This window comes from Mycobacterium sp. D16R24, assembly GCF_002013385.1.
Taxonomy (GTDB): domain Bacteria; phylum Actinomycetota; class Actinomycetes; order Mycobacteriales; family Mycobacteriaceae; genus Mycobacterium.
Genome location: NZ_MAEV01000020.1, coordinates 1 through 55,830, shown reverse-complemented (window position 1 = coordinate 55,830; position 55,830 = coordinate 1). Strand labels below are relative to the sequence as shown.

Sequence of the window (55,830 nt, the reverse complement as noted above, 5' to 3'; positions counted from 1 at the left end):
GAGGTCAGCACGGCGGTGCTCATCGCCAGCAGCTTCGGCGAGGGCGGGCCACCCGATAACGGCGCGCGATTCTGGTCGACGCTGTCCGGGGAGATAAAACCCCTCAATCACATGCGTTATGCGGTGCTGGGGTTCGGTGACCGTGCGTATGCGGATTTCTGCGGCCACGCGAAGGCGCTCGACGCCCGGTTGCATGAGCTCGGCGCCACCCCGGTACTCAGCCGGGTGGACGGCGAGGCCACCGACCGGTCGCTGATCGCGTCGTGGACCGCGGACCTGTTGGAGGCAATCGGGGGAGGCGCCGCTGCCAGCACGGAGGCGGTCAAGCGATTGCGCAGCGACGGGCTGCCGACGGCCGCGCCGGAAGTGTTCACGCGCAACGCACCCATCCTGGCTGCGTTGTCACACAACGAGGTTCTGTCGGCGCCAGGATCCGGCAAGGAAGTGCGGCGCATCGAGTTCGATCTGACCGGCCACGACGTCGACTACTCGGTGGGCGACGCACTCGGGATCTATCCGACAAACCGGGACGAAGACGTCCAACGCTGGCTCGCTGCAACCGGTTTCGACGCAGAGATGCCCATCATGATCGATGGGGGTGAACTCCCATTGGCCACCGCGCTCGCCAGTCATTACGACATATGCCGCGTCACCGACGATCTGCTGCGCTTCGTGGCCGACCGACGAGGCGACAAACCCGCCGTCAAGTTGTTACGCGGCCCCGACACCGCGGCGCGTGAGCTGTGGCTGCAGGGCCGCAATGCCCTCGACGTGCTTCACGAATTTCCCATCCGCGCCGATATCGATGAGTGGCAGCAGGTGCTCATCAGACTCACCCCGCGCCAGTACTCAATCTCGTCAAGCCCCCTGGTCAGCCCCAAGTCCGTCGCGTTGACGGTTTCGATCGTCCGGTATCGCGGACCGGATGGCTCGGCCCGCGGCGGTGTGGGATCGACCTTCCTCGCCGACCGCGCGCAGACCCTTCCCGTCCCGATCTTCCTGCAGCGATCACCGCACTTTCGCCCGCCCGGTACCTCGGATACGCCGATGATCATGATCGGCCCCGGCACCGGTATCGCCCCCTTCCGCGGGTTCCTCCAGGAACGTCGAGCGCTCGGACACACCGGGCCTAATTGGCTGTTCTTTGGCGACCAGCACCGCACCCAGCATTTCTACTATCGCGAGGAGTTGGACGGCTTCCTGCGCGATGGCTCGTTGCGTCGACTCGATCTCGCATTCTCGCGCGACCAGCAGAAACGCATCTACGTCCAGCACCGCATGATGGAGCAGGGGGCACAGATGTGGCGGTGGCTCGCCGAGGGCGCGCACCTCTACGTGTGCGGTGATGCCAGCCGCATGGCCAAAGACGTCGACGGTGCGCTCCTCACGATCGCTCAGAAGCACGGACGGCTGTCGGGCGAGGAGGCCCTCGAGTTCCGTAAGGGGCTCGTCGCCGAGAAACGTTACGTCCGCGACGTCTACTGACGGTCCGCGCGCTATATTCGTCACGCGCGATGGATCTCGCCGGGGCTTGTCCCGAACCGCCACTGACGGCTGATAGTTCCTGTGTTGATGAGTCGTAACACGATGGGACCGAATGTGACAGGTGGACAACGCGAGGAATTCCCGCGCCCCCTACATCTGCGGCCATACGCACTGCTGTGGGTGTTTCTCGGCGGCATGTGCGGAACCGGGCTGCGCTACTGGTTCGAGCAGATGTGGCCGGCCTCCGGCGCGTCGTGGCCCTGGGGAACATTCGCGGTCAATCTGACCGGAGCATTCGTCCTCGGCGCGCTCCTGGAAACCCTCACGCTGCTGGGCCCCGACGGCGGTTGGCGTCAGCGCGCCCGGTTGTTTCTTGGAACGGGTGTCTGCGGCGCCTTCACCACCTACAGCGCACTCGCGCTGGAGATCAGCACACTCGCCCGCAACGGGTTTTCGGGTATCGCGATCGGGTACGCGTTGGTCAGTGTGGCCGCGGGTTTGGCCGCCGCGATAGCCGGGATAGCCGCTGCCGCACAGGCCCTCGCACGCTACCCGGGAGGGTCGGCATGACGGTCGTTGCCGTGATGCTCGCCGGGGCCCTGGGCGCGGTGTTGCGATTCGTCGTCGATTCCGCCGTCAAACATCGACGGAACCACCTCTTCCCCTGGGCGACGCTGCTCATCAATCTCACCGGGTCCGCCGTCATCGGTGTACTGGCGGGAGCGGTGATCTTCCACCACTCGCCGTCGGCACTACTGACGGTCCTGGGAACCGGGTTCTGCGGTGGCTATACAACCTTCAGCACCGCCAGCGTCGAATCGGTGCGACTCATCGAGCGGCGTGAATGGTCCCTTGCCCTGTGCAACACGTTCGGCACGCTGCTGGGCGCCGTCGGCGCCTGCGCCGCAGGACTAGCGCTGGCGTGGTCGCTGGCGTGAGGATGTCACTATGACCGATGAGCCCGATGTGCATCTGGTGGTCGGATGGGACAGATACCCGCCGAGCACTGCCGCGCTGCATTTCGGGATTGATCTGGCGCGGCGCCTGGGCGCGTGCGTACACGTCGTGCACATCCTGGATATGGACGACGAACCACCGGATCCCGATACGGATAGTTGGGAAGCTCAGGCGGGCACCGCTGTTGCCGCCGCCGAGGCGGAGGCGCTGGAAGAGCTCTCCGGCCAGGAAGTGGCGTGGAAGTACCATCGCGCCCATGGGCCCGCAACCACCGCGATTCTCGCCGTGGCGCACCAGTATGCGGCGCTGATGATCATCCTGGGCAGCCCACGGGGAGGACCGGCGTCTGCATGGGACGCACTGCTCGGGCAGTCGGTGTCACATCGCCTCATTGGCGCCAAGCGGGTTCCGCTCGTCCTGGTGCCCGCCCCCTGAGGACCATCGCGGAGCGAATTCCTCTCCTGTAGCCTTGCTCAGTGGCTAGCAAATCCCAAACCCGGTCGTCAGTGGACCGGGGTCCCGTCATGATCGACGGGGTGACGGTGGTGCTGCGGCCTCCACGGCTCGCGGACGGTCCGTCCTGGCGCAAGACAGCGTTGGCCTTCACCGAACGGCTCTCACCGGCTTTCACCCGTGATGACATGGACTGGGAGAGCGCACATTCACCGGTGATCTGGGTGGACACCTGGCGCTCGGCTCTTGCGGATGCGCGCGCCGGAGGAGTCTCATATCTGCTGGTAAGGATTGATGAGGGCGCCGAAAGGGTCGTCGGCCACTTTTCGATGACCGGAATAGATCCACGAACCGGCGGCGCCGAGATCTCCACCTGGGCCGTCGACGTTCCTCCGGCCGTGAGCAGGTGGGCGCAGCTGACCACGGTGCTGTCCGCTTTCGAGGGAAACCCCGCCGTCCCACACGCGCTGGCGCCGACCGCCGTATCGAATATGCGCGCAAACAGGTTCTCGCAGTCCATGGGCTGGAACCAGCTACAGATCCGCCGAGCTCTGCGCCCATACGACGGGCAAGTATCGGACCATCACGTGTGGATTCTCGCCAACACGGCCGAGTACCGAGATTGGGTCAAGCACCAACTCTCGGAAATTCCCATCACGAGAGCACGTTTCACGCCCGCGGGGGACCGCTGGCCGGATGTCGAGTACCTGGCGGCGTGGGCGCGATTCGCGGCGATTCGGGCCCGTCAACTGATCGGCACCGCGTTGCGAAGGACGCCGCTCGAGCCTGCATTTGAAATACCCTCCGCCGGTGGGGAAGTGGTGCAAGTCGCATATACCGGTCATGGCCGATACCGGGTGACGGTGGCCGAGCGACCTGGTGGATCAATCGACGTCCATTCCGACGTTGGCACGTCGACAACGGAATTGGTGCCACGATTCGAGTCGCGGATATCAGACGACGCCCGCGTTTCGGCGTTGTCTGCACTCGCCAGCCACCTGACAGCTCGCTCTGACCGGTCGCGCCGGACAGTCATCGCGGTCAGGGCTGTTGACAGCACCCTTGCGGACCGGCTCGCCACGCTTGGTTTCATCGACGAGGGTGACGCCCCGCCGACCCAGGGCGGCGACGGTGCCACCCTGCGGATGTGGACTCTGCTGGCGAGTCCGCATCCAAAATAGACACCCTGTACACAGCAATCGCCTTCTCGCAGTGGCCTATTAATCGCCATTCGCCTCCGCCGTGGTGCGCTACCCTGCCGAGGTGCGTGCAAGCGATGGACCAACCCCGTCATGCCGGGGACCGGTCGAAATCGACGGTATGACGGTCATGCTGCGCACGCCGCGGCTCTCCGATGGTGCATCGTGGCGGGAAACCAACCTGCGCTACGAGAAGCGGCTGGCACCGGCGTTCGGCCACACGGATATGACGTGGTTGGCCGCGCACTCGCCATACATGTGGATTCATACCTGGAAGCAGGCACTCTCCGACACGGCACAGGGTTGGGTCTCTTGTCTGCTCGTACACCTCGATGGCGGTCGTGAACACGTGGTGGGCCATCTCGCCATGGCGGGACGGCACCCACGAACGGGCGGCACTGAGGTATCAACATGGACCGCCGGCGTTCCACACACGGTCACCATGTGGGCGCAGGCATCGCTGATCATCGCCGGGTTCGAGGCCAATCCCAATGTTCCGCACGCGGTGGCACCGCTGGCGGTCCAGAATGTTCCGGTACAGCGCCTGGCCCAGGCAGTGGGCTGGTCGAAGCTGCAGACATGCCGCCTGCTGCGCACCTACGACGGCAAGCCCACCGATCATCAGATTTGGTTTCAGGGCAATACCCCAGAGAACCTGGCCGCACTACAGCACACGCGAGACACGCTCCCGGACAACGGGACCACCGTGGCGGCCGAATGCCGGACCAGGAGTTCCTGGAGCGACCTCATGGCACGCGGGCATTACGAACTGCGCAACTGGGGTCGGCGCGCGATATCCGCTCCGAATAGCCGTGTTGCAGTAGATCTTTCGGGTAAGACTGTGGGATACGTCGAGATTTCCGTCGATCCGGGCAGCTCCACCACCGAGCTCATCAGTAGGCCGCATCCTGGTGCTGCCGAGGACATGCTCACCCCGACTGTCGCAGATATGGCCGGGCGCTTGACGCACACCCCGTCCTCCACCAGGCGGATCGTGGTTGCGGTGCGCGCCGATGACCAGCCCCTGATCGACGCCCTCTCCGCGCGCGGCTTTCAGAACGAGGGGCCCACTCTCCCCACCCTTAGCGAGGCCGCGGTCACCCGCCATCTGTGGGCCTACGTCAGCGAAGGCTAATCGCTCCGGCTGCGCGTATACGCCTCGGTCAGCAGCGGACGCAGCACCTCACCGAAGGTGTCTTCACCCGGGTTGACCACGCATACCCATTTGGCACCGCCGTATTCGGGGTGGGGAAGAACTCGGTCGAACGCGGTGTAGTCGGTATCGGACGATTCGCCACCGCGGCCCGCGACGACCTTGGCGAAGGTGTCACCGCTGACCCCGATGTTGAGCCGGTACACCGATGGCCGGCCCAGATCGGAGTACGTGTCGAACGCCTCGTTCGACATCACGGTGATGACGGGCATCTGGCGTTCGGAGCCACGGAAGAAGAACCAGTTGTCCTGCACAACTTCATGCTGAAGGTCTGGGAAGGTCGTGACGATGTATTCGATGATGGCGCCCTTATCCATAACACCGAACCTACCGGCCTAGGCTGCTGACATGTTGCGAGCGGGAATCGTCGTCACGGGTACGGAGGTCCTCACCGGGCGGGTGGCCGATGCGAATGGCCCGTGGCTTTCCGAACATCTCCGGGAAGTGGGCGTCGATGTCGCACATATTTGTGTGTGTGGAGACCGCAAAGAGGATCTGACGGCACAACTGCAGTTTCTTGCCGATCAAGGTGTGGATCTCATCGTCACATCCGGCGGCCTGGGGCCCACAGCCGACGATATGACGCTACCGACTGTGGCTGAATTTGTTGATACCACACTTGTTTTCGACGCCAATCTGGAAGAAGCCATCATGAATCGGCTGCGTCCGATGGCGAACCGCTGGGAGAATGTGGACTGGGAGGCGCTGCGCGTCGGCATCGCCAAACAGGCACTCGTGCCAGCGCGGGGTGAGGTACTTGATCCGGTGGGCACTGCGCCGGGAGCGATCATGAGCACAGGTGCCGTTCTCATCGTGGTGCTGCCTGGACCTCCTCATGAGCTCCAGCGAATGTGGCCGTCGGCCGTCGAGGCCGGGCCCTTCCGGGCGCTCCTCGGCGACGATGTCACGGCCATTGAGCAGACCACGCTGCGTCTGTACGGAATCACCGAGCCCGATATCGCCGAGACGCTGCGTCTCGCCGAAAGTGCGTTAGGAGACCTTGCCGCACTGGAGATCACGACCTGCCTGCGACGCAGCGAGGTTGAGGTGGTCGTCCGATTCGAGGCCTCCGCCCAGCATCTGTGGACTCGCCTCTACGAATTCATCCAGGCCCGGCATGGTGCGGCGCTGTTCTCCTCCGACGGTTCAACGGTCGACCAACTGGTGGCGAGACTGCTCCGCGGGAGGCGCCTGGCCGTGGCGGAGTCGTGCACGGCAGGGCTGCTGGGGGCACGGATCGCCGATGTGCCGGGCTCTTCGGAATACTTCCTGGGTGGGGTGATCAGCTACGCGAACGATGTCAAAATTGGCCAGCTGCATGTGGATCCGCGGCTACTCGCGGAGCACGGCGCGGTGTCTCCGCAGGTCGCCGAGGCCATGGCGGACGGCGCATTGAAGGCGCTGGGTGCCGATATCGCGATGTCGACGACGGGTGTGGCCGGCCCCGGCGGTGGAACGCCGGAGAAGCCGGTGGGCACGGTGTGCTTCTGTGTGAAAACCGCGGCGGGGGAGAAGGCCGACCTCCGGGTCGTTATCCCGGGAAACCGCAACCAGATTCGTGAGCGTTCCACCACTGTCGCGCTGCATCTGTTGCGCCGATTGCTGCAGCGATAGCCCTACTGGTCAAAGGGAGCGGCCTTGACCAGCAGCGGGAACGCCGCATAGCGCGTCAGCCACGCAGCGCGACCGTTCGGTACCGCGGCGCCCTCGGCCGCCCAGGCCTTGAGCATGTGCCGTTTGAATTCCAGCCGAGGATGCCGACTCAGCAGCTCGTCCACCCAGGCGGCGTCGAGTTCCGACAGCCGTAGGCCGAAGACATCGGTTCCCGCGCCGGCCGACACGAATCCGCCCGGATCTGAGAGGTTTTCACTGGCGCCAAGGGTGATATGTGCCGCGATGGCGGCGCCCACCGCCTGCGCGCGGTCCTCGGCGGCACCTCGATCCCTGACGAACTGTGCGGCGCGCTGCCCGCCGACGACGGCGAAGCACCGTCCGGGAGTCGGATGCTCGAGTTGTAGATCGTGCAACAGGCTCGCGATGTACACGAGCTCGTCATCGACCTGCGCGCCGTCGAATGCGGCCAGTGCCTTCCCGAAAAAGTAGGTGCGGTATGAGTGTTCGAGTACGTGCGGTGTCACCGAGTCACGTGCCTCCTGCTCGGCGGCACGTGCGAGCGCGCTATCGGGGACCGCGATCGATCCGAATTCGACGCGCCCCTGCCCGCGCCGGCCCATCCGGGTTTTGACGGCATCGCTGACCATTGCGGGCAACGCACGAAACAAGCGTCCCAACAATGCCCGGCGCTGGGCCGTCGAGACCTCGCCGCCGGTCCGCGTCGCCCAGTGCCAGTCGAATTCGCTCGTCATCTCCTCAGTCAAGGCCCGTGCGCCCACAACGAACAGTGGCATGAATGCCATAGGCACTCGGATTTATGCCATAGTGAGCCATGGGCACCAAGACGGTGGCGGCACTCGCGCTCGATGGCGTCATCACCTACGACTTGGCATGCGCCGTGCAGATGTTCCGCAGGGGCCCCGGGCGATCCGGCCAGCCGGATGGTTTCGATCTGGTGACCTGTGGCTATCGACCCGGAAGTGTCTGGACACCAGACGGTTTCACTCTCGATGTGGAACATGGCATCGACGCGCTGCAGACCGCCGATATCGTTGTCGTCCCTGCTCGGGCTCCGCACGACTATCCGCCACCCGATGATGTGCTGAACGCTCTGGCGAACGCACACCAACGCGGCGCCGTGATTTTCAGCATCTGCCTGGGCGCCTTCGTTCTCGCGGCCGCCGGCCTGCTGGATGGGCGCCCCGCCACCACACATTGGGAGTACTGCGATGACATGCGCACGCTCTATCCGCGGGTGGATCTGCGGCCCGATGCGCTGTACGTGGACGATGGGGACATCCTCACCTCGGCAGGGCTCTCGGCGGGTATGGACCTGTGTCTGCATGTGGTGCGACGTGAACTGGGGGCCGCCGCGGCGTCGGAGATGGCCCGGTGGAACGTGATGGCACCACATCGTGATGGCGGACAGGCCCAGTTCATCCCGCCCACCAAGACCTCTCATGACTCCAGCGGCCTCGGCCCGACCCTGAGCTGGGCCTCCGAGCGTCTCGCCGATATCGATGATGTGTCAGCACTCGCGAGACACGCGCATCTGAGCCTGCGCACGTTCAACCGGCGCTTCGGGGAGGAAGTCGGTACCACGCCCAAACGGTGGCTCGACGTACAGCGCGCCACCCGCGCCCGTGAATTGCTGGAGAACACCGATATGACCATGGAATCCATTGCCGCACACTGTGGGTTTGGCAGCGTCACGGCCATGCGGACGCATCTGCGCAAGGTCACCGCGACAACGCCCAGCGCCTACCGCCGGGCATTCCGGCGATAGGCGCCTCGCGGTTAGCGCGCGACGTGCGGCATCAGCGCATTCGGGGGAATGGCGCCGAACTTGCCCGCCTGGTAGTCCTCAACCGCCTGAATCAACTCGGCCTTGGTGTTCATCACGAACGGCCCATAGGCCACCACACGCTCACGGATGGGGCGGCCGCCGAGCAAGAGCACTTCCAATGCCGGGCGGTTACCATCCTGACCTGCGTTGGCCTGCACCGTGATCCGGTCGCCGGGACCCAGCACCGCGAGTTGCCCCTGCTCAATCGGATGCCCCAACGCGCCCACTGAACCACGTCCAGACAGAACGTAGACGAGCGCGTTGAACTCCCGGTTCCAGGGCACGCTCAGCTGCGCACCAGGCTGGATCGTCGCATGCGCCAGGGTTATCGGCGTATGCGTACTGCCCGGACCATGATGCGGCCCGATGTCTCCGGCAATGATCCGCACCAGCGCGCCGCCATCGGGCGAGCTCACCAACGTGGTTTGCGCCCCCTCAATGGCCTGGTAAGCCGGAGTCAGAAACTTGTCGCGAGCCGGCAGGTTGACCCAGAGCTGAATGCCGTGGAAGATTCCGCCACTCTCCACCAATTCGGCTGGGGGAGTTTCGATATGCAAGATTCCTGACCCCGCGGTCATCCACTGGGTTGCCCCGTCGTGAATGAGCCCGCCTCCGCCGTGAGAGTCCTGGTGAGCGAACCTGCCATCGATCATGTAGGTAACGGTTTCGAATCCGCGATGAGGATGCCAATCCGTTCCGCGCGGCTCGCCCGGTTCATAGTCCACCTCACCCATTTGGTCCATATGGATGAATGGGTCCAACTCGGCGGACGGCACCCCACCGAAGGCGCGCACAACGGGAAAGCCTTCACCCTCGTATCCACGGGGCCCACTGGTGATAGACCGCACGGGACGTTCGGTATCGGCGGGCTCGGGCATGGGGATGCGGGGCAGAGTCAGGGCGTCCATAGACGACACGGTGATAGCTGGCATGCAAACCTCCTGATGAGTGTTCTTATGCCTTCCTCAACCGGACCGTAGTCCGCTTTATTCCGGTCGCGCATCGGCGGCGACCAGTGCGGCCGCGACGGCGGCCGCGACCGTCTCACCCGCGGCGAGCAGTGGCTCCGGGCTGCGTAACGCCCGGCTCAGCACAAACGCACCCTCCAGGCTGGTGATGAATCCCAACATGAGACGTCTGCGGACCTCGTACGGCAGGCCCGATCCGGAGATGTGTTCAGCACCCCGATCAATCCAGTCCGTGAAGACGTCGGCGGTGGCTCGACGGAGGAGATCGTCAGTGCTCGCCACTTCAAGAGCGATGGTGGCGATGGGGCAGGCGTCGGCGTAATCGGTCGCGATGAGATTGTCGGCCACGGCCGCGAACGCCGTGCGGATGGTGGCCGTCAGATCGGGGCCATCCTGATCGAAGAGCGTCAGCACGAGATCCCGATACATCCCCCCGGCGGTGCGAATGGCCTCGTCCGCCAGTTGCACCTTGCCTCCGGGGAAGAAGTGATAGATCGATCCGAAGGGTGCGCCCGCGCTTTGCGCGATCTGCTTGAGGCCAGTGCCGGTCATGCCCTGTCGGCGGAACAACTCGCAGGTGGCGGCGACAATGCGGTCGCGTGTATCAGCGGGCATGGTGCGTCCTTTCGGGGCCTTGTATCCGGCCTCGTCGCATTGTTCTAGTCCTTACTAGAACGTTCTATCAAGTTGACGCGACCCGGAGGGCGCAGTGATGGACAAAGTGCTGAAGTACCTGGCGATTCTTACCGGCGTGATCTGCGTGGCCATCGGCCTCTATCACCTCATCGGGGGGCCCGGAACGGTCATCGGCGGGGGTGGCATCACCGCGAGCAACGACAGCCAGGAGCGCTTCTTCGCCGGGCTGTTCGCCGTCTACAGCGCGGCGTGGATCTGGGTGGCCCGCCAGTCGCCGATTCCCGGCATCGCCATCCGATTCCTCGCTGCGGGTCTGCTGGTGGGCGGGCTGGGCAGGGTGGCATCACTGATCGACTCCGGAGTGCCCCATCCATTCTGGATTGTCATGCTCGCCGTCGAAATTCTCATCCCCGCACTGTTTTTCGCCATTGCGGGCGCAGGCGAGAAGGCTCGTTGACTCCGTAAAATCAATATGCGAGTTCAGATTTCGCAACCGCTAGAGTGCGTAGTACCGACAGCACAATGTGTTTCTCAAGCACTCCAGGAGGAAGCTATGCGGTTCACCTTCGCCGAGGCCATGACCGATCCGTCGTACTACATTCCCTTGGCCCAGGCGGCCGAGGCGGCGGGCTACCACGGTATGACCATCGCCGACAGCCTGGCGTATCCCTACGAGTCGGATGCGAAGTATCCATACACGCCCGACGGGAACCGCGAATTCCTGGAAGACAAACCGTTCATCGAGGCATTGACGCTCACGGCGGCCCTCGGCGCAGTGACCTCGACGTTGCGGTTCAACATCTTCGTACTCAAGTTGCCGATCCGGCCGCCCGCCCTAGTGGCCAAGCAGGCCTCATCCATTGCGGCACTGACGGGTAACCGCCTCGGGCTCGGCGTCGGCACCAGCCCGTGGCCCGAGGACTACGAACTCATGAACGTGCCCTTCGCCAAGCGCGGTAAGCGCATGGACGAATGCATCGAGATCATCCAGGGGCTGACCACCGGTGACTACTTCGAGTTCCACGGCGAGTTCTACGACATTCCCAAGACCAAGATGTGTCCCGCGCCGACCCAGCCCATCCCGATCCTCATCGGTGGACATGCTGACGCGGCACTGCGTCGTGCCGCGCGGTGCGATGGCTGGATGCATGGCGGTGGCACCGAGGACCTAGACGAACTGCTGGTCAAGCTCAACACGTTCCGTGAAGAAGAGGGGACGGCCGATAAGCCCTTTGAGGTCCACGTCATCTCCATCGACGGGTTCACCGTGGATGGCGTGAAACGATTGGAGGACAAGGGTGTCACCGATGTCATCGTCGGCTTCCGCATTCCCTATATCGTCGGGCTGGACACCGAGCCGCTGGACACCAAGATCAAGAACCTGGAGAGCTTCGCCGAGCGCGTCATCTCCAAGGTCAACCCCTAGCGAGCCGCGAGTACCTCATGTCTGCGCGACCGTTGACAGATATTTAACGTAAGCGTTAAATATCAACCATGAGCACACGCGCTAGCTTGGCTTCGGCGGTCGTCTACCAGGATCCATCGGCAGCCCTCGACTGGCTGGAAAAGGCCTTTGGTTTCGAACGGTCGATGGTCATCACCGATAACAACGGCAGGATCGAGCATTCCGAGATGCGTTTTGGGGATGGCTATCTCATGGTCGGATCCGAGTGGGACGCCAGCGTCGCCAGTCCCAAAACGGTCGGTGGCAGGTGTACCCAGACGATCCATGTTCAGATTGACAGCGATATCGACACGCATTGCGAGCAGGCCGAGGCCGCCGGCGCCACGATCTTGATGCGCCCGGCCGACCAGTTCTACGGCGACCGGGTGTACCGGGCCCAAGACCCCGAGGGACACGTCTGGACCTTCGGTCAGTCGGTGCGGACGGTCTCGCGCGAGGATGCCGAGAAGGTGAGCGGTCTGAACATCGAGGGCTGGGTTTGACCCGGCCCTCTCCGGAACTCGCGAGTATAGATCGCACACTCACCGCGCTGGCAGATCCCAATCGCCGACGAATCGTTGAGGTGCTGCGGGATCGACCATGCCGTGCGGGCGAGATCGCACACGCCGTCGGCCTGAGCCCCGCGGCACTCAGTAGGCACCTGCGAACCCTCAAGGCCAGCGAGCTGGTCGAGGAATCTCACCCCGAGTTCGACGCGCGAGTACGCATCTATACATTGCGACCCGCCCCCATGGCGGAACTAAAGGCATGGCTCAACGAGATCGAGAAGCTCTGGGCCACGCAACTTTCGGCCTTCAAGGAGCACATCGAGCGAGAGCAGGGCTGATGGGGTCACGCGTGCTGGTATCGCTGCGGGTACGTGCCACCCCGGAGCGCGCATTCGACGTATTCGTCAACGACATCGGAATCTGGTGGCAGCCCAACACACTGTTCCGATTCACCCGGCGCCGCGGCGTACTCGCGATCGAACCGGAGCTCGGTGGCCGCTTCGTTGAGTCATACCCGGACGGCACCGAGTTCGAAATCGGCAGGGTCACCACGTGGGAACCCGGCCGACGATTGGGCCTGACATGGCGTCAGGACAGCTTCGCCGAGGATCAGATGACTACCGTCGAGGTGCGGTTCGAGCCGATCAGGGACGAAACCCGGGTGACGGTCGAACATCTCGGCTGGGAGTCGGTTCCGCAGGATCATGTGGCCCGCCATACCTTTCCCGACGGATTGTTCCTACGCCGCCACGGCGAATGGTGGCAGACGCTTCTGGAGTCGCTGCGGACTCAGGTCGGGGGAGCGTAGGTACTCACGGGCTTCCCGGGGTGCGAAGCTGCGCCGCCAGCCAGGGCAGCGCGTCCGAGAATGTTCGGCTGGCGAATTGCCAGGTGTGCCCACTGATCATCTGGTGAATGGTGCAGGAGATCTGCACCTGCTGGGCCGCTGCGCACAGATCAGCGGCGGCACCGTCTCGATCGTCGTCGGTCACATCGTCATGCCCACCGATTCCCGTGGGGGTGTCGGCTGTCGGGCGCTTTGCACCACTTGGCTTCTTGCTGCCTGCCGGAGGTATCGCGTCCTCGAACCATCCCGTGACGCCGGTGTAGGGACCATGTTTGGCCATCACGGTGCGCGGGTCGAAGGCATCCCATCGGGCGGCATCTCCGCCGTACAGCCGCTCGATCGTCTGTTGCTTGGTTCCCGCGGTAGGCCCATGGTCGCCGGCGATGTCCACGAATGTGGAGAACAGATCCGGATGCATGACCGTCAGGTCAATAGCGCAGGTGCCGCCCATCGACCAGCCGACAACAGCCCAGTTGGCAGGGTCAGCCGACCCGTCGAACTCCGACACCACATAGGGGCGAACATCTTCGGTGAGGTGATCAGCGGCGTTGCCGCGCGGGCCGTTGACACACTCGGTGTCGTTGTTGAAACTTCCCGCGACATCGACGAAGACGAATATCGGTGCTTGCCCACCATGCGATTTGGCATAGTCGTCGATCATCTGGGTGGCGTTACCCGTGCGGATCCAGTCGGCTGGGGTGTTGAACTCGCCGGCGATCATCATCACCACCGGCAGCCGCGGCGGGGTATCGCCCGCGAACCAGGCCGGAGGGAGGTAGACGTACTCACCTCGATGTTTGAACCCGCTTGCGTCGCCGGGGATGTCTACGTCGACAAGCTTTCCGGTACCGGGATTCGAATTGCGCAGACCTGCAAGCTCACTGAGATCGACCTGGTTGGGAAGCGGGCCCGCAGAGACCGCACCCCAGGCCGCCTGCACGGTGGGGTAGTAGCCCACCCAGGTATTGAGCGCGACGAGTGCCGAAAGCAACGTCAGTGGAATGGCCAACGCCGATACACCACGACGCCACCAGCGCGCACTCCGGAAGCCGATGACGGCAACCGCGACCGACGTGACGAACACACCGATCCATATCCACAATTTGAAGGGTGCCGGGTCCGAGGCCAACCCTTCGGAGTTCATGTAGACCCACGCCACCAACGCACCCACCGCGCCGATCGCTACGCTCACGGGCGCCCACAGCAGGCGCCACCGGCGGCTGCGCCATCCGATGACCACCAGCAAGGTCACCACCGCGAGCACCTGGACGACCATCGGAAACCAACCACCGAGGGCCGAAATCCCATGGCTGTATTGGTGGAAATCGTTGGCGGGCAGCTGCGGAATGGGAGTCGGCGCCGGAGGGGGCATCGGCGTAGTCGGTGGCACGCTGACATTGTGATGACGTTTCCTGGGAGGAAGCTGGGCATGACCCAGAGTTATCTATCGGACGAGACGATCGCGGCGCTGTCCACCGAGGAGCGAAGGGACCTGATCCAGCGGCTGGAACGCCCGCTCGGCGAGGTGGCGCCGCCGAATTTGGCGAGGTTTCGCGCGCTCCGGCTGGGTTTGATGATCGGCGGCTCGATCGCGCTGATCCCCTGGATCACCTACCTTGCGTTCACGCTGCCCGAAAACTATGTGGCACAGCGGTGGACGGCGACGTGGGTCGGTTTCGACGCGCTGTTGGTGGCATTCACGGCCGCGACCGCGGTACTGGGTCTGCTGCGTCGTTAACTACTCGTTTTGACGGCGTTCACCACCGGAGTGCTTCTGATCTGCGATGCCTGGTTCGACGTGATGACAGCCGGCCCCGCGGAGGTGCGCTGGGCGATCCTGACCGCGGTTCTGGCCGAGCTGCCCATCGCGGTGGTGATGATTCGAGGCGCGTTGTTCATCACACGATTGACGATGACGCGACTCTTGGTGATCGACCCGGGTGTGCCGCTCTGGCGGGTGCCGTTGCTGCCCTAACCCGTCACCAGCAATGCGCGAAGCCATCGCAGTACTGCGGGAACCGATCGACGGGTACATCGAGTGGTTTCACGAACTGCAGGCTGAAGGGCCTCTTTGTCATCCCCGGCTGACCGCCGCATACCGCGCTGTGGATCGTGGTGTGCACTCCGGCGAGGGTCTCGTCGTTGAAGACGTACTTCTCCTGGGTGGGCGCATAGGTCCCGTCCGGGCAGGTCATGCCCTGCGGTCGCGCATGCAGGAACGTCCACTGGTCGTCAACCAGCTTGGCCGCTGTGGAGTAGTTCTGCAGTCTGTCGTTGTGCTTGAGGATGTCGGGTGTCGCGCTGGTGACGGTGAGTGTGCAGCCGTCGGCCTGGATGGTGGGGTCGGTGTAGTCGGACTGAATGCGGGTGCCCGAGGCCTGTACACAGACGGCGGACAGCGTCCAGGAAACCTCGCCGAATCCTTCCTCGATCATCCGATACGTCCCGTCCGCCGGAGGCGCCACGGCCGAGGCGGGGCTGGCGAATCCGACGCCGATCGCAAGGGCCGAGACGGGAACCATCAGCAGGGCAGTTGTGCGCACGGGATCAAGTATCGCAATGCTCCGGGCCGCTCACCCCGCAACCTCGGTCATTAGACGCGGCGTCCAATACGGCCACGATCAGATCGGCCACGGCGCTCATGCCGTCCGCGTTGGGATGAAGGGGAGCCGGGCGCCACGGCCACGGGAATCCGGGACGGGTAGCCCAGGGCCGTGCCGACCAGGCGTGATGGTCCGCGCTGGCCGCCGATGCGCGCACGATCTCGCAGCCGGTGGCGTGGGCCGCAGCCGCGGTGGCCGCCGCGAGTTCGGCGGCGATATGACGTCCACTGGCGGTCTCGGCCTGGGTGTACGGCGGCGCGAGCTCGCCTTCAGGGGGCAAGAGTGCGAGGTAATCGACGAAGATCACCCGTGCCCGCGGTGCGCGATTCCGCACCTGCTCACCCACCGCGCGCAGCGATTGACCCACAACCGCCAGTGCCGCATCCCGCTTGCCGGTGTCGAGCATGTCGGCCAGTCCGCCGCCGACGACTGGCAGGGCACGCAGAACGTGCGGCAGACACGCGGCCAACAAGAACGGCACATAACCCACGTCGTTACCGCCGATCGTGACCGTCACCAGCTCCTCGGTGCCATCGAGCGCGCCGATCTGCGGCGCCGCAGTGTTCTGCGGGTCGGTCAGGATATGTGCCGTAGTCGCACCGGAATAGGTGACATCGACCAGCTGATATCCCATGCGGTCGGCAACATGATGCGGATAGTTGCGTGCCGAACGTCCGGCCAGTCGAGGCGAGCCTGGCGCACGCGGCAGGATGCCCGGTCCCGCCGCCATCGAACTTCCCAATGCCACATAGCGTCCCGCCATGATCCAAGCCTATCGGCGAACCAACCCGGCGAGCCTGCGCAGCGACGAGCGCACGCCACGGGGCCTCGGATCGTTCAGCCGCAGGACCGGCCAGCCTTGTTGCGACGCCATGACCGCGAGCCGGCCGCGCGGGTTGACCGGGCAGGGCTCACCGACGAGGGACATCAGATCGATATCCTCTTCGCCGTCCGCATAGAAGTAACTGCGGTGCAAATCAACACCATTGGATTCGCAGAACAGTGCGACCGCGGTCGCCTTATTCCGTCCCCACACGATGGGCGTACGGATACCGCCGGTGAGACGCCCCTGATTGTCGAGATCAAAGTGGTTGCAGAGCACATGGGTAATTCCGAGATGGCGGGCCACCGGCTCGGCGTGAATGGTCAGCGCCGAAGAACTCAGCATCACGGTGTGTCCCTGTTCCTGATGCGCCCGCACGCGCTCGCACATCTGCGGATAGATCATCGAGGCATTGTGCTGGTGGAAGATTCGTTCGCCGACGGCTTCGAGTTCGGCCAGCGAGTCGCCGCGCAGGTATCCCGCGGCGCGCACCACCAAACGCTCGAACTCCATGCGGCCCAACTTGTACCGGAAGGTGGCCTCCAGGACTCCGAGAACCTCGCCGACGCTGGCCTGACCACGGCGCATCCGATCGCGAGCGTGTGCCGTCGGGGTGAATCCGGCCACGAGAGTGCCGTCCAGGTCGAAGAAAGCTCCTACCTGCGGCCCGGTGGGGCTGAGCGCTATATCGGCCACCGGATCGGGTGCCGGGCTCACCGTCATGTGGGCCAATCTACCGTTGCGCGCACCGCGCGCCGGTAGTAGGCGACAAGATGGGGCATCCACCCGATAGTGGCCGGCAGGAGCAGTGATGGACCCCCAACCGAATCGCCCGCGCGCTGCGCTGGTCACCAGACGCAGTGTGCTGTCCGCCGGGGCGGCCTTGGCGCTCGGCGGAAGGGCAATCACCGGATGCTCCCCGATCCACTCAGAAGACGTACCACTTATCCCTCGATGGGAAGATTTGCGCCGCAAGCTATCCGGAACTCTCACGGTGCGCGGGGAGACCGGGTCGGACGAAGCAGCACGAACGTTCAATCCACTCTTCGATATGAATCATCCTGGTGCGGTGGCTTTCTGCGCCTCTGAACAGGACGTGGCGCGTTGCGTTGAGTTCGCCTCCGGCTCCGGGATACCCGTAGCGGCGCGCAGTGGCGGCCACAGCTATGCCGGTTACTGTGTCCCGAACGACGGCCTGGTGGTCGATCTCGGGCGGATGGCGGCGGTCTCGGTGACGGGGACACAGGCGACGGTCGGATCCGGCGCACGTCTGATCGATGTCTACGCCGGCGTCTGGTCGGCGGGCCGGATGCTTGCCTGCGGCTCCTGTCCGACCGTCGGCATCGCCGGGCTGACTCTCGGGGGTGGGGTGGGGGTTCTCACCCGTAAGTTCGGACTCACGTGCGACCAACTGATATCGGCTCGCGCGGTAACCGCCGATGGCGGGATCCGGGTCCTATCGGCGGATTCCGAGCCCGATCTGTTCTGGGCCATCCGCGGAGTTGGCGGCGGAAACTTCTGCATTGCCACGGAGTTCACCTTCGAGACCGCACAGGCAACTGGCCTCACGGTGTTCACGCTCGACTACGCGCCGGGGGACACCGCCGCGATCATGCACCGGTGGCTGATGTTCATGGACGATGCGCCCGATGAACTGTGGACGACCCTGCACGCCATGGCCGGCACCACACCGCAATGCCGGATCGTGGGATGTATCGCCAAGACCGACAATCCACGTGCCCTGGTCGATGCACTCCGCAGCGCGATCGGTATCGGCCCATCCGATCGATTCGTCGCCGACAAGACTTTTCTCGATGCCATGAAGTTCATGGGCGGTTGCTCGACATTGACGGTGGATCAGTGTCATCCGGCATGGACCGGGGCCGGGACGGGACAGCTGCAGCGCGAGGCGTTTGTGGCGTCCTCCCGGATGGTCCCGCACGCGGCGATCGACACCTCCAGAGTTGAGGCGCTCCTGGTCGGCGAACGCGGCCTCACCTTCATCTTCGACAGCCTCGGAGGCGCCGTCAGCCGAGTTGCGGCCGACGCCACCGCCTTCCCACACCGACGGGCCGCCGCAGCGATCCAGATCTATCACGGAGTCGGCACAGACTCGTCCGTCGCGTATCGCCGCGTGGACGAGGCACGGGATCGGCTCGCAGGGATCTGTGGCGGTGCCGCCTACGTGAACTACATCGATCCCCGCCTGCCCGATTGGGCCGCGGCCTATTACGGGGACAATCTGGCGCGACTGCGACGAATTGCCTCTGCCTACGATCCCAGCGGAGTCTTCGGGTTCACGCAGGCCGTTCGCCCCTAGGCGCGTCGCACGCTCTGCTGCGCCTGTGCGATGAGCTCGCGCCAACGGCCCTCCGGAAGCTCGTACACCGCGGAGTTCCCGCCGTACGCGCTGGAGATGACGACATCCGGATCGAGGCTCCCCAACAGTTCCAGGCTCCTCGCCAACTCATCGGCGCTCCCGCGCCCGGGGACCAGGAAGGTAGACCAGGTGCCCCCCCTTGGTGGGGAACATCGTGTCCCCCGTGAAGAGGTACTTCTGGCCGTCCGCTCCCGTGACTAGATAGCTTGTGCTGCCGGGGGAATGACCCGGCGTGGGGATGACGTCTACGCCGTTGTCATCCACATGACGTTCGTCGATGGGGACGTCAAGGTCGGCGTGCTTGCCAATCTCGTTCCGCTCGTGGGCGGATGCGTGAAGTGTCGACCCGAATCGCTGTTTCACGACGGCGAGCATCGGTCCGGCCTCGTCCTGATGCGACAGATACTGGTGAGTCACCCCGCCCAGCTCTGCGATCACCTCGAAATCGGCCTCGGTGGCTGGGCTGTAGAACAGCACGTTCCCGTCGTGGCGGGTCCATAGGTAGGCGTGGGTGGTCAGCCCGGGGAACGGACTGTCCCTGCGCGTCTCCCACAGATCCGATCGAATCTGACGCACATTGGATGTTTTCGTTGTCATGAGCCCAGTGTTCAACCTCAAGTGAGCTTGAGGTCAAGGATGGAACCGCAGAATCCCAGGGAGGGCTAGGCACGTGACTCGGCGAGTGCCGCGAGCCTGTCCACCGAATCCTGCAGCCGCTCCGAGGTGGTGCTACGGGCCCGGGGCAGCCTCTTCTCGTCGGTCAGGTTCGTCCAGTCGTAGGTATGGGTCACCCGAGTGCGGTTGTCGCCAAGCGGCTCCAGTTCCCATCGCCAGAGGTGGCCAGGCGGCTCCTTGCCGACTTCGGAGGGCAACCACGCTATCCGGCGTGCCTCCTCGAATTCCACGATGTGGTTGTCGCGAACCGCACCGTTGGTCAGGGTCATCACGAACACAGCACCCACACCGTGAACGCGTTGCCCCGCGGCGGCCTCGGCCAGGTTCTCATTGCCATCCCATTCACGCTGTCGCGCGGCATCGGCGATGTACTCGAAGATCACCGCCGCCGGCGCATCCACCTCGCGACTCGCAGAGACCACTCTGACATCCTCAGTCATACGACCCATCCAACCAGAGTCCTGTCGTCTAGCCGATCAATTCGCGAGTGAGTTTGCGCGCCAGCGTTATCGGCGCCACGGATTTTGACGCCGATCGCGGTGGCCGTGTTCGGGATTGGCAGTCGACCTGTCATTTTCCTCATCGCCGCGGCGGCAGTATGGCCGATTCTCCAACACCACCGCCGGCGTGCACGGCATCGAACCCGGGTACCTGCACGTGGCGCGGTCATTTCATGCCACTCGCATCGAACTCCTCACCGCGGTCATACTCCCGGCCATCCGGGGCAGCGTTCAGACTGGTGTGCGCATCGCCTTGGGCATCGCGTGGGTGGTCCTTGTTCCCGCCGAAATGCTGGGCGTGCGATCCGGTTTGGGTTATCAAATCCTCAACGCACGCGACCAGCTGGCCTACGACCAGGTGGTGGCCGTCATTCTCGTGATCGGTGCGCTCGGGTATGCCCTGGACGTTGCCGCAAAACGGGTACTGGCACCGAGGTTTCGCACACCTCCTGCCGAGTAGGCTCACACGAGCCGCACTACCCGATACCGGAGGTGTCCCTATGAACCTGCTTGCCCGCCGATTGCTGATCCTCGCCGCTGGAACGCTCTTGCCGCTCGCCGTTGTCTCCGGCACCGCGCCGGCCATCGGCTCCGCGGATCCCATCGTGCCCAACTGTCCGGACGGATGGTGGGATCCGGTGGCCAACACCTGCCGGCCAGCGGTCGCGACCACACCGTTGAACTGCGATAACGGTTGGTGGTGGGACCCGGTGGGCAACGTGTGTCGCCCGCCGGTCATTCCACCTCAGTAGAGCGGCCCTACGCCGCCAGCGCAGCAGTGGTCGCAGCGAACATGGTCGTCTTGATGGCGCCCAGGGTTCCGCTGCCCTTACCGATCAGCGGGCTCATCAGATCGACTGCGACACTGAGTACTTCGTCTTCGGAGGCGGCCCGGTCGGCCAGACCTGCGGCCACGGCAGCGTCTCCGCTGTACCGGTGCCCGGTGGTCATCGCGGTGACCGCCGTCTGCGGGGTCACCTTGGCCTGGATAAGGCTCGCCATTCCGGGAGTGAACGGGATGTTGATGTCGACCTCGGGGAAGCACAGATATCCACGGTCGGATCGCATCACCCGGTAGTCGTGGGCGACGGCAAGCATCGCCCCTGCGCCGAACGCGTGACCGTTGACCGCGGCGACGGTGGGCAGCGGGAGGGTGAGCACTCGACTGAAGAGCGCGTGCACGCGGCCGACGTACCAATCACTCTGATCACCGTGGGCCATAAGCCATTCCAGATCGAGTCCGTTCGAGTAGAACTTGCCGGTTCCCACGGTGACCAATGGTTTGGCGTGCGTCAGCGCATCGTCGAGCAGCCCGTCGACGGTATCGAGCCAATCGGGGGAGAAGCGGTTTTCGTCCGTACCGAGGTTCAGAACCGCGATGGTGTCCTGAAGTTCGAGGGTGGGGGTCACGTGCTTCCTTTCATTGTGGCGCCCTTCGTTTTTGGGCGCATTGGGGGTGGATCGAGAGCAAGAATGGCGCGCACCGCGGCCTCCAGACGTGAGCGTGCGTCCGCATCGGGCCGGCGGCGACCCCGCAGCAGAAGGCCGGTCGGCAACCCCACGATGCAGTCCTCGATGACCTGCACCGCGCGACCGTCCTCCCGATCCCACAGGGCACGAGACAACAGGATGAATAACGCGACAAGCCTGGCGTCGACGCTCGCCATGGCGTCGGCGACGTCGTCAGGAACATCGGAGCCCAGAAGATCCTCGCGCCGTACGCCGAGCACGAGCCGCGAGGATTCAGGGAATCGTTCGGCGAAGACGGCGGGGGTGTCGGCGGCCGCGACAACGGCGTTCACCGCGGCGACGTGGATGGGCGTACCCGTCGCGAACGCTGTATCGACGGCGTCACGCTGCATGGCAAGGAACCGCTCCGCGGCGCGCAACCACGCCCTTCCGACCATCGCACCACGCGATCCGAAGGCATGGTAGATCGCACCATTGGATGTTCCGGTCAGCTGCGAAACCGCCCGCACCGTCACCGCCGCCGGGCCCTCGTCCACCGCGATCCGCTCGGTGGCATCGAGCAGATCGTCGACGGAATGGATGCGCGGCCGAGGCACACCCAGAGAGTAACAGAGCATTCGCTCTGTTATCGAAATGGCCGGTTCGATAATTCTCCGAACACGGCCACGCCATCCCGCTGGAATACCAGGGTGCCGCAGTGCCTCAGCGCATGAACAAACTCGGATCCGCCGGCGCACCCGGCACCGGCTCGTTCCTGTTCGCCGACCCCGCCGACGAACAGGCCGCACTGGTCGAAGCCGAGCACGCGTCCGCGCACAACGAATTGGCCGTGCTACGGGGAAGATCGAGCTAGCGCTGTCGTCATCGACCGTAGTTCCAGCAGATGCATGCAGTACCGTCGAGGCATGTCGCCGTGTTTGCGCGCCGTCGGCGCCGCGCTCCTCGCAGTGGCGCTCATCGGTTGCACCGAGCCCTTGCCGGCGCGCGCCACCATCTCCCAGTGCGGCCTGAGCGAGCTGCCTACCGAGGCCACCGGAACCGTGGACCTGATCCATGCCGGCGGACCGTTCCCGTATCCCCGCAATGACGGCGTCGTGTTCCAGAACCGCGAGAGGGTGTTGCCCTCCGAGCCTCGTGGGTACTACCACGAGTACACGGTCCGCACTCCGGGCGGTAAGACCCGCGGCACGCGGCGCATCATCACCGGCGGCAACCCGCTGAACGATCCGCCGCATGTCTACTACACAGGCGATCACTACCAGTCATTCTGTGAGGTTGAAGGCGCATGAAGACCTATCTCATCGATGGTTCCCGCGTTCGTACCCGGGCCGACTTCTTCACCGAGCTCGGCCGCGCGGTGAACGGGCCAGGCGGCTACTTCGGCAGCAACCTCGATGCCCTTGTCGATTGCCTTCGAGGGGGATTCGGTACCCCTGAAAACGAGCCGTTCCGGTTCGTACTGCGGGACGCGGCGCGCATCAAGTCGGCGGTGGGGAAGGGGGACTGGGACGCCATCGAGGAGATCTTCGAGGAGGCCGGCGTAGCGCTGACGACGCGTGCCGAGACGAAAGACCAGACGACCGACGTTGACTAGTCCTGACCGATAGCGCGATGGCCGGTCCCCTAAGGAACCGGCCATCCACGTGTTGCGAAGATCAGCGAACGTCGAACCGGTCCGCGTTCGACACCTTGACCCATGCCGCGACGAAGTCCTTGACGAACTTCTCCTTAGCGTCATCCTGTGCGTAAACCTCTGCCAGAGCGCGCAGCTCGGAATTGGCACCGAACACCAGATCCACCCGGCTCGCGGTCCACTTCGCCGCACCGCTGGCGCGATCGGTACCCACGTAGGTGCCGTCGTCGGCCGACGACGGTGTCCACTCCGTGCCCATGTCGACCAGATTGACGAAGAAGTCGTTCGTCAATGTTCCGGGGTTGTCGGTGAGCACGCCGAGCCCGGAGCCCTGGTAGTTGGCACCCAGCACCCGCAGACCGCCGACGAGGACAGTCAGTTCGGGCGGGGACAGTGCCAACAGGTTGGCCTTGTCGATCAACTTGTATTCGGCAGGGATCTGCGCACCCTTGCCCAGGTAGTTGCGGAAACCATCGGCAGCCGGCTCCAGGTAGGAGAACGACTCGACATCGGTCTGTTCCTGGGTGGCATCGCCGCGGCCGGGTGTGAACGGCACGGCGATATCGAATCCGGCATCCTTGGCCGCCTTTTCGACGGCAGCAGCACCACCGAGCACGACGAGATCGGCGAACGAGACCTTCTTGCTTCCGGCGTTGAAGGACTCCTGGATGCCCTCCAGCGTGCGGATCACCTGGACGAGCTCATCGGGCTCGTTGGATTCCCAGCCGGCCTGCGGCTGCAACCGGATACGGCCACCGTTAGCACCACCACGTTTGTCGCTGTTGCGATACGAGGCCGCTGCCTTCCATGCGGTGGACACAAGCTGCGGCACGGTAAGGCCGGAAGCGAGAATCTGCTTCTTCAGCTCGGCGACATCATCGGCCCCGATGTTGGTGTCGGAGGCGGGGATGACGTCCTGCCAGAGCAAGGTCTCCTCGGGCACCAACGGACCCAGGTAGCGAGTGACCGGCCCGAGGTCGCGGTGGATCAGCTTGTACCAGGCCTTAGCATAGGCGTCGGCCAGCTCTTCGGGATGGTCGAGCCAGCGCCGGGTGATCCCTTCGTAGATGGGATCGAACCGCATCGATAGATCCGTGGTGAGCATCGAGGGGTGCGTCTTGCCCGTGCCCTGGGCCATCGGTACCGAGTTGGCCCAGCCGCCATCCTTGGGCTTCCACTGATGCGCACCGGCGGGGCTCTTGGTCAGCTCCCACTCGTTGCCGTACAGAATCTCCAGGAAGCTGTTGTCCCACTTGGTTGGCGTGTGGGTCCAGGTAACTTCCAGACCACTGCCGATCGCGTCATTGCCCTTGCCAGAGCCGAATGAGCTCTTCCAACCGATGCCCATCTGCTCCAGTGGCGCGTCCTCGGGATCCGGCCCGACCAGCCCGGCATCGCCCGCGCCGTGCGTCTTACCGAAGGTGTGACCACCGACGATCAGCGCCGCGGTTTCCTCGTCGTTCATCGCCATCCGGGCAAAGGTCTCGCGGATGTCGATGGCGGCGGCCAGTGGATCCGGATTGCCGTTGGGGCCTTCGGGATTGACGTAGATCAGACCCATCTGTACCGCGGCAAGGGGGTTCTCCAGGTCACGATCGCCGGTGTAACGCTCGTCGCCCAACCAGGTGTGCTCGGGACCCCAGTAGACATCCTGCTCGGGCTCCCAGCGGTCCTCACGCCCGAACGCGAACCCAAAGGTCTTGAACCCCATAGTGTCCATCGCGTGGTTACCGGCGAAGACGATGAGGTCGGCCCAGGACAGAGAGTTTCCGTACTTCTTCTTGACGGGCCACAGCAGGCGCCGCGCGCGATCCAGCAGCACGTTGTCGGGCCAGCTGTTCAGCGGGGCGAACCGCTGCATACCGGCGCCCGCGCCGCCCCGGCCATCGGCGACGCGATAGGTGCCGGCGGCATGCCACGACATACGAATGAACATCGGGCCGTAGTTACCGAAGTCGGCGGGCCACCAGTCCTGCGAGTCGGTCAGGACTGACTCGACATCCTTTTTCAGCTGGTCAACGTCGATCGTCTGCACGGCCTTGGCGTAGTCGAAGTTCGCACCGAGGGGGTTGGCCGCCGGCGGATTCTTCTTGAGGATGCCCAGGTTGAGCTGGGTGGGCCACCATTCGCGATTGGCGTTACCACCCTCGACGGGGTGGTTCAGTCGACCGCCCGCAACGGGGCAACCGTTCGACGGCTGGTTGTTTGCCTCTGCGATGGGCGGGTGTTCTTCAGGCACAGCGATCCTTTCGGGAGGGGGGTGATATGGGCTGTGATCACGTGTGTGATCCCGAAATTCGTGTGGGCGCTTGCGGGGAAGCGCAATCGGGGCATAGGCCCCAATAGATAACCTCGGCCTCCTCAAGCACGAAACCGTTGTAGTCGGATGGGGTGAGGCACGGTGCGGCGCCCACGGCGCAATCGACGTCCCCGATGACGCCGCACGAGCGGCATACGACATGGTGATGGTTGTCGCCGACCCGCGATTCGTACCGTGCCACGGAGCCGGAGGGCTGGATCTTGCGCACCAGGCCCGCCGACGTCAGCGCCGCCAAGACGTCGTAAACGGCCTGCCGGGACACTTCGGGCAGACCGGTCCTGACGACACCAAAGACGGTCTCGGTATCGGCGTGCGGGTGCGCTTCCACGGCTTCTAGGACGGCGACCCTGGGCCGGGTAACCCGCAAATCGGCAGTCCGCAGCAGCGCCGCGTACTCATCCCAAGTGAAGGCCACAAGGCCAGTATGCCTCAATTATCTGGAATGAATCCAGGAAATCCACAAAAGAGTCAGAAAGAGTTCACAACCCGTCTGAACAGCACAAAGGATTCAACAATATCGTCACATGGTGTTGGCGCCGAGGGCTTTTGCACCCGGCAACGGGGCGAATTACCTCGTCGACATGGTTTCGATCACACCGCCGAGCAGCCTGCGCAGCTGGGCCCGATCTTTGTCTGTCATGTTGGCGAGTATCTCGTCGTCATCCTCGCGCAGAGTGGCATCGGCACGCTCGAAGAGCTTCCGCCCTTTGGCGGTCAACTCGGAGGTCAGCACCCTGGCGTCGGCCTGTCGACGCGTCCGCAGCACCAGGCCCGCCTCTTCAAGGGACCGCTGGACCAGACTTACCGCCTGGGGCGTGATCCGAAGCTCTGCGGCGATCTCAACATTGGATATCCCCGGCTGTGCGGACAGCACGGCCAGGCACTCCATCTGCGGAACCGTGACGCCGAAGTCGCGCACGATCACCGAGGCTCGTGACCACAGCACGCGATAGATCTGAGACACCAGAATGCCCATCGGAGATTCCTCGTGTGTGCTCATACCGCGCTAACAGTAGCGGACCTCACCAATGTTCCAACGCCCGAAGAGGTGCGATAGGGCGGCGTGTTGTCCAGAAAATTCGCACCAATTCGTCAGTGCATCAAGCGCATTGATTAATGCTCTCGATGAGCGCTCGGCTACCCCCACACTCACGGCGTGGCGGCTCCGGGGGCCCGCACCACCATGGGGACGGCGGGGAAGTAGGCCGCCATCACCGACCGGGACTTCCGCAAAGCCGCTGTGCCGTAACCCTTCTTTCGATGATCGGGATGAACCCAGATCCGCACGTTCACCTCACCGTCGACCAGTTCGCCAAAGACGAGGCCCACCTTGGCTGGACCTTCGAGAGCGACAAACCAGGCCGCTTCCTCGTCGTCGATGCGCGCGAGCGCCGCCCTCAGCTCGTCTTCGAGACCGCCCGCCGGGGCGCCGGAACCGTCGCCCGCCTGGCCTACCTCGTCGGTGCGGGCCGCGAATATATCGGCGTCGGAATCACCGGAGAACGGTCGCAGTTCGAGGCTGTCTCCCGAACTCGCGGGGCGTTCCATGAGGGTGAAGGTGAGCTGACTGTTGAGATCCTCGAGCTCTGCGGCGTTCTTGCGGCGCTCATCCTTGGTCAGCTGGTCGAAGGACATGCCCATGACCGCTTCGCCACCCAGGTGAGAGGTTCCCAGCAATGTAGCGATCGCATCGATGGCAGTCTTTCGGTCATCTGCTTCCACAATCAGATCAAGCACCTCATGACGCCGTTCGAAGGCGTTCGTGAGTGCGTCGGCAATCTCGCGGCGGGTGGCAAGGCGGTCGTGATCGGTCATGGCGTCAGCCTACGACCGGTAGGCCGAGCGCGCTCAAGAAACGTTGAGCGCAAGGGTTGACTTGTCGCCGCACAGCGGTCCAGTGTCACCGTTCGGTCACAGTACGACAACTCATTGGCCATGTCGCAGAACCTAATTGGGATCTACACGATGTCGGCGGTAGAAAGGATCTTGGTGGTCATCGCCGGCCGGAAAGAACCACCCGGGAGCCAGAGTTCACGGCCGGAGAGAAGCGACAATCGAATGAAACGCACCTACGCAGTCATGCTCGGCATCGCCCTGTTGTTTGCCACGCCGGGGCTGGCCTCCGCCGACGTCCACAGAAGCCCCGCAGACGCCCAGAAAGCCATCAACGCGGTGATCGCGAGGGGTCTGGCTCAGCGCGGCGTGCCGTTCACGTATGGGGGCGGTAACACCGACGGCCCAACCACGAGCACCGACACCGCACCTGCCGCGCCCGAGCCAACCACGAGCCTGATGGGGTTGATTCCGGCTCCGGTGGCTGCGTCCGCACCGAAGGTCCCGGGATTCGACGCCTCGGGCCTCATGGTCTACTCCTACGCCGCCGCAGGCATCAAGCTGCCCCGCCGGTCCGGCGACCAGTACAACGCCGGCCGGAAAGTACTTCCAGCACAGGCGCTCCCGGGAGATCTCATCTTCTATGGACCCAACGGCAGCCAGAGCGTGACGATGTACCTGGGAAACAACCTCATGCTGGAGGCATCCGAACCCGCGGTGCAGGTGTCGCCGGTGCGCTTCAACGACATGGCCCCCTACCTGGTTCGCGTCATCGAGTAGTCACAGCAGCGCGCGACTTTCTGCGCGATCACCGCTCGCGCAGAAAGTCGTCAATCCGCTCCAGCACGGCGGGCCAGCCCGCAAGACACAGCTGCCTGAAGCGCATCTGGTCATGGTCATTCGGATTGAATCCGGTCGCTTTGACAGGTAGTCGTGTTCCCTCCGAGTCCGGCTCCAGGATCCAGGATCCAGCGCGAGTCGATGACGATTGAACCGTCACGGGTGGCCATTCGGTAGGCCAACACCCCATCGTCGACCACCTCGGTGAACCGGCCGTCGATCTCTCCGACGAATCCGCTTCCCACGAACGGGGAGACGCTAAACGAAAAGTTAAGTCCCGTCTCGTATTTCGTCGGCCCAAAATCTCTCACCCACTGCCCGAAGGACTGTGGCGAGTTAAGTATCGACCACACGCTATGGGCCGGATACGAGTAGTGGTATTCAAAGTCGACAGTGGTTAGGTCTCCGACCTGCTCAGCCACTAAACGCCCCTTTCGTGCACACCGCCAATCAATGGAGTGGACGCAAACAACCCAATCCCAATGCCGCGCCCGCATGTGATCTTGATCGTGCTGGTGGCATCATCGGCGTGTGAGCGCGGTTGAGCTGTCGGCCTTTGGGCCCTTCTTCGCCGTCGAGACACATGGCGATGGGGACACACCGGCGCCGCCCTGGCGGCCCATGGCGGAACTGACCGACGGATCAAGCGCACTCGCGGACCGGATCGATAGCGTCCGAGGCAGTCTCGCCTCGCGCACGGCGGCAGGCCTCGCCGACATCGATCTGCGGGTAGCGGCCTCAGTGGCCCATCTGGGCCTTGTCGCCCGCATCCTCGCGCCAACTATCGCCGCCGCGACCTGCGGTGAGCTGCGAATCTCGCAGGACTTGCACGAGTTGTGGTGGCAGGACCAATTGGGCGGTCCCTTTCCGCTCTCGGTGGTCCTACGGGTGGGGGAGTGCAACGCCCTTGCCGGGTCGGCCGTCGAATCGATAACTCAGGGCGTGATCGACCACACCGGCGTAAGTCACCGCGTTCTATGGGGAAATGTCGGATCGGCCGTCAATAGCGCGGCGCGTCTCGTCGCCTCGTCACGACCCGAGCTGACCGATGCCGCCCGCGACGTCGCCAATGCACACCTTCGCGACCGGCGCATCGACGATGGCGCCCTGCGCGCGGGACCGGATTTCCGGAGGCGCAGCTGCTGCCTCATCTACCAGCTCACCGACGACCGTTCTGCGGTCTGCGGTGACTGCGTCCTCACCTAGCCAGACCAGAACCGCCTAGGCCAACTGGTACGCCTCGAGCGGGAACGACTCCTGCTCCTTGTACGCGCTGGCCGTCGACGTCGGACGCAGCAGCGCCGCCTCACCGTGTTGATTGAAGTAGTAGCTTCGTGCGGTCTGGCAGCTGCCGAGGTAGAACACCGAACTATCCAAGTTGTGGTTCATGCGGTTCAGGAATTCGGTGTTGGCCTCGTCGGTGACCTCGAAGGTTTCCGCACCGGTGCGCGCCATTTCTCCGAAGAGCCGCTTCATGTGCCGCATCTGGGACTCGATGGTGTCGAAGTAGGACAATCCGCTGTAGGAGTACGGACCGTTCAGCGTCAACAGATTCGGGAACTTGGGGACGGTGATCCCCTCGAAGGCCTGGAAACGGTTGTCCCGCCAGAACTTTCCGAGGTTATAGTCCTCACGGCCGATGACCTCGAATGCCGGGAAGGCCGATTCCCACAGATTAAATCCGGTAGCCAGCACCAGGGTGTCGATGACCGTCTTGCGGCCGTCCGCGGTGACAATGCCGTCGGGCTCGATGCGCTCGATCGATGCCGTCTCGAGACTGACGTTCTTCCTGCTGAACGCTCGGAAGTATGTGTTTGAGAAGGTTGGCCGCTTGCAGCCGAAGTCATAGTCGGGCGTCAGCTTGCGGCGCAGCTCGCGATCGCGCACCTGCGCGAACAAATGCGCCTTGGCCAGCATCGCGGCCCCGTTGTTGGCCTGCCGGAACTGGCGGAAATGCAGCACTCCGCCCACCATGATCACCTCAAGGATCGCCGAACCCACTGTGCGAGCGATCTTTTGGGTACGTGGCACCTTGGCGAAAAGCTTCTTGATCACGCCGGGGACCTTCGCGTCAGCCTTGGGTACGACCCAGATCGGGGTGCGCTGGTACACGGTGAGGTGTTGCGCATCCTTGGCCAGCTCGGGGATGAGTTGAACGGCGGTGGCGCCGGTGCCGATCAAACCAATCTTGTGGCCCGCGGCACGATAGCTGTTGTCCCACTTGGTGGTGTGGATGATCTTGCCGGCGAAGGACTCAATGCCCTCGATATCGGGCATCTTCGGTTGCGACAGGTAGCCGGTGGCCGTGAGCAGGTACTTGCCGGTGACGGTATCGCCGGCTTCGGTGGCCACCACCCAGTGCTGGCCCTCCTCGTCCCAGCGCGCACCCGATACCGGGGTGTTGAAACGCATGTACTTGCGCAGATCGTGCTTCTCGGCCACGTGAGCGGCGTACTGCTTGAGCTCCGCGCCCGGCGCGAACAATCGGGACCAGTACGGGTTCGGCTCGAATGAGTACGAATAGGTTGCCGACGGGATGTCGACAGCCAGGCCGGGGTAGTGATTGACGTGCCAAGTACCGCCGAGATCATCCTCGCGATCCAGGATCGCCAGATTGGTCAGGCCCAGCTCCTTGAGCTGAATCGCTGCGCCCATCCCACCGAAACCGGCCCCGACGATCACGGCGTCAAACTGCGTTGTCATGTCCCAATGCTAGCCGCGACCGCCGATAAATAGTTCGTCCGTCTAGATGTGCTCCACGACACATGACATGATGTGTAATTAAGGACACGGAGTGTCATATGGTGGACCTCGTAGTGAGAGGAACCACACCAATGATCACCCAATGCACAGGTCAACGCAGCAGAATGCTCATCCTGGCGGTGTCCGCGACGGGACTCGCCGCGGCAGCGGCGATCGCGGCCGACGCATTCCTCGGACCCCCGGTTGCCGCCGCGGGCCCGGCCGCGGTAGGCGGCGCCCAAGGTGTCATCGACATGCTCACCTCCGAGGGGTACCGGGTGATTGTCACGAAGGTGGGCGGACGAGACATCGAGGACTGCACGGTGCGATCCATCCTGACCCAGTCTCCGGTGCAACACCTGCGCACGAGCGATATCAGGCAGGCTCCGGCCCGCGAACAAGAACCCCCGGATTTCAAGATGGCTTACGTCACCCTCAACTGCGCCTAGGCGAAGCAGTGCGCACCCAGCGCGCGACTGAAGGGAAGCAACCGATGCTCGCCACCAATCTGGGCCTATCGCTGGCCGCCGTGTGCGGTCCTGGCTGTGCTCTTGCCCGCCGATGGCGCACTCGGACTGTCTCGTGCACTACTTCAAACACCACCGGCTGGTTCGGGTCGGCGATCGACGCCGCACGCCCCGCCGCCGCGCCGAGATCGTGGAGATGAAGGTGAGCAGACCGGGCTCCCGGTGGGCGGCGGCAAGCCTCACAATCAGCGCGTCCAGCGGATCTTCGCCGGTTGGCGGCGCGCCCAGCACATCCTGGGCGTCGATGATCAGGTGACACACCAGATCGCGGACGAGGCGCCCGGTGCAGCCAGACGGCTGCGCAAACGCCTGGTCCTGCAGACCCGCAACCGCGGCACGCAGGGCATCCCAGCTGTGGGTGAACTTAGCGGGGCGGGCGACAAGTGGCACGGAACTGCCGGGGCCCCGCATCCGACCTCTACTCTCAGAGATGTTCGGAATTGGGAGGCATTGAGTGAAGACGCAGCGCCAGGACGTTGGGCTTGAGGACACGCTTCGCGCGATCGAGCGCGGCGTGCTTGAGGACGTCTGGATGAGCAGACCACGCCGCTGGACCGCACTAGTGGCGGCCATCGTCTTGGGCCTGGCCGCGGCGAGCCGCTGGTCAAACCTCGGTGCCCACGTCAGCCCGTCGCTGCATGTCGACGCCGTCGTGCCGGGAACATCGATCATGTTCCTGGCGGCATGCGTTGTCTCGCTTATCGCTCTGCGGCGGAGACACTTCCGGTGGTGCTGCGCGGCAGCCTACACCGCGGCGCTTGGCGCGGTGACCAGTCTCGCCGCACTGTGGTGGCATCAGACCGCTGACGGGTCCGATCCGTTGGTATGGACGCTGCTCGCCGCACTCGCCGCTGCGACCCTGACCGTGACGTGGCTCGCGACAATCCTTACCCCACTGGAGGATTCACAGCCCGATATGCGGGCTGGCGGCTTCTAGCCCTGCCGCTGAAACCCTGCCGAGCGCAAAGGTTCCCACCGGCCGCCGGGCAATACGCCATGGTGTCACGTGACCACCACCAGCACAAGGAATTTGGGGCTGGACGCGCAGATGCCGCACGATCAGCGCTACGACATCGCCGACGAGTACCTGCAGGTCTGTTACAAGCTCTGGGAGGGCTCCTGGGAGGCCGGCGCCGTGGTGCGTGACCTCACCCGGGACCTTCGTCGATTTCGCCCGTTTCGTCGTACCCGAGCTGCGCCGCCGCGGGCGGGTGCCGCATCATCAGGAAAAGCACACGCTGCGTGAGCATCTCGGCGGCCACGACCCACACTTGGCAGATGGCCACCCAGGCACTTCATACCGACGAGCGGAACTACCCGGCTGACAGGGTCGAGTGGTCACCGAATCGATCGCTGAGCGCCACGAGCAGCTGGTCGAGGGCGGCTAGTTCCGCACGCTTGGCGCCGACGAGCCGGTGCAGGCGGGAGAGGCTGGATGGCTTGCCGCTCTGTCTTCTTCGCTCCAGAGAGGCGAGATGGTCGTCTAATTCCCGCCGTGCCACCGAACGCAGCTCTCCGATGACATCCTGGTAGTACTGCGCCTGCCGCAGGTCTGCGTTCCGACCGGGCAGAGTCGGATCGACGATCTTGGCCAGACTGCTCACGGTTTACCGCCCATGTTGCACACTCCGGGTGTCGCACTCATGCGCACACGCTAGGACCGCACAATTTCCCGGACGCTGCCCCCAATTCACCGGGACATCTCAATCTGTTCACACGCCACCGGCCGCCCGCTGTGAGTAGAGCTCCGAAACATCCGAACTGCGGCGGTCACACACCGTCCGGCAGCGAGGCAACCATGTGCTCCCATGCCTGGTGCAGCCGGGCTGTGATCGGCCCGGTCTGTGTAATAGCGGTGACACAACGGTGGCTATGGTCGTACAGCTCCACCGAGGAGGTCAGCCCCTGGGTGCCGTACGCCTGTGTCACCCAGCTTTCCGCGATGAACACCGGGTCCATGGCATACCGCGAGGCCCCGAAGATGACGGCGATATGCGCACCGGCCTGTTCGACCATCGCGGCGTGGCCACGGTGCAACTGGACACAGCCGCCTCCGGGGACCGCGACGGTAAACGGCATGTCCACATCGACGAGGTGGGCCAGGAGATGAGGCACAACCCCGGAATCGATCGTGCGGGCGCCGGTAAAGGGGAGCACCCGGTAACGCCCGGGGGTGAGCGCGTCGAGATGGGTCAGCTGATCGGTGTCACGCCAGCTGACGTTAGACCAGTCTGTGACGGGGAAGGCATCCGGAGCCGCCGCCGGCGCCAGTTCCAGGGCGCTGACCGTGAGGCGGTCCGAGAGCGGCGTGAGATAGGCACGGTGGGTACCCGTGTCGCCGACTATCGTCAGCCCCCGTGGAGCCAGGAACGCGTCGCGGACGAGGGCCGGATTCAGCCGCAGCGCAACGTATTCGTCATCGCAGCTGAGCGCATCGCCCGGGAGTGAGGGTTCGAGGTACTCGCCGGTGTGGCTGAGCAGGGCGGCGTCGTTCGCGGTGACCGCGACGACCGTGCCGAGAGCGGGTAGTGCTTCGGCGATGGCCCTGGGCCCCGCCACGATTCGCCGGGCGGGGCAGTGTTCGCAACGTCGGCCGTCAGTACACATCGCGGACGTACCGCTTTTCCCGCTTGAGGGTGTTGACGTACTCAGAGGCTTCGTCGGGGCTCAATGCGCCGTGCTCACCGACGATCTCGTGCAGTGCCTTGTCCACATCCTTGGCCATGCGCGTGGCATCGCCACACACATAGAAGTGCCCACCGTCCTGGAGCCATGTGAACAGATCCCGGCCGTGCTCGCGCATCCGCGTCTGTACATAGACCTTCTGCGCCTGGTCGCGAGAGAAGGCCAGGTCCAGGCGGTTGAGGAGTCCGGAGGCATGCCAGCCGTCCAGCTCGTTCTCGTAGATGTAGTCGTGCTCCCGGTGCTGGTCACCGAAGAACAGCCAGTTACGACCACTGGCACCACGTTGTTCCCGTTCCTGCAGGAACGCCCGGAATGGCGCTATGCCGGTGCCGGGGCCGACCATGATCATCGGAGCGTCATCCTCGGTGGGCACCCGGAATGACTTGTTGGGCTGCAGGAAGATTCGGGCACTGTTGCTGCGGTCGGCCAGGAAGGTGGAACATACGCCGCCGCGCTCACGGCCCAAACTCTGGTAGCGGACGCTGGCCACCGTCAAATGGATGCGGTCGGGATGGGCCAGCGCGCTGGACGAGATCGAGTAGGCGCGGTGCGGAAGCGGTTTGAGGAGTCCGACGAACTCTTCAAGGCTGAGCGCATCCCCTCCGATACGGAGGATGTCCAGGATGTCCTTGCCGTACAGCCAGGCGTCCAGCACCTCCTTGACCCCGCCGCGCAAGGCGTGTGAGAACTCCTCGCTCTCCGCGCGGCTCTCCACCTCGCTCAACAGATCCCGTGACGGCGTGCTGATCTCGTAGCGCGCGCCCAGCAGCTCGCCCAACGGCTCACCGTCGACAAGCGTGCCGACAGAGACACGGAAGTGATCGGCGATCGCCTCCACGAGTGCCGGGTCGTTCTCCGGGATGACCGCAAGGGCATCGCCGGCCTCGTACACGATTCCGCTGTCGGCGAGCGCGAACTCGAAGTGCCGAATCTCCTTGTCCGAACCGGCCCGTGAGAGCAGCCTGTTGACCCGTACCTCCGCGGAGAATGGGTTCTTCCGGGTCCACCCGGATCGCGCCGCGATACTCGGCGGGGGAGTGCCGGGACCGCCGCTGGCCCCGGCCAGGGTCGCCAGGCTCCCTACCGCCCCCAACACCCATTCCGCGGCCTGCGCCTCGTAGTCGATATCGCAGTCGGTGCGCCCCACCACCCGGCTTGCGCCGAGTTGTTCGAGCCGGGTGTCGATGAGCTTGCCCGCCTGGCAGAAGCCGTCATAACTGGTGTCGCCGAGCGCGAGCACTCCGTAGGACACCCCTTCGAGCCGCGGCGCCAGTGCCGAAGACAGTGCCTCCCAGAATAATTCGGCATTGTCGGGCATCTCGCCCTCGCCATAGGTGGACGTGACGATGAGGACGTATTTCAGCCCGGCGAATTCGTCGAGTGCTATCTCGTCGAGTCCGCTGACCGTGGCGTCGAATCCCTGCGCCTTGGCGGCCGCGGCGATGTCACCCGCCACGCCTTCGGCGTTGCCGGTCTGCGTGCCGTAGAGGACCCTCAGCGGCGGCCGCGGAGCCGCCAGGTCTGCGGTGGCCGTCGGCGGCGGAGCCGCCAGGTTCATGGCAAGGCGGGAATGCAGCCCCGCCAGGAAGCCCGAGAGCCAGGCGCGCTGGTCCTCGTTGAATGGGGCGTCTTCGGGAATGTAGGCGATCTTCATGGCTTCTTCACGTGGTCAGGAGGGACGGTCCGGAGAGGGCGACGACAGGCAACGCTTGATGTGCGAATAGCTCTTCGAAGGAAGGCAAACGGCCGATCTTGTCCAGGTTCTTGGCGCTCTGGAAGATGATCCAGCCATAGGTGCCGGGGCTGTCCATCGACAGGACATTGCGCTGGTTCAGCGCGTCCTTGTAGTCGGTAAGGCGCTTGTCCGCGATGAGCACGGCCAGGTCCTCGTCGCTGTATCCGTCGATCGCCTCCCTCGCATACTTCTGCAGCTTCTGGATCAGGAAAAAGTCCTCGGTCAGCACGAGATTGCGCACCGCCTTGTCGATCCGCGGATCCGTCACGTCCGTGACGTTCGGCATCCTCGATAGTGCGAGCTGCTGTGCCATGTTCAGGACCGTGTAGGTGTTGAGCAGGGCGTACATGCCCTCGGTGTCGGTGTCGCCATAGGCGGGCACAGATCCACCGAGGACATCGCGCTGGTCGCGATACGACCGCTTCAACTTATGCACCTGGTAGCCGGCCAGGGCGGCGGTGAGCTCGTCCAACAGCTCCTTGCGTGTCTTGCCGTGCAGAATGGCGTCGGAATCCTGGTACTGCAGCAGGGCCCGCGACATCGTATAGACCAGGTGCTCTCGAGTGGACTGCCAATTATCAAGCAAAGCCTGACCTTTGGCCGATCCGGTGGCCGACACATGCCATTCGAGCAGGATGCGTGCGGCCGCCTCGTGGAACGGCGCATCGGTGACGGGCAGTACCAGTACCGAGTCGGTGCTCACCTTCGACGGCAGTTCGCCCAGTGGGTCGTACTGATACAGGAAGCCGCCGCTCATCCCATTCGCGACGCCCTTACCAAAGCCACCGATGTTGAGAACAGCGCCGTTTGTCATGTATTCGCACAGGAATTCGCCGACTCCTTCGACCACCGCTGTGGCGCCCGAGTTCCGAACGGCGAAGCGGTCCCCGGCCTGGCCTTCGACAAAGAGACGGCCGCCGGAGGCGCCGAACAGTGCGAAGTTACCGATGAGAACGTTGCCTCCGGCGGCATCCGAACCACCGCCGGGCGAGCGCACCGTGATCGTGCCGCCGCAGGCGCTCTTGCCGACGCCGTCGTTACAGGTGCCCGTGTGCGTCAGCACCATGCCGTCGTTACAGAAGACGCCGTAGCTCTGGCCCGCCGAACCGGTGGTGGTGATGGTGACGCTCTCCGGCAGCAGATAACGACGGCCGCGCTCGTCGGCGGCAACCGCGGATCCGCCCGCCCCCTGGTAGTTGAGCATCCGCTCGATGTCGATCGCGAGCTGCCCGCCCACGCTCTTGTTCTGATTGGTCAATCCCATGGGCGGCAGTACCGCGCCGTCAAGATCGAGCTGGGCGGCGAACGCGTCGTCCACCGAGTAGTCCTTCTCCATGTACACCGGGTTCTCGACGACGAATTCCTCGGCCACCGCGAGCATTCGGCGCAGATCGAGGGTGCCGATGCTCGAGGGATGGTCCAACAGGTGCAGCAGGTCGCTGCGCCCGCGCGCTTCGCGCAGTGTCCGCAGGCCGAGCGCCGCCAGGATCTCCCGCACCTCATGCGCGATGTTCAGCAGATACTGGGCGAGTGCGCGGGGGTCACCTTCGAACACCTCGGCGTTGGTTGTCAGCCCGGCGGGGCACTTGATGTTGCAGTTCTTGGCCATGACGCACTTGAGCATCATCAGCGCGGTGGTTCCGAACTCGAAGCTGTCCGCGCCCAGCAGTGCCGACTTGATGACGTCACTGGCGGTCTGGTGCGCACCCGAGCAGCGCAGCACCACCTTCTGCCGGATTCCGTTGGCGCAGAGCGCCTGATGTACTTCCGCGACGCCGATCTCGGCGGACCGGCCCGCGTACTTGAGGCTCGTCACGGCAGCCGCGCCGGTGCCGCCGGTGTTCCCGGCGACGTTGATGACGTCCGCGCCGGCCTTCGCGACACCCACCGCGATCGTGCCGATGCCCTCCGAAGACACCAGCTTCACGATCACCCGGACGCGCGCGGCCTTGCAATCGTGGATGAGCTGGGCAAGATCCTCGATCGAGTACGTGTCGTGATGGGGTGGGGGAGAGACGAGTTCAACGCCAGGGGTGCCGCCGCGTGCCGCCGCGATCTGCACGGTCACCTTGGGTGCCGGGAGCTGGCCGCCCTCACCGGGTTTGGCGCCCTGACCGATCTTGATCTCCAACTCCTGAAGCATCGGGTCGGCGAGGTAACCTGCCCACACCCCGAAGCGGCCCGACGCGAACTGCTTGATACGAGAGCCACGGATGGTTCCGTAACGGCTGATGTGCTCGCCGCCCTCACCACAGTTCGACAGGCCGCCAACCAGGTTGGTTCCGTGCGCCACCGCCTCATGCGCCGGGGCAACCAACGCGCCGTGGCTCATGGCTCCCGATGTCAGCGTCGGCGTGATCTCGCTGGCCGGCTGCACCGACGACAACGGAACCGACTCGGGGGCCGTCCTGATCTTCGCCAGGTAGATCGCCGCTTGACCTGTCGCACTCACCCGCAGCTCGTCGCCGACGATCTCCTGGCCGGTGATGTCGCCGCCGAACCGCACGCGCAGCGAGGCCGCAAGAGCCGCCAGGCGTTCGTGGGTGTGCGCGAGCCGCAGGACGAACTCATCGTCAGTCTGTTTGCAGGACAGGCCACGCACCTGAAAGTCGTTGTTCCCAAACCGGGCGAATTGCCCCATTTCCCTGCGGAACTCATTGGCCGTACGCACAAAGTTGACGTCGGCGGGCAGGGCAAGCACGTCGCGAAGAGCGGCCGGGCGCCGAGTACGTTCCGTGTTCATTGCCCGGACGAAGCTGCGGTAACCGGGCGTGATGTCGAAACTGTCGACGGCGCGTGCGGGCAGCTCGTCAAAGCTGTTGTTGCGGTATGCACCGTCGTCCAGGCCGAACGCACCCTCGAGCTGGTGCAATGGCAGCAGCCGCAGGTAGGTCGGGTCGGCCATGTCGGGGTTCTCCGGGCGCGCGTCGTCCCCGAACGAGATCTCTTCCTCGGTCATGTCCACGAACCCGCGCACGGCTGTTGTCCCGTACGAGTGGCCCGCGCCTTCGGCCCGCTCCTTGAACAGCCCGAGTAATGGAACGTCCTTTTCACCTGTTACCGCCAGTGCCCGCGCATGCCAGTCGGCGACGGCGGCCGCCAGCGTGGAGAATCCGACACCGGCGACCGGTGACGTCACATTGGGGAAGTACCTGTGCAACACCGGATCCGACGTATCCAGGTAATTTGGCTCGAAGAACTCTCCACCGATGTAACTCTCGACGGTACAGAGACCGACCCGGCCCATCGTCTTCATCAGGGATTTCTCGGCCGCCTTGGCGAAATGCTTGAATGCCTTGTCGGCTTCGGTGCCGTACTTCTCCTCTGCCCGCATCTGCACCGCGAGCGGATACACCGCCGAAGCTCCGAAGCCCAGCACAGCGGCCACGTGATGGGAGGAGCACAGTTGCCCACTCTCGGCGATCAGCGAAACGCGCAGCCGTAGGCCCTCTTCGATCAGCCGTTGGTTGATGGCAGAAATCACGATGATGAGGGGCATCGCGGCGCGGTCGCTGGAGACATGGCGATCGGAGATGACGGCAATACCGCCGGTCTCCCGGGCGAATTCCTCTACCGCATCGCATAGTTCATCGATAGCCCGCACGATCCGCTCGGCGTTCGACTCGGGGTCGGACAGCTCGACTCGGTAGCGCATCCCGAAACGCCGCACCGGGGTGCCTTGCTGCTCGCGGATCTTGAGCATATCGAGATGGGTGAGGACGGGGGAGGGCACCACGATCTGCGGTGCGGGCTGTGCCCCGCTGTTGGGTTTCGCGCCGAGCGCGACACGCAAGGTCATTCCATCCGCCTCGCGGATGGAGTCCAGCGGCGGGTTGGTCACCTGCGCGAATCGTTGCGAGAAGTATTTCGCAACGCCGCCCTCCTGATTGGAGAGCGCGTTGATGGCCGCGCCGTATCCCATCGCAGAGATCTTTTCCTGGCCGGTGGCCAGCATCGGATCCATCAGGAACTTGAAGCTCTCCTGGTTGAGCGAATAGGCCACGTACCGCTGATGCCGGTCGAGGTCACCGTCATACCGGGCCGGCGAACCCTGGCCCAAGGGGGGCACATGGGGCAGATCGGCGATGTTCACGCGGGCCTGCGCCAGCATGGTGGGGTAATCATGGCGCGCGGCAAGCTTTTCCAGCGCTTCAACAGTGCCATAGGACCGACGCTCGGCGTGGTCGTAGTAGCGCATGCCGCCGGCCTCGATACGGCCTCGCTCGATCACCGTGTCGGGGTCAAAGTAGATCTGACCGGCCTCGGACATCACCCCCAGGTACTCGGCCGTCTCGACGGTGCGCAGCGGCCGAAGGCCCAGCCGGTCCAGGCGCGCGCCGATGATGGTGCCGTCGCCGAAGATCAACGCGGCTGGGCCGTCGTTCTTCTCCTCGTAGAGGCTGAAGTACTCCAGCATGGCCGTGACCTCGGGCGAGAGTGTCGTGTCGTTCTCCCACGCGGGCGGCATCATCGCGACAACGGCGGTGACGAGGTCGAGGTCATCCTCGAGCACACGGCTCTGGAGGGTCTGGTCCAGCCGGCAGCTGTCCGATTGCCCCATCGGGCGAATGATCGCTCGATTACGGGCACGTGCCATCGCGTTCTCTGATAGGCGGTTCTTCTTGTCAGTGTTGAGCTCGCCGTTGTGCGCCATCAACCGGAATGGCTGGGCCATGGTGGCATTCGGCGCGGTGTTCGTCGAGAACCGCGTGTGGAAGAACATCGAGTGCACTTCCATGCGCGGGTCGGATAGGTCACTGAAGTAGGGCACCACCTCATTCGAGTTGAGGCGCCCCTTAAGGACCTGAGTCTGCGTGCTGAGCGAGAGTGGATACAGCCCTAGCAATTCCGGGCGTGTGTAGCCGACGGCTTCGATCGCCATCAGCGCCTCATGTGTCTTGCGGTCGGAGTCGGAGAGGAACACCCACTGCCGTATCGGCAGCTGGTATCTGATGGCCGCCGGGCGGATAGCCGCATTGTTCACCGGCACATCGCGTTTGAGCAGAATGGTGAATCCCTGGGCGAGCAGTGCCTGCTCGATGACCGCCTCGGCCTCGGGGTGGAACGCCGGGTCATTGGGCAGGAAGAAGTTGCCCACGCCGAACTGTCCCGGCCGCAAGCCGGGATCACCCGTCAATTCGGAGAAGAAGCGCAAGGACAGGTCCATGTTGACGCCGGCTCCGTCACCGACACCTTCGGAAGACATCCCACCGCGGTGCGGAACGGCGCAGAGCGCCTCGTGGAGCATCTGCACGACGTCGTGTGTCTGCACGCCGTCTTTGCGGGTCAGGAAGCCGACTCCGCAGCTACTTTTCTCCTGGCTCTGGTCATACAGCCCGTTCAGCCGATTCTCCTCACCCAGCGCCGCGCACGGCGTATCCAGCGTGTGACGTTGGGTCTCTCGTTCGTTGAGCGAACCCGCCCTGACCAGCGCCCGGCATGGTCACGGCCCGATAGAAGCCGGCAACCCGGCCCCTGGGGGTCAATTAACCAAGCCTAGCCTAAGTCAATAAGGTCTGATAGCCAGCGGGATATACGTCACACTGAGTATCAGGCCTAGCAAGCGTGCCGACGCATCAATGGACCGGCCGCCCCATCACCATTATGAGGTAGCGGCCGGGAAATCGCCGATCAGTAGTTATTGCAGGAGTTGGCGACCTGGTTGATCAGGACGGTGTACTCCTGAACGGCGGGCATACCGCGCACCTCGTTGACCATCTGCTGCCGCTTCGCTCGCGGAGAGGCCACGAACTGCTGCAGCCACGCACCGGCGATCGGATTCGCGTTCACCTGCTGTGCAGCCGCGGGCGACTGCTCGTTCAGTGCCGCCATGATCTGCGGGTAGGTGCACGTGGTGTTGACGATAGCCGTCACATCCGGGTCGGCGGAAGCGATTCCACCGCCCGCAACCAGCGACAATGCCACCGCGCCAGAACCAACAATCAACTTCGCCGTCAAGGGCATTCTCGTCTACCTTCCACCAATTCCCCCGACGTCCATATCGACTGCCGGCGAGATTCCGTTACGCACAACGCTAGCAGGATCCTCAGAGTCCTTAGTCATGCTATCTACCGGCCCATGAGCCCCAAATGAGATCTCCGCCAACACGAATGACCCTCATATTGAGTGATGCAGCACACGTTTGTATGGGCGAAAGTCACAGAGAATGGGGATTTTGGCCCATGGGAGCCGCGGCGGCCTGTCCATAGTGTCGGTGGTGGGAGCAATCGTCCTACCGCATCGGAGGAGCCATGACCACCACGCCTCACCCGCACATTCTCGTGGGCATCGACGGATCGACATCGGCTCTACATGCTCTGACATGGGCGGGTGCCGAGGCCCAGCGGCGAAACCTGCCGCTGACGCTGGTCCACGCCATCGACTACAGCAGCTTCGGCCAGGGCTACAACCTGGGAGCATCGGCGAGCTTCTTTGATCACTTGGACACCGACGGGGCCGAGTTCCTCAGCCAGGCCAAGGACCACGTCTACGCACTGCATCCGAATATCGAGGTGTCCACGGTCAAGGCGACCGGTAAACCGGTGGCGATCCTCATCGAACTGTCGAGAAACGCCGCCATGACGGTGCTTGGTTCCAGCGGACTCGGCGGATTCACCGGGATGATGGCCGGTTCGGTGTCGGTGTCGCTGACCGCGAAGGGACACGGCCCGGTCGTCGTCGTCAGGGAAGCACCGGGACCGGCGGGCCCGATTGTCGTGGGCGTCGCCGACTCCGAATCCAGTGACGGCGCGATCGCCTGGGCCTTCGAGGAGGCCGCGATGCGAGACGCCGAGCTGGTGGCAGTGCATGTCTGGAACAACATTCCGCCCGGCTACGTGTACGCCTACACGGCGTGGAGCACGATGGATTCGGCCCGAGAGGCACAGCGCCAGGAACATATCCTTGCCGAGCGGCTGGAGGGCTGGCAGGAGAGATACCCGGATGTGCCGGTGCGGCGCATTGTCGCGGTCGGGCATCCTGCCGATGTCTTGCTTCGCGAGGCCGAGGGTGCACAGTTGCTCGTCACGGGAAGCCACGGCCGCGGTGACGTCGCGGGCTTCTTTCTCGGGTCCACCAGCCACGCACTGATACATAAGGCCACCTGTCCGGTGCTGGTGACGCCCCGGCCGTAGTCTCGCGATGTGACCGAGATTCCAGGCTGGCTCGCCCTGAAGGAGTGGAGCGCCGCGATTCACGGCATGCTCGATGGCCGACAGACGATTCTGCTGCGCAAGGGTGGAATCCACGAGAAGCGGTTCACTCTCGCTGATTCTCGGTTCCTGCTCTTCCCGACGGCGGTGCACGGCCATGCCGAGCGGGTGCGGCCAGAACATCAGGACCTGCTGGCACGCGCGGCCGCCGACAGCACCGAAACGCACGTCGTGGTGCGAGCCGGGGCCGAGGTCGTCGCCGCCGTCGAGGTCAACCGGCCAGAGGCGCTTGAAGAGCTTGCCGCACTGCATATCTGGACAATCGAATCGATTCGCGCGGACCGCTTGGATTTTCGGCCCAAGCACCGCCTCACGGCGTTGGTGGTGCGGGCGTACCCAATGGTCGCGCCGGTGCGAATTCTTCGCACAGAAGAACACGGCGGCTGCACCAGCTGGGTTCCGCTGACAATCGCCCCGCAGTGGGGGGCGCCGGTTCATGAGGAATCAACGCTCGCCGAGATCGCTCAGCGAGTCCGCGACTCTGTAGGTGCGTGAGGCAGCTCGGGGGTTGGTGTGCCACCAATCGCGTCGAGCCATCGCTGACGCACGGGACCCCACCGACGGTCAAATACCAAGGCACGCTGGCGCGCTCGCGTGAGCTTCTCCTCCGAATAGCGCCACCGCGCCCATGGGGATGTCGGGCGGGCGATACGCGCCGCGGACCACCAGGCGACGGGAGCGATGAAGATCCCGATCATCGCGGTGGGGTACTTGCCCTTGAGCGCGGTAATCGCCACCAGTGCAAGGTGGATCAGCAGCAGCAGCACCGCGACCCCGCGAGCGATCGCGATCACGCCGGTCAGGCCGTCCACATTCAGCGGTGACACACCGACCGCGGCCAGACCAATACACGCGGTGGCGAGCGTGACCATGTCGACCGATAACTGTCCCTCGTTGGACCAATAGACATCCTCCAGGTGGAAGATCATCGCGAACTCGTCGAGCACCAACGATGCGCCGACCCCCACCAACAGGCCCGCCGCGTACGTCCACACCGACAGCGGCGGCGACCCGAGCGCCGTGAAACCACCGATGATCAGCAACACCACACCCGGCACCGAATGATGGATGTGCACACCGCCGCCGGAAATGTTGTGAAAGGGCCCCCTCCCATCGCGGATAAGCCGGGTGATCGTGCGTGTCACGACGAAGGTCACCACGAACGCGACGAAGCCGAGCAGCAGGGGACCTTTGTAACCGTCCACCACGTCGTAGTGCCACCAGGAATTGAGCCAGGCCACGATCGGATGCTAGCGGGTTAGCGCGTCCACGCAGGGAAAAGAGGGGGGAGATCCCCACAGGGCCTCTCGTCAAAGTAAGGTCGCCCTTACCCAGCGCTGGGACCAGCCCCGCGCGCGTGAGCGAGGGAGTGCAGTGACCGCCCAGCCGGACTTCTCGTTGATCGTCGGCTACGGCACCGATATGGGCAATGCCGAGGACGCTGCCATGTCGTTCTCCGAGGCCCTGGAAGAGGCCACCGGCATCAAGTCCGAGGCGATCGAACTCAACCAGGTTGATGTCGCGGATCTGCAATCGGCATCGCATTTCGTTGTCGTGGTGTCGACATTCGGCGACGGTGAATTTCCCGATAACGCGCTGCTGTTCTGGGAGGCGCTCAGCGCCGGGGCCGCCGATCGGCTGGAACATCTGAATTTCTCGGTGCTCGCACTCGGCGACAGCAGCTACGAATTCTTCTGCAATGCGGGTCTGCTCCTCGACCAACGTCTGGAGGCCCTGGGCGCCGCCCGGTTGACCGAACGGGTCGACATCGACGGGCCCTATCTCCAGCAGTCGAAGGAGTGGACCACCGATCTGGTCAAGCGTCTGGCGGCGGGCCACATCAGTACCACCGCAACGGCCGTGGTGACGGAGGCGCCCGCGCCACCCAAGCGCGACCGCAACGAGCCCGTCGAGGCGCGACTGCTTGTCAACCGGCTGCTCACCAGCAGGGAATCCGATAAAGAGGTACGCCACTACGAAGTGGACCTCACCGGCTCTGGAATTTCTTATGAGGCAGGCGATTCGATTGCGGTGCACGCCGCCAACGATCCCGCGCTCGTCGAGGCGATCCTTGCCGAGCTGGGTGTTGGTGCCGATCATCGGGTGGCCGGCCACGATGAGCCGCTCGCCGAACTACTGTCCGACCATCTCGAAATCCGCACACCCTCACGGACCCTTCGGGCCTTGGTCGCCACCCGAACGGACAACATGGACGCGGTCGCCGCGCTCGGTGGCGACGTCACTCCGGCGCCGGGTTCCTGGCTGTACGGAAAAGATGTTCTGGATCTGATCAGGTTGGGGAAGTTGACCGTTGACGAGCTGGTCGACAATCTGCGCCCGCTTCAGTTCCGTGACTACTCCATCGCATCGAGCCCTGCCCTGCACCCCGACACCGTGCACCTGACCGTGGCGACCATTCGATACGCCGATGCCGATCGCACCTATGGCGGTGTGGCATCGACATTTCTGGCCGACCGCGGGCAGACGATGCGGGTGCATCTGCGACCTAATCACACCTTCCGGCTGCCGGCGGCCGACGTGCCGATCATCATGATCGGGCCGGGAACCGGGATCGCGCCGTTCCGCGGCTTCCTCCAGGAGCGCCAGGCCGCAGGCGCGCACGGGCGTTCGTGGCTGTTCTTCGGAGACCGGCGCCGTGCCACCAGTTTCCTCTACGGCGAGGAGCTTCAGGGTTTCGTGGATTCAGGCGTATTGACCCGACTCGACCTCGCCTTTTCGCGAGACGGCGCCCACGGTGAACCGAAACAGTATGTCCAGCAACGCATGCTGGAGAGCGAGGCGGAGCTGTTCGCCTGGCTGCAGGACGGTGCGTACCTGTATGTGTGCGGCGATGCCGAGAACATGGCCAAGGACGTCGACGCGGCGTTGCACGAGATCGTCGTCCGCTGCGGTGGAATGGACACCGCAGCGGCGCACGCGTACGTCAATGACCTCATCAAGAGCCATCGGTACGTGCGCGACGTCTACTGACGGCTTATTCCCGGCCTGTACGCCACTTATCCAGCATCCGCCGGTCCCGTTTAGTCGGCCGGCCCGTACCGCGGTCACGCGCCGCCACCTGAACCTGTGGAACCTCAGGCCGGGCAGGTGTTCGGTCGAGGTAGCAGGTCACGGCGTCGGGGGCACCAACCCGCTTCTGGATCACCCTCACCACCTTGACGATTCGGGTCGTGTCGCCCACCAATACGCGTACTTCGTCACCGGGGGCTACCGCCGTCGACGGCTTCACCGGTCGATCGTTGATGCGCACATGTCCACCGCGACATGCCGCCGCGGCGTCCGGCCGGGTCTTCGTCAGTCGGACCGCCCACAGCCACCGATCGATGCGGGACGTCTCCATGACGTCCATCATGCAGGGCCCAAGCGCCGAGCCTCGCGCGCCTCACCCGTCATCGCGGGGGAGGCGGGTGTTTCGGTGAACAATGGCAGGCATGAGCGAAAGACGGCCGGGTGCTTTCCGGCGACGCGTGCTGATCGCCGGCGTCGCACTCCTTGTGCTGGCGGCCGTCGCATCGATTGACTGGGGCCGGTTGCCGCTGGTGGGGGCGATGATCGATGAGCAGGATCCGCTGTACGGCGCGCCACGGCTGGACGGGGAGTTGTCTGCGATGCAGCGCGAGCTGTCCGGGCGGGGATTGTTCCGCGTGATGATCTATCCCGCACACATGTCAATAGAGGCTCAAGTCGGGGACACTCAACAGCTCGATCAGCTCGATCAGCGACGCGGAGAATTCCGGAACTTCGGCCGGCAGGCAGGGTATGCGCGGGCGCGAGCGCCATTTCGGGTGGAAGAGATTTCTGCACAACGTATCCGGCAGGCGGTGACCGATGCGCTGGCACTCGGAAAGCCCGGTGATGTCGAGTTCGTATCGTACGAAACAGCGCGCGCACAAAGACCTTTGACGCTGACAGTGTGGTTGCGCCATGACCCCCTCAGCACACTCGTGGATTTCGATCCACGCACGGGCGCCCTCATCGGACAGCAACCCATCGAAACCGATGCCAATACCGTGCTCGGCGGGTGCTGGTGCTAACAACCCCCTAGGTGCGCAGCGCCAGGATCTGCTCGATCTCTCGCCGCAGCCGTTCGTGGCGGAACGGTTCGAAACCGAGGGCGGCGCCGGTACGCGCCGACAGCCGCGCGAACAGGTCCACCGTCCGCCGCAGCGCGTTGACGGTGTCGTCAGCATCGAAATGCGCCCAACAGCCCTCGACTTCGTCGCGCACATCAGCATCCATCCAGCTGTTCATGCGGGTCCCCAGGTGCCGAGTGTCATGCGCGGTGCCATGCCGAACGCGGTGGTCCCACTCAATGATGCGCAGCAGCTCATCTTTGAGATCCTGGTCGCGTAGTTTCGCCGACCAGAGCTCCTCGCGTACCACGGCTTTCGCGCACATCAGCGCCGCGGCGTAGCCCCAGTGCACACTCTCCTCAAACTCCTCCCCGTCGGGCAGCTCGCCCTCCGGGGTGCCCACCGCGTTCGGGTCAGGTGCTTGACCATCCTTATCGACCAACACGTGGAAGGGCCGATCGTGCTCCATATCGGTGAGATCTTCGGCAGGAATCAGGGTGAAGTCGAGCTTGCCACCGGCGTAGTAGACCAGCCGGGTCTGATACCCGGAGTCCTCGTCCTCCAGGCGCTCGACCACAAGAACTTCGCCCAGCGATGCCCACCACGAATCCTCGTCCGCCAGGCCATCGGGGTCGGATGCGTAGAGCTCGATGTCCCGGTCCGACAGCGGGTGAACGTCCCCGTCGGCCGCGGACCCGGTGACAATGATTGCCCGGACGGCATCCACCTCAGTCGCCCACGCGACCAACTTCTCAAGCACCTCACCATAATTCACACCCATATCCTTGGCTGCCCGGCGTGGTGTTCTCAAGAGCTTTTCCGCGTGTCGGTCAGGTGTTTCGCGCGGGTCGTGGGCGTGCGCTGGCCGGCGTTGTTCTTGTTGGCGCCCTCATAGGTCGGCTGATGGGCACCTCGCTGGTACTCGACATCACCCGAGGCAAAACACGGATCGACGTCGGTCGAACCGACACTCAGCGTTGCGTGGAGCGTTCCGGTCCGTGAGCCAGCAGCATGTCGACCAACTGATCGATGAGGGTCTCCTCGGTGCCCGCGATGTCCTGATTCAGCCATGCCGCGACGGCCTGACCAACGCCACCCACGACGAAATGAGCCAGCACCGGAAGGCTGCCGTCATCATCACGGCGAAACCAGTCGCGCAGATGCTGAGCGAACAGCGACACAAACATCGCCGTGGCCTCGAACCTCTTGCGCACTAGAACCGGATTGACCTGCCGCGGGCTGTAGAGCAGCTGCCCGATGCGCCGGTCCGCATTGATGACACGCACCACGCTGCTGATACCGGCCCTCACCTGCTGGCGCGGCGGCGCCGCCGCCACCTCGGCCTCGATGGTGGAGGTAAGCCCCTCAACGGCCCAATCGAAGATCGCGATGGCGAATTCGTCCTTATCGGCGAAGCTTTCGTAGAAATAGCGCTGCGCCAGACCTGAGCGCTGACAGACCGTGCGCAGCGTGAGGTCGCCGGGTCCTTCCGGGGCGCCGAGAATGTCCAACCCCACTTCCAGCAGCTGTTGCCGGCGCCGGGCGAGGCGTTCGTCGGCGGGAAGACCGCTGTATGAGCGGCCGGCTGGCGATGACACCCACTCAGTCTTACAGGAGCCGGTATTTGCCTGGGAGTGGAACGCCCATTAATCTGAATGCACTTGCATCCAGATTAATGGGATTCATCGCTTTCCCCACCGCAGCCTCGACACAACGGAGTGCACATGGACCTGGCCTTCTCGGCAGAGGAAGAACAATTCCGCACGGAGGTCCGGGAGTTCCTGGACAAGAACCTCACCGAGGATCTGCGCGCGGCCGGGCGCCTACAAACGAGTGTGTACAGCGACCACGAGGCAAGCCTGCAATGGCAGGCCATCCTTCACGAGAAGGGATGGGCGGCACCGGCCTGGCCGGTGAAACACGGTGGCCAGCCGTGGACCGTCGCGCAGCACTACATCTTCGCGGTCGAATCGACCCTTGCCGGGGCACCCGCGTTGTCGCCCATGGGCATTCGGATGGTTGCGCACGCAATCGTCAAGTTCGGCACACCGGAGCAAAAAGACTTCTTCCTGCCCCGCATTCTGACGGGGGAGGTCTTCTTCTGTCAGGGTTACAGCGAGCCCGAGTCCGGCTCTGACCTGGCCTCATTGCAGATGTCGGCGGTCTCCGACGGTGACGACCTGATCCTCAACGGCTCCAAGATCTGGACAACCCATGCCCGCGAGGCGAATTGGATGTTCGCACTGGTCCGCACCACCAAGGGCCCGAAGAAACAGCTCGGTATCACCTTCATCCTGATCGATTTCACCTCACCTGGAATAGAGGTCAAGCCCCTGGTGATGAGCTCGGGCGAGGAGGTGCAGAACGTCGTGTTCTTCGACAACGTGCGGGTCCCCAAGACGAATGTCCTCGGTGAGATCGATGAGGGATGGACTGTCGCCAAGTACCTCCTTGAGTTCGAGCGCGGCGGTGGGGCAGCGGCTCCCATGCTGCAGGTGGGCCTCGACCAGCTGAGCGCGGCCGCCCAGTCGGTACCCGCCGAGAATGGCACCCTGGCAGACGATCCGGTGTTCAGCGCCAAGCTCGCCGATCTCGCGATACGTATCGACGTGATGGAGGTCCTCGAGCACCGGGTACTGGCGGTCGTCGCCGGTGGCGGTAATCCGGGCACGGCCTCCTCGATGCTCAAGATTCTTGGAACCGAACTGTCCCAGGCGTTGACCACCCTCACGCTGGAGGCCGCGGGCCCGCGTGGCCGCGTGTATCAGCCCCATGTCACGAAGCCGGGCGGTCCGGTGGTCGAGTACACACCGCCCGCCGACGGGTACCACAGCGGTGAGCTCTGGCAGGCGGTGGCGCCACTGCACTATTTCAACGATCGCGCGGGATCAATCTATGCGGGTTCCAACGAGATTCAACGCAACATCCTCGCCAAGGCCCAACTGGGCCTCTGACAGACAAGAGCGAACATCACCATGGATTTCAGCCTCACCGACGAACAACAGCTCCTGAAGAACTCCGTCTCGGATTTCCTGTCCAACCGTTACGCCCTGGATACCAGCCGCCGCGCGGCACGCTCGGACGTCGGCTGGCAGCCGCAGGTGTGGAAGTCCTTCGCCGAGGAGCTCGGGATCCTCGCCGCGCCACTGCCTGAGGACAGTGGCGGTCTGGGTGGCGGCGCGGAGGAGGTACTAGTCATCGCGGAGGTCCTCGGACAGCACCTCGTCGTCGAGCCCTTCATCGGCACGGTGGTGCTCGGCGGCGGCCTGCTCCGGCGCTCGAACAGCGGCCTGGCCAAGGACCTCATCGGTGGTGTTGCGGCCGGCGATGTGGTGACTGGATTCGCCGCTCTGGAGTCAACTTCCGGGCAATCGTTTCACTCCGTGCGGACAACTGCCCGTCGCGAAGGACAGGACTGGGTGCTGGACGGCGAGAAGATCGTGGTGAGCGACGCGCCGATCGCCACCCATCTGATCATCACCGCGCGGACCTCCGGTGATGACGCCGCCACCGCGGGTCTCACGCTATTCGCAATACCGTTCGATCCCGTCGATCCGCCAACGGGGATCGACGCACATCACTACCGGACAATCGATGATCACCATGCCAGCGACCTCGTCATGGCCGGTCTACGCGTGCCGGATTCGGCGCGTATCTCGGAGGTGGACGAGGCCTGGCCGCTGATCGATGCGGCCCTCGACGAAGCCACGGCTGCCACCGTGGCCGAGGCGGTAGGAATGCTGCGCAAGGTGCTCGCCGACACGGTCGAATATACCAAGCAGCGCCAGCAATTCGGCGTGACGATCTCCAATTTCCAAGCGTTGCAACACCGCATGGTGAACATGCACATAGAGGTCGAGCAAGCGGTGGCCGCCTCCTACCTGGCCTCGCTCAATCTCGATGGTCCGCGCCGTACTCGCGCGGTGTCGGCGGCCAAGGCAACCATCTCGCGTGCGGCCCGCCTGGTGGGGCAGGAGGCTGTTCAGCTGCACGGCGGCATGGGCATGACCGAGGAGCTGGCGATTGGGCATTACTTCAAGCGCCTCACTGCAATTGAGTCAGAATTCGGTAACCGCGACTTCCATACCACGCGGTATCAGCGCGCACGCGGCGCCTAGACCTAGCCAACGAGATTGATGACCAGGTTGATGGTGCACGCGACGATCACCGTGCCGTAGATATAACTGAAAAGGCAATGCTTCAACACCACGTCGCGGATATGGGACTCCGTGACAGCGGTATCGGAGACCTGGTAAGTCATGCCGAGATTGAAGGAGAAGTAGTAGAAGTCGACGTAGCGAGGCGGGACGTCGGAGTTGAAGTCGATGCCGCCGCCGGCGCCCTGGTAATAGATCCCGCGCGTATCGAGCGGCGTAGATCGTGTGCAGCATCGCCCACACCGTCAGATGCATAGCCCTGCGTGGGCGCCCCTGTCCTCCTCGTTGGCCGAGATCAGAAGCATCCCGATTGCGGACAGGCTGGCGACCAGAACCAGCAGCATTGCCAGGTCGCCGAGCTCGTCGTCCATGTCAACGCGCCGGCCATCAACCCCGCCACGAGCGCGATCCAGAATCGTCTGGCGCCGGTCATGTCCGCTCCGTGAACAACATCATCCCGACATCCAACAGTGCTGACACGAAAAAAGGAAGGCGCATCGCGCCTTCCGGCTCTTCCTTTATGGCTCACACCGGTGCATGCCGCGAGGCTCGGAATACCCCCCAGAATCGCTGGCCTAAAACAGGATTCACGAAGACTAGGGGTGCGGCGAGGTCGTCACTGTCGTCGTGGTTGATGTCCGGTTGCTCGGAGACGGAGCATCGTCGCGGTCCTGCCACGCGATGAACAGCGCGGTAAATATGGCCCCGGAGAACACTGCCGCGGCAACGAACCAGAGGAACGGTCGCTGGAACCAACGCATCCGGTCGGTGTCACGGTAGTCGCCCGGTCCGGGGCTGAACGTCACCTCCGGTCGGGCAGCGGTGACGGGAGTCGAGTAGTCCTGGTACTCCTGCAATTCCGGGGAGGTGTCGCCTTCTGACCAGGCCAACCGGTCGGATTCGACGGTGTCTATGGGTTTTGATGCGGGACTCTTGGCGGTTTCCTCACCCGCGGGTACCGGCCGCATCATGGTTGCTGCCGGGGACGGCGTTTCCTCTGGTTGACCGGCCATGACGGCAGCCCCGAACGCAGCGGCGAGCTGAGGCTGCGGTGCGGCGATGATTGGGCAGCGTAAGCGTTCGGAAAGCTGTTGGGTGACAAGGGGGATGCCGGAACCACCGCCGACGGTAAGGACGGCACTAACCCCGGCGGAAGGAATGTTGTTGCGTTCCAAGGTTTGTTGAACGCCGGCGATCAGCGCGGCCAGCGGTTCCCGAATCCAGTCTTCGAGCTCACTGCGCGTAAGCCGCACATCGGAGGTGAGGCCGGGCAGCTCAACGGGAACCACGGTCGTCGTGTCGGTCGACAAATGTTCCTTCGCCGCGCGGCAGCGATCACGCAGGCGCGTCAAGGCGCCCAAGGATGCCGTTCCGTCCGGGTCCTGGTTGAGGCCGGCAAGAACCCGAGTCAAGAGCTCCTGGTCAATGCGCTGCCCCGAGAAGTCACGATGGCGGACAGTCTGGCCGATGGGCTCGAAGTTATGTGCGGCGTCGGCGAGCGTGATGCTGGTGCCGGTTCCGCCGAAATCGCAGACAATGACGACACCATGAGTGGGGAGGCGATCGCGCGCGCTCTCCAGTGCGGCGCGTGCGTCGGGCACCAGCTTCATCGGGGTGCCGCCGGGCGCCAGGGCAGGCACCTTGTCAATGGCGGCGCGCAACGCGGCGATGGAGTGCGCGCCCCAATGGGCTGGCACGGCAGCTGCGAGTGCCGGGGGAGCGTCGACGTTCGCCACCACCGCCGCGTCGGCGATCATGACCCGGATGGCTTCGGCCATGACCCAATCGGCACTGTGCACGGATCCGTCGGCTCCGACGATTCCGACTGGGTCACCGACGCGATCGACGAATCCGGTGAGGGCCAGGCCAGGTTCCTTCGGGATACCGACCTCCGAGGGCCGATCCTCGTGGAGCGTGAGCATCGAGGTCCGCACGACGGGGACGCCGTTAGGGTTGCCGTCGGTGGCGACCAGCTGTGTAGCCCCGATCGACATTCCGAGTGCAACCATTTACATCATCCTAGTAATCCGTCGGGCCCCACGACAGGCTATCTAGACCCTTCACCGGCCTGAAACACCTACCACGCGACACGCCGGATACGTGGACCAACACACTCTTTTGACCAGGGAATTACGCGAATGTCGTTCACGACATCTTGTATGGGTTCCGTTTGTCGGACACCACATATAGAATGTGATACAAGGCACAACGAAGAACCCCAACCGTTGGGGGGTTGTCCCCCTGGTTGAGGTTTTCCGTCGATATATGCATTTCGAGGTGCGTGCCCGACTGTATACCGAACCGCCCAAGAACGCCCAATAATGGCGAATTGGGTAGCGGGTGGGCAGCACAGATGGCGTGCCCTAGAAAGGGTGCCAATATGAGCACCTACCTGGTGAGTTACGACCTGTCCGAACCCGACAGGGACTACGACAAGCTCATCTCATTTCTGAAGAGTCATCCCTATCACGCTCATGTACTGGAAAGCGTCTGGTGTGTGGGGTCAAGCCTGACAGTGGTTGGGCTCCGTGACCGGATCATGAGCTTGATCGACGCGAACGACCATCTCATCGTTGTCGAGATGGGCCTCTCAAGCGCTTGGTTCAACCTTCAGCCCAACGTCTCCAACTGGTTGAAGAACTCAGCCTAATCCGGTACCCGGTGGAAGGCGGCACCGGCAACGGTGCTGTCCTTCCACCGGGCTAGCCGCCCTGATAGATCGGGTCGTAATCGGGCGGGAACATGTCGTACGGCGTCCACAGCCGGGGAGCGATCACGTACACCGCGTTGCCAACACCTAGCAACGCCCACTCGTTGTCGAGTAGTTCTAGCTCGCCCGTCGCGGTCTTCCAGTTGATCTGGTACGAGTAGTTGCCGTCTGTTTCACCTGTGTATGCGTTGGGGTTTCGCACCAGCCGGACCACAGCGTTGGCCTCGATCATCTTTACTATCTCGACGTCGATGTCGCCGAGCAATGATCAGAACCTGTGGATCCCGGGCGGGCGTGCCTTCCCGGAAGATGATCTGCAAGGAATCCGAATTCTGATCAAGACCAGCGTTGGCGCGCTGGCGGGAAGGCACGCCCGTGCTCACGGTAGTAGACAACAACGACGACTCCAACGAGACCCGCAATGCGGCCGGTGCGGGCCGGTCGTTGCTCGACCAGATCGTCCGCGACGGTGCCCGGCAGATGCTGGCCGCGGCGTTGCAGGCCGAGGTCGCCGACTATGTAGCCCGGTATGCCGGTGAGGTCGACGAACACGGCCACCGACTGGTGGTCCGCAACGGATACCACGCCGAACGTGAGGTCGTGACCTCGGCGGGTGCGGTGGCGGTGAAGGCGCCCCGCGTGAACGACAAGCGGATCGACCCCGATACCGGCGAGCGCAAGCGGTTCTCCTCGGCGATCCTGCCCGCCTGGGCTCGCAAGTCCGAGCAGGTATCGGAGGTGCTGCCGCTGCTGTACCTGCACGGCCTGTCAACCAGTGACTTCGGGCCGGCGCTCGAACAGTTCCTCGGCACCGGCGCCGGACTGTCCGCATCCTCGATCACCCGGCTCACGGCCCAGTGGCAGGACGAGGCGAAGGCCTTCGGCACCAGGGACCTCTCGCAGGTCGACTACGTGTACCTGTGGGTCGACGGCATCCACCTGAAAGTCCGGCTCGAGCAGGAAAAGCTCTGCCTGTTGGTGATGCTCGGGGTGCGGGCGGACGGCCGCAAGGAACTCGTCGCCCTGGCCGACGGCTACCGAGAGTCCACCGAGTCCTGGGCGGACCTGCTGCGGGATTGCCGCCGCCGCGGGATGCGCGCGCCGGCGCTCGCGGTCGGGGACGGAGCTTTGGGATTCTGGCGGGCACTGCGGGAGGTGTTCCCCGCCACCCGCGAACAACGCTGCTGGTTCCACAAACAAGCCAACGTTCTTGCTGCACTCCCGAAATCGGCGCATCCGGGTGCGTTGGCGGCGATGAAGGAGATCATCGGGGCCGAGGACATCGACAAGGCGCAGTTGGCGATCGCAGCGTTCGAACGTGACTACAGCGCGAAGTACCCGAAAGCGGTGAAGAAAATCGTCGATGACGCCGACGTGCTGCTCGAGTACTTCCGGTATCCCGCCGAGCACTGGGTGCATCTACGCACCACGAACCCGATCGAATCGACCTTCGCGACGGTTCGGCTTCGGACCAGGGTGACCAAGGGCCCGGGATCACGGGCGGCGGGCATGGCGATGGCCTACAAGCTGATCGAAGCAGCGCAGTCGCGGTGGCGGGCGGTCAACGCACCACACCTGGTGGCGTTGGTGCGGGCCGGCGCAGTGTTCCACCAGGGCAAGCTCCTCGAACGTCCGGTCGACATCACCCCGGAACCATCGCCCGACACCCCAGTGTCCGAGGTCGCCTGACGACCCTCGATCCACAGGATTTGACTATTTCT

At 64.1% G+C, this 55,830-nt stretch carries 56 protein-coding genes, 8 pseudogenes and 1 riboswitch (1 of these 65 only partly in view); of the genes and pseudogenes, 33 read left to right on the top strand and 31 right to left on the bottom strand.

What is annotated here, in order from left to right; translation table 11 throughout:
• The 6 genes from B4383_RS17915 to B4383_RS17890 form a co-directional block, all read left to right on the top strand.
• Window positions 1-1,485: the final stretch of a bifunctional nitrate reductase/sulfite reductase flavoprotein subunit alpha gene (locus tag B4383_RS17915; protein WP_286150667.1), read on the top strand. The gene continues 2,289 nt to the left of window position 1, outside the view; only the last 1,485 of its 3,774 coding nucleotides appear in the window; the start codon falls outside the window, past its left edge; the stop codon is at window positions 1,483-1,485.
• Between the two features lie 16 nt (window positions 1,486-1,501).
• A riboswitch (Fluoride riboswitch) is annotated at window positions 1,502-1,574 on the top strand.
• Window positions 1,575-1,587: 13 nt separating this feature from the next.
• Window positions 1,588-2,055, top strand: coding sequence for a CrcB family protein (locus tag B4383_RS17910; RefSeq protein WP_139360859.1), 468 nt, complete (start codon window positions 1,588-1,590; stop codon window positions 2,053-2,055).
• Window positions 2,052-2,423, top strand: coding sequence for a fluoride efflux transporter CrcB (gene crcB, locus B4383_RS17905; protein ID WP_078292432.1), 372 nt, complete (start codon window positions 2,052-2,054; stop codon window positions 2,421-2,423). The genes B4383_RS17910 and crcB overlap by 4 nt, the downstream gene beginning before the upstream one ends.
• Before the next feature lie 10 nt (window positions 2,424-2,433).
• Window positions 2,434-2,877 (top strand): universal stress protein, encoded by a 444-nt coding sequence (locus tag B4383_RS17900; RefSeq protein ID WP_078292431.1) that lies wholly within the window; start codon window positions 2,434-2,436, stop codon window positions 2,875-2,877.
• A 41-nt stretch (window positions 2,878-2,918) separates the two neighbouring features.
• Window positions 2,919-4,076, top strand: coding sequence for a GNAT family N-acetyltransferase (locus B4383_RS17895; protein ID WP_139360858.1), 1,158 nt, complete (start codon window positions 2,919-2,921; stop codon window positions 4,074-4,076).
• Window positions 4,077-4,158: 82 nt separating this feature from the next.
• The gene (locus B4383_RS17890) at window positions 4,159-5,229 is read left to right on the top strand and encodes a GNAT family N-acetyltransferase (RefSeq protein ID WP_139360857.1); all 1,071 of its coding nucleotides are present in this window, start codon (window positions 4,159-4,161) and stop codon (window positions 5,227-5,229) included.
• Here B4383_RS17890 and B4383_RS17885 read toward each other — a convergent pair.
• Window positions 5,226-5,624, bottom strand: a complete 399-nt coding sequence (locus B4383_RS17885; RefSeq protein WP_078292428.1) for a DUF6194 family protein — start codon at window positions 5,622-5,624, stop codon at window positions 5,226-5,228. The genes B4383_RS17890 and B4383_RS17885 overlap by 4 nt on opposite strands.
• Before the next feature lie 31 nt (window positions 5,625-5,655).
• On the opposite strand from B4383_RS17885, the gene B4383_RS17880 reads away from it, so the two are divergent.
• Complete coding sequence (locus B4383_RS17880) at window positions 5,656-6,921, top strand: competence/damage-inducible protein A (protein WP_078292427.1); 1,266 nt, start codon at window positions 5,656-5,658, stop codon at window positions 6,919-6,921.
• 2 nt (window positions 6,922-6,923) lie between these two features.
• Here the strand turns inward: B4383_RS17880 and B4383_RS17875 are convergent, their stop codons facing one another.
• Window positions 6,924-7,715, bottom strand: coding sequence for an HD domain-containing protein (locus B4383_RS17875; RefSeq protein ID WP_176126667.1), 792 nt, complete (start codon window positions 7,713-7,715; stop codon window positions 6,924-6,926).
• A 38-nt stretch (window positions 7,716-7,753) separates the two neighbouring features.
• On the opposite strand from B4383_RS17875, the gene B4383_RS17870 reads away from it, so the two are divergent.
• Window positions 7,754-8,707 (top strand): helix-turn-helix domain-containing protein, encoded by a 954-nt coding sequence (locus tag B4383_RS17870; protein WP_078292425.1) that lies wholly within the window; start codon window positions 7,754-7,756, stop codon window positions 8,705-8,707.
• Between the two features lie 11 nt (window positions 8,708-8,718).
• Here the strand turns inward: B4383_RS17870 and B4383_RS17865 are convergent, their stop codons facing one another.
• Window positions 8,719-9,699, bottom strand: a complete 981-nt coding sequence (locus B4383_RS17865) for a pirin family protein (protein ID WP_078292424.1) — start codon at window positions 9,697-9,699, stop codon at window positions 8,719-8,721.
• A gap of 54 nt (window positions 9,700-9,753) precedes the next feature.
• Window positions 9,754-10,350: a TetR/AcrR family transcriptional regulator gene (locus B4383_RS17860; protein WP_078292423.1), complete on the bottom strand. Its 597-nt coding sequence runs from the start codon at window positions 10,348-10,350 to the stop codon at window positions 9,754-9,756.
• A gap of 97 nt (window positions 10,351-10,447) precedes the next feature.
• Between B4383_RS17860 and B4383_RS17855 the strand changes: the two genes are divergently transcribed.
• From B4383_RS17855 to B4383_RS17835, 5 genes are all read left to right on the top strand, one after another.
• The gene (locus tag B4383_RS17855) at window positions 10,448-10,828 is read left to right on the top strand and encodes a DUF4345 domain-containing protein (protein WP_078292422.1); all 381 of its coding nucleotides are present in this window, start codon (window positions 10,448-10,450) and stop codon (window positions 10,826-10,828) included.
• Window positions 10,829-10,924: 96 nt separating this feature from the next.
• Window positions 10,925-11,797, top strand: a complete 873-nt coding sequence (locus tag B4383_RS17850; protein ID WP_078292421.1) for an LLM class flavin-dependent oxidoreductase — start codon at window positions 10,925-10,927, stop codon at window positions 11,795-11,797.
• Between the two features lie 68 nt (window positions 11,798-11,865).
• A complete protein-coding gene (locus tag B4383_RS17845) occupies window positions 11,866-12,318 on the top strand; it encodes a VOC family protein (RefSeq protein WP_078292420.1) in 453 nt (150 codons plus the stop codon).
• Window positions 12,315-12,662, top strand: coding sequence for a metalloregulator ArsR/SmtB family transcription factor (locus B4383_RS17840; protein WP_139360856.1), 348 nt, complete (start codon window positions 12,315-12,317; stop codon window positions 12,660-12,662). Before B4383_RS17845 ends, B4383_RS17840 begins: the two co-directional genes overlap by 4 nt.
• Entirely contained in the window at window positions 12,662-13,132 is a 471-nt protein-coding gene (locus tag B4383_RS17835) for an SRPBCC domain-containing protein (protein WP_078292419.1), read from the top strand. The genes B4383_RS17840 and B4383_RS17835 overlap by 1 nt, the downstream gene beginning before the upstream one ends.
• Window positions 13,133-13,136: 4 nt before the next feature.
• Here the strand turns inward: B4383_RS17835 and B4383_RS17830 are convergent, their stop codons facing one another.
• On the bottom strand, window positions 13,137-14,561 hold the full coding sequence (locus B4383_RS17830) for an alpha/beta hydrolase-fold protein (protein WP_139360855.1): 1,425 nt from the start codon (window positions 14,559-14,561) through the stop codon (window positions 13,137-13,139).
• A gap of 39 nt (window positions 14,562-14,600) precedes the next feature.
• Between B4383_RS17830 and B4383_RS17825 the strand changes: the two are divergent.
• Window positions 14,601-15,146 (top strand): annotated as a pseudogene (locus B4383_RS17825) (hypothetical protein).
• 4 nt (window positions 15,147-15,150) lie between these two features.
• Here B4383_RS17825 and B4383_RS17820 read toward each other — a convergent pair.
• From B4383_RS17820 to B4383_RS17810, 3 genes are read right to left on the bottom strand one after another with little or no spacing between them, the layout of a single operon-like run.
• Complete coding sequence (locus B4383_RS17820) at window positions 15,151-15,714, bottom strand: hypothetical protein (RefSeq protein WP_078292418.1); 564 nt, start codon at window positions 15,712-15,714, stop codon at window positions 15,151-15,153.
• A gap of 4 nt (window positions 15,715-15,718) precedes the next feature.
• Window positions 15,719-16,537 carry an SGNH/GDSL hydrolase family protein gene (locus tag B4383_RS17815; RefSeq protein ID WP_078292417.1) on the bottom strand — a complete coding sequence of 273 codons (819 nt, stop codon included), beginning with the start codon at window positions 16,535-16,537 and terminating at the stop codon, window positions 15,719-15,721.
• A 9-nt stretch (window positions 16,538-16,546) separates the two neighbouring features.
• Window positions 16,547-17,320: an HAD-IB family hydrolase gene (locus B4383_RS17810; RefSeq protein WP_078292416.1), complete on the bottom strand. Its 774-nt coding sequence runs from the start codon at window positions 17,318-17,320 to the stop codon at window positions 16,547-16,549.
• Between the two features lie 88 nt (window positions 17,321-17,408).
• Here B4383_RS17810 and B4383_RS17805 point away from each other — a divergent pair, with 88 nt between their 5' ends.
• Window positions 17,409-18,917 (top strand): FAD-binding oxidoreductase, encoded by a 1,509-nt coding sequence (locus tag B4383_RS17805; RefSeq protein ID WP_078292415.1) that lies wholly within the window; start codon window positions 17,409-17,411, stop codon window positions 18,915-18,917.
• On the opposite strand, the pseudogene B4383_RS17800 reads toward B4383_RS17805, so the two are convergent.
• Window positions 18,914-19,574: pseudogene (locus tag B4383_RS17800) on the bottom strand (MBL fold metallo-hydrolase). The gene B4383_RS17805 and the pseudogene B4383_RS17800 sit on opposite strands and share 4 nt — an antisense overlap.
• 65 nt (window positions 19,575-19,639) lie before the next feature.
• Entirely contained in the window at window positions 19,640-20,092 is a 453-nt protein-coding gene (locus B4383_RS17795; RefSeq protein ID WP_078292500.1) for an SRPBCC family protein, read from the bottom strand.
• A gap of 87 nt (window positions 20,093-20,179) precedes the next feature.
• On the opposite strand from B4383_RS17795, the pseudogene B4383_RS17790 reads away from it, so the two are divergent.
• Both B4383_RS17790 and B4383_RS17785 read left to right on the top strand, forming a co-directional pair.
• Window positions 20,180-20,612 (top strand): annotated as a pseudogene (locus B4383_RS17790) (ABC transporter permease subunit); the annotation flags it as partial.
• A 40-nt stretch (window positions 20,613-20,652) separates the two neighbouring features.
• Entirely contained in the window at window positions 20,653-20,904 is a 252-nt protein-coding gene (locus B4383_RS17785) for a hypothetical protein (RefSeq protein WP_078292414.1), read from the top strand.
• A gap of 7 nt (window positions 20,905-20,911) precedes the next feature.
• Here B4383_RS17785 and B4383_RS17780 read toward each other — a convergent pair whose 3' ends face one another.
• Both B4383_RS17780 and B4383_RS17775 read right to left on the bottom strand, forming a co-directional pair.
• The gene (locus B4383_RS17780) at window positions 20,912-21,562 is read right to left on the bottom strand and encodes an enoyl-CoA hydratase-related protein (protein ID WP_078292413.1); all 651 of its coding nucleotides are present in this window, start codon (window positions 21,560-21,562) and stop codon (window positions 20,912-20,914) included.
• Complete coding sequence (locus B4383_RS17775) at window positions 21,559-22,218, bottom strand: TetR/AcrR family transcriptional regulator (protein ID WP_078292499.1); 660 nt, start codon at window positions 22,216-22,218, stop codon at window positions 21,559-21,561. The genes B4383_RS17780 and B4383_RS17775 overlap by 4 nt, the downstream gene beginning before the upstream one ends.
• Window positions 22,219-22,277: 59 nt before the next feature.
• Here B4383_RS17775 and B4383_RS17770 point away from each other — a divergent pair.
• The 3 genes and pseudogenes from B4383_RS17770 to B4383_RS17760 form a co-directional block, all read left to right on the top strand.
• Window positions 22,278-22,475 (top strand): annotated as a pseudogene (locus tag B4383_RS17770) (cytochrome b); the annotation flags it as partial.
• A 34-nt stretch (window positions 22,476-22,509) separates the two neighbouring features.
• Window positions 22,510-22,911, top strand: coding sequence for a ribonuclease domain-containing protein (locus tag B4383_RS17765; RefSeq protein WP_078292412.1), 402 nt, complete (start codon window positions 22,510-22,512; stop codon window positions 22,909-22,911).
• On the top strand, window positions 22,908-23,216 hold the full coding sequence (locus B4383_RS17760) for a barstar family protein (RefSeq protein WP_078292411.1): 309 nt from the start codon (window positions 22,908-22,910) through the stop codon (window positions 23,214-23,216). Before B4383_RS17765 ends, B4383_RS17760 begins: the two co-directional genes overlap by 4 nt.
• 61 nt (window positions 23,217-23,277) lie before the next feature.
• Here the strand turns inward: B4383_RS17760 and katG are convergent, their stop codons facing one another.
• The 4 genes from katG to B4383_RS17740 form a co-directional block, all read right to left on the bottom strand.
• Window positions 23,278-25,494 (bottom strand): catalase/peroxidase HPI, encoded by a 2,217-nt coding sequence (katG, locus tag B4383_RS17755; protein WP_078292410.1) that lies wholly within the window; start codon window positions 25,492-25,494, stop codon window positions 23,278-23,280.
• A 37-nt stretch (window positions 25,495-25,531) separates the two neighbouring features.
• Window positions 25,532-25,990, bottom strand: coding sequence for a Fur family transcriptional regulator (locus B4383_RS17750; protein ID WP_078292409.1), 459 nt, complete (start codon window positions 25,988-25,990; stop codon window positions 25,532-25,534).
• A gap of 153 nt (window positions 25,991-26,143) precedes the next feature.
• A complete protein-coding gene (locus B4383_RS17745) occupies window positions 26,144-26,551 on the bottom strand; it encodes a MarR family transcriptional regulator (RefSeq protein WP_078292498.1) in 408 nt (135 codons plus the stop codon).
• 173 nt (window positions 26,552-26,724) lie between these two features.
• Window positions 26,725-27,390, bottom strand: a complete 666-nt coding sequence (locus B4383_RS17740) for a GNAT family N-acetyltransferase (RefSeq protein WP_078292408.1) — start codon at window positions 27,388-27,390, stop codon at window positions 26,725-26,727.
• A gap of 243 nt (window positions 27,391-27,633) precedes the next feature.
• On the opposite strand from B4383_RS17740, the gene ripD reads away from it, so the two are divergent.
• Complete coding sequence (gene ripD / locus B4383_RS17730; RefSeq protein ID WP_078292407.1) at window positions 27,634-28,188, top strand: NlpC/P60 family peptidoglycan-binding protein RipD; 555 nt, start codon at window positions 27,634-27,636, stop codon at window positions 28,186-28,188.
• 28 nt (window positions 28,189-28,216) lie between these two features.
• Here ripD and B4383_RS17725 read toward each other — a convergent pair.
• Window positions 28,217-28,670 (bottom strand): annotated as a pseudogene (locus tag B4383_RS17725) (SRPBCC domain-containing protein).
• Between the two features lie 109 nt (window positions 28,671-28,779).
• On the opposite strand from B4383_RS17725, the gene B4383_RS17720 reads away from it, so the two are divergent.
• Window positions 28,780-29,454: a (2Fe-2S)-binding protein gene (locus B4383_RS17720; RefSeq protein WP_078292406.1), complete on the top strand. Its 675-nt coding sequence runs from the start codon at window positions 28,780-28,782 to the stop codon at window positions 29,452-29,454.
• Between the two features lie 15 nt (window positions 29,455-29,469).
• Here the strand turns inward: B4383_RS17720 and B4383_RS17715 are convergent, their stop codons facing one another.
• Window positions 29,470-30,951, bottom strand: coding sequence for an NAD(P)/FAD-dependent oxidoreductase (locus B4383_RS17715; protein WP_078292405.1), 1,482 nt, complete (start codon window positions 30,949-30,951; stop codon window positions 29,470-29,472).
• Window positions 30,952-31,049: 98 nt separating this feature from the next.
• On the opposite strand from B4383_RS17715, the gene B4383_RS17710 reads away from it, so the two are divergent.
• The gene (locus B4383_RS17710) at window positions 31,050-31,439 is read left to right on the top strand and encodes a hypothetical protein (protein WP_139360854.1); all 390 of its coding nucleotides are present in this window, start codon (window positions 31,050-31,052) and stop codon (window positions 31,437-31,439) included.
• A 151-nt stretch (window positions 31,440-31,590) separates the two neighbouring features.
• Here B4383_RS17710 and B4383_RS17705 read toward each other — a convergent pair.
• Window positions 31,591-31,928, bottom strand: a pseudogene (locus B4383_RS17705) (maleylpyruvate isomerase N-terminal domain-containing protein); the annotation flags it as partial.
• 43 nt (window positions 31,929-31,971) lie between these two features.
• On the opposite strand from B4383_RS17705, the gene B4383_RS17700 reads away from it, so the two are divergent.
• Together B4383_RS17700 and B4383_RS27450 are read left to right on the top strand one after the other, a co-directional pair.
• The gene (locus B4383_RS17700; protein ID WP_078292403.1) at window positions 31,972-32,454 is read left to right on the top strand and encodes a hypothetical protein; all 483 of its coding nucleotides are present in this window, start codon (window positions 31,972-31,974) and stop codon (window positions 32,452-32,454) included.
• 205 nt (window positions 32,455-32,659) lie between these two features.
• Window positions 32,660-32,842 (top strand): annotated as a pseudogene (locus B4383_RS27450) (5,10-methylene tetrahydromethanopterin reductase); the annotation flags it as partial.
• On the opposite strand, the gene B4383_RS17690 reads toward B4383_RS27450, so the two are convergent.
• From B4383_RS17690 to B4383_RS17665, 5 genes are all read right to left on the bottom strand, one after another.
• Window positions 32,831-33,121, bottom strand: a complete 291-nt coding sequence (locus B4383_RS17690; RefSeq protein WP_078292402.1) for a hypothetical protein — start codon at window positions 33,119-33,121, stop codon at window positions 32,831-32,833. The pseudogene B4383_RS27450 and the gene B4383_RS17690 sit on opposite strands and share 12 nt — an antisense overlap.
• A gap of 166 nt (window positions 33,122-33,287) precedes the next feature.
• Window positions 33,288-34,124 carry a hypothetical protein gene (locus B4383_RS17685; protein WP_078292401.1) on the bottom strand — a complete coding sequence of 279 codons (837 nt, stop codon included), beginning with the start codon at window positions 34,122-34,124 and terminating at the stop codon, window positions 33,288-33,290.
• Window positions 34,114-35,856 carry a sulfite reductase flavoprotein subunit alpha gene (locus B4383_RS17680; protein ID WP_078292400.1) on the bottom strand — a complete coding sequence of 581 codons (1,743 nt, stop codon included), beginning with the start codon at window positions 35,854-35,856 and terminating at the stop codon, window positions 34,114-34,116. The genes B4383_RS17685 and B4383_RS17680 overlap by 11 nt, the downstream gene beginning before the upstream one ends.
• Window positions 35,857-35,863: 7 nt before the next feature.
• Window positions 35,864-41,281 carry a glutamate synthase-related protein gene (locus B4383_RS17675; protein ID WP_078292399.1) on the bottom strand — a complete coding sequence of 1,806 codons (5,418 nt, stop codon included), beginning with the start codon at window positions 41,279-41,281 and terminating at the stop codon, window positions 35,864-35,866.
• 287 nt (window positions 41,282-41,568) lie between these two features.
• Window positions 41,569-41,901 (bottom strand): hemophore-related protein, encoded by a 333-nt coding sequence (locus tag B4383_RS17665; RefSeq protein WP_078292398.1) that lies wholly within the window; start codon window positions 41,899-41,901, stop codon window positions 41,569-41,571.
• 287 nt (window positions 41,902-42,188) lie between these two features.
• Here B4383_RS17665 and B4383_RS17660 point away from each other — a divergent pair, with 287 nt between their 5' ends.
• Both B4383_RS17660 and B4383_RS17655 read left to right on the top strand, forming a co-directional pair.
• Window positions 42,189-43,070 (top strand): universal stress protein, encoded by an 882-nt coding sequence (locus B4383_RS17660; protein WP_078292397.1) that lies wholly within the window; start codon window positions 42,189-42,191, stop codon window positions 43,068-43,070.
• Window positions 43,071-43,136: 66 nt separating this feature from the next.
• Entirely contained in the window at window positions 43,137-43,643 is a 507-nt protein-coding gene (locus tag B4383_RS17655) for a DUF1802 family protein (protein ID WP_286143950.1), read from the top strand.
• Here the strand turns inward: B4383_RS17655 and B4383_RS17650 are convergent.
• Window positions 43,613-44,389 carry a hypothetical protein gene (locus tag B4383_RS17650; RefSeq protein WP_078292395.1) on the bottom strand — a complete coding sequence of 259 codons (777 nt, stop codon included), beginning with the start codon at window positions 44,387-44,389 and terminating at the stop codon, window positions 43,613-43,615. The genes B4383_RS17655 and B4383_RS17650 overlap by 31 nt on opposite strands.
• Window positions 44,390-44,522: 133 nt before the next feature.
• Between B4383_RS17650 and B4383_RS17645 the strand changes: the two genes are divergently transcribed.
• On the top strand, window positions 44,523-46,139 hold the full coding sequence (locus tag B4383_RS17645; RefSeq protein ID WP_078292394.1) for a sulfite reductase flavoprotein subunit alpha: 1,617 nt from the start codon (window positions 44,523-44,525) through the stop codon (window positions 46,137-46,139).
• A 4-nt stretch (window positions 46,140-46,143) separates the two neighbouring features.
• On the opposite strand, the gene B4383_RS17640 is transcribed toward B4383_RS17645, so the two are convergent.
• Entirely contained in the window at window positions 46,144-46,509 is a 366-nt protein-coding gene (locus B4383_RS17640; protein WP_078292495.1) for an RNA-binding S4 domain-containing protein, read from the bottom strand.
• 91 nt (window positions 46,510-46,600) lie between these two features.
• On the opposite strand from B4383_RS17640, the gene B4383_RS17635 reads away from it, so the two are divergent.
• A complete protein-coding gene (locus B4383_RS17635) occupies window positions 46,601-47,203 on the top strand; it encodes a hypothetical protein (protein ID WP_139360853.1) in 603 nt (200 codons plus the stop codon).
• Window positions 47,204-47,210: 7 nt separating this feature from the next.
• Here the strand turns inward: B4383_RS17635 and B4383_RS17630 are convergent, their stop codons facing one another.
• Both B4383_RS17630 and B4383_RS17625 read right to left on the bottom strand, forming a co-directional pair.
• Window positions 47,211-48,017 carry an aminoglycoside 6-adenylyltransferase gene (locus B4383_RS17630; protein ID WP_139360852.1) on the bottom strand — a complete coding sequence of 269 codons (807 nt, stop codon included), beginning with the start codon at window positions 48,015-48,017 and terminating at the stop codon, window positions 47,211-47,213.
• 196 nt (window positions 48,018-48,213) lie between these two features.
• Window positions 48,214-48,840 (bottom strand): TetR/AcrR family transcriptional regulator, encoded by a 627-nt coding sequence (locus tag B4383_RS17625; RefSeq protein ID WP_139360851.1) that lies wholly within the window; start codon window positions 48,838-48,840, stop codon window positions 48,214-48,216.
• A 126-nt stretch (window positions 48,841-48,966) separates the two neighbouring features.
• Between B4383_RS17625 and B4383_RS17620 the strand changes: the two genes are divergently transcribed.
• Window positions 48,967-50,196 (top strand): acyl-CoA dehydrogenase family protein, encoded by a 1,230-nt coding sequence (locus B4383_RS17620; protein ID WP_078292391.1) that lies wholly within the window; start codon window positions 48,967-48,969, stop codon window positions 50,194-50,196.
• A gap of 21 nt (window positions 50,197-50,217) precedes the next feature.
• Entirely contained in the window at window positions 50,218-51,360 is a 1,143-nt protein-coding gene (locus B4383_RS17615; protein WP_078292390.1) for an acyl-CoA dehydrogenase family protein, read from the top strand.
• Window positions 51,361-51,362: 2 nt separating this feature from the next.
• Here the strand turns inward: B4383_RS17615 and B4383_RS17610 are convergent.
• Both B4383_RS17610 and B4383_RS17605 read right to left on the bottom strand, forming a co-directional pair.
• A pseudogene (locus B4383_RS17610) lies at window positions 51,363-51,832 on the bottom strand (DUF1345 domain-containing protein).
• Window positions 51,833-51,995: 163 nt separating this feature from the next.
• The gene (locus B4383_RS17605; protein ID WP_078292389.1) at window positions 51,996-53,408 is read right to left on the bottom strand and encodes an Hsp70 family protein; all 1,413 of its coding nucleotides are present in this window, start codon (window positions 53,406-53,408) and stop codon (window positions 51,996-51,998) included.
• Between the two features lie 371 nt (window positions 53,409-53,779).
• Between B4383_RS17605 and B4383_RS17600 the strand changes: the two genes are divergently transcribed.
• Window positions 53,780-54,049 (top strand): CRISPR-associated endonuclease Cas2, encoded by a 270-nt coding sequence (locus B4383_RS17600; protein WP_078292388.1) that lies wholly within the window; start codon window positions 53,780-53,782, stop codon window positions 54,047-54,049.
• Between the two features lie 52 nt (window positions 54,050-54,101).
• On the opposite strand, the gene B4383_RS17595 is transcribed toward B4383_RS17600, so the two are convergent.
• A complete protein-coding gene (locus B4383_RS17595; RefSeq protein ID WP_078292493.1) occupies window positions 54,102-54,341 on the bottom strand; it encodes a Gp19/Gp15/Gp42 family protein in 240 nt (79 codons plus the stop codon).
• 143 nt (window positions 54,342-54,484) lie between these two features.
• Between B4383_RS17595 and B4383_RS17590 the strand changes: the two genes are divergently transcribed.
• Window positions 54,485-55,798, top strand: coding sequence for an IS256 family transposase (locus B4383_RS17590; RefSeq protein ID WP_019344575.1), 1,314 nt, complete (start codon window positions 54,485-54,487; stop codon window positions 55,796-55,798).
• Window positions 55,799-55,830: the final 32 nt, after the last annotated feature.

Bases quoted from the DNA above. Each gene is read 5' to 3' on its own strand.
- B4383_RS17910 (WP_139360859.1), top strand. From the start codon at position 1,588: ATGGGACCGAATGTGACAGGTGGACAACGCGAGGAATTCCCGCGCCCC.
- crcB (WP_078292432.1), top strand. From the start codon at position 2,052: ATGACGGTCGTTGCCGTGATGCTCGCCGGGGCCCTGGGCGCGGTGTTG.
- B4383_RS17900 (WP_078292431.1), top strand. From the start codon at position 2,434: ATGACCGATGAGCCCGATGTGCATCTGGTGGTCGGATGGGACAGATAC.
- B4383_RS17885 (WP_078292428.1), bottom strand. From the start codon at position 5,624: ATGGATAAGGGCGCCATCATCGAATACATCGTCACGACCTTCCCAGAC.
- B4383_RS17880 (WP_078292427.1), top strand. From the start codon at position 5,656: ATGTTGCGAGCGGGAATCGTCGTCACGGGTACGGAGGTCCTCACCGGG.
- B4383_RS17875 (WP_176126667.1), bottom strand. From the start codon at position 7,715: ATGCCACTGTTCGTTGTGGGCGCACGGGCCTTGACTGAGGAGATGACG.
- B4383_RS17870 (WP_078292425.1), top strand. From the start codon at position 7,754: ATGGGCACCAAGACGGTGGCGGCACTCGCGCTCGATGGCGTCATCACC.
- B4383_RS17865 (WP_078292424.1), bottom strand. From the start codon at position 9,699: ATGCCAGCTATCACCGTGTCGTCTATGGACGCCCTGACTCTGCCCCGC.
- B4383_RS17860 (WP_078292423.1), bottom strand. From the start codon at position 10,350: ATGCCCGCTGATACACGCGACCGCATTGTCGCCGCCACCTGCGAGTTG.
- B4383_RS17855 (WP_078292422.1), top strand. From the start codon at position 10,448: ATGGACAAAGTGCTGAAGTACCTGGCGATTCTTACCGGCGTGATCTGC.
- B4383_RS17850 (WP_078292421.1), top strand. From the start codon at position 10,925: ATGCGGTTCACCTTCGCCGAGGCCATGACCGATCCGTCGTACTACATT.
- B4383_RS17845 (WP_078292420.1), top strand. From the start codon at position 11,866: ATGAGCACACGCGCTAGCTTGGCTTCGGCGGTCGTCTACCAGGATCCA.
- B4383_RS17835 (WP_078292419.1), top strand. From the start codon at position 12,662: ATGGGGTCACGCGTGCTGGTATCGCTGCGGGTACGTGCCACCCCGGAG.
- B4383_RS17815 (WP_078292417.1), bottom strand. From the start codon at position 16,537: ATGGCGGGACGCTATGTGGCATTGGGAAGTTCGATGGCGGCGGGACCG.
- B4383_RS17810 (WP_078292416.1), bottom strand. From the start codon at position 17,320: ATGACGGTGAGCCCGGCACCCGATCCGGTGGCCGATATAGCGCTCAGC.
- B4383_RS17805 (WP_078292415.1), top strand. From the start codon at position 17,409: ATGGACCCCCAACCGAATCGCCCGCGCGCTGCGCTGGTCACCAGACGC.
- B4383_RS17795 (WP_078292500.1), bottom strand. From the start codon at position 20,092: ATGACTGAGGATGTCAGAGTGGTCTCTGCGAGTCGCGAGGTGGATGCG.
- B4383_RS17785 (WP_078292414.1), top strand. From the start codon at position 20,653: ATGAACCTGCTTGCCCGCCGATTGCTGATCCTCGCCGCTGGAACGCTC.
- B4383_RS17765 (WP_078292412.1), top strand. From the start codon at position 22,510: ATGCAGTACCGTCGAGGCATGTCGCCGTGTTTGCGCGCCGTCGGCGCC.
- B4383_RS17760 (WP_078292411.1), top strand. From the start codon at position 22,908: ATGAAGACCTATCTCATCGATGGTTCCCGCGTTCGTACCCGGGCCGAC.
- B4383_RS17745 (WP_078292498.1), bottom strand. From the start codon at position 26,551: ATGGGCATTCTGGTGTCTCAGATCTATCGCGTGCTGTGGTCACGAGCC.
- B4383_RS17740 (WP_078292408.1), bottom strand. From the start codon at position 27,390: ATGACCGATCACGACCGCCTTGCCACCCGCCGCGAGATTGCCGACGCA.
- ripD (WP_078292407.1), top strand. From the start codon at position 27,634: ATGAAACGCACCTACGCAGTCATGCTCGGCATCGCCCTGTTGTTTGCC.
- B4383_RS17715 (WP_078292405.1), bottom strand. From the start codon at position 30,951: ATGACAACGCAGTTTGACGCCGTGATCGTCGGGGCCGGTTTCGGTGGG.
- B4383_RS17710 (WP_139360854.1), top strand. From the start codon at position 31,050: ATGGTGGACCTCGTAGTGAGAGGAACCACACCAATGATCACCCAATGC.
- B4383_RS17685 (WP_078292401.1), bottom strand. From the start codon at position 34,124: ATGTGTACTGACGGCCGACGTTGCGAACACTGCCCCGCCCGGCGAATC.
- B4383_RS17680 (WP_078292400.1), bottom strand. From the start codon at position 35,856: ATGAAGATCGCCTACATTCCCGAAGACGCCCCATTCAACGAGGACCAG.
- B4383_RS17665 (WP_078292398.1), bottom strand. From the start codon at position 41,901: ATGCCCTTGACGGCGAAGTTGATTGTTGGTTCTGGCGCGGTGGCATTG.
- B4383_RS17660 (WP_078292397.1), top strand. From the start codon at position 42,189: ATGACCACCACGCCTCACCCGCACATTCTCGTGGGCATCGACGGATCG.
- B4383_RS17655 (WP_286143950.1), top strand. From the start codon at position 43,137: ATGCTCGATGGCCGACAGACGATTCTGCTGCGCAAGGGTGGAATCCAC.
- B4383_RS17640 (WP_078292495.1), bottom strand. From the start codon at position 46,509: ATGGAGACGTCCCGCATCGATCGGTGGCTGTGGGCGGTCCGACTGACG.
- B4383_RS17635 (WP_139360853.1), top strand. From the start codon at position 46,601: ATGAGCGAAAGACGGCCGGGTGCTTTCCGGCGACGCGTGCTGATCGCC.
- B4383_RS17620 (WP_078292391.1), top strand. From the start codon at position 48,967: ATGGACCTGGCCTTCTCGGCAGAGGAAGAACAATTCCGCACGGAGGTC.
- B4383_RS17615 (WP_078292390.1), top strand. From the start codon at position 50,218: ATGGATTTCAGCCTCACCGACGAACAACAGCTCCTGAAGAACTCCGTC.
- B4383_RS17605 (WP_078292389.1), bottom strand. From the start codon at position 53,408: ATGGTTGCACTCGGAATGTCGATCGGGGCTACACAGCTGGTCGCCACC.
- B4383_RS17600 (WP_078292388.1), top strand. From the start codon at position 53,780: ATGAGCACCTACCTGGTGAGTTACGACCTGTCCGAACCCGACAGGGAC.
- B4383_RS17595 (WP_078292493.1), bottom strand. From the start codon at position 54,341: ATGATCGAGGCCAACGCTGTGGTCCGGCTGGTGCGAAACCCCAACGCA.